This window comes from Alteromonas sp. AWQ4_252 (assembly GCF_056158205.1).
Genome location: NZ_JBSWSV010000001.1, coordinates 1,211,101 through 1,268,771, shown reverse-complemented (window position 1 = coordinate 1,268,771; position 57,671 = coordinate 1,211,101). Strand labels below are relative to the sequence as shown.

Genomic DNA, 57,671 nt, shown 5'->3' with positions numbered 1-57,671 from the left:
CGGAAATCATTGGCGATAAAGGCTTCATTCGCATTCCTGATTTTTGGGCTGCCAATGAGTGTTTGCTATTCGACGCTAACGGAAAACAAGACCACTTTATAGATGAACGTACTGGCAGCGGATTTGAGTTCGAGATTGAACATGCCAGCCAACAAATACTCAATAATTGCACCGAGTCTGATGTTGTATCCCACGAAGTCTCTCTCAGCTTCCAGCGAAGGCTGGCTGCGGTGAAAGCACAATTCACTTCCGTCAAGTAAATTGCCCGCCCTCACTTATCACTGGTATGATTGCGCCTCATTTTTTTTATGAGGCCAATGTAAGTGATACGATTTTCTGACCGCGCAAACGCTATTTCCCCTTTCTTTGCAATGGCTTTTTCAGAAAAGGCTTCTGCGTTAGAGGCACAGGGACATGACGTTGTGCGATTGAATATCGGTGAACCTGACTTTGGCGCTCCGCCTCCGGTAGTCAGTGCAATGCAACAGGTTATGCAAAACGCAGAGCTACCTTATACCTCAGCTCTAGGTCTACCAGCTTTAAGAGAAGGCATCGCCGGTTTTTATAGACAAATGCACAATGTTGATGTCTCTGCGAACAATATTGTTGTGACTGCAGGCGCGTCTGCCGCTTTGTTACTTGTCTCTGCAGCTCTGGTTAATGACGGCGATTCGGTGATGCTGGCCGACCCGGCCTACCCTTGCAACCGGCAATTCATAACAAGTTTTGGTGGTAAGCTACAGAGTATACCGTGCAGCGCGGAAGAACGCTTCCAGCTCACGCCTGAACTGGTGCGAAACAATTGGCAGGTCCATACGCGGGGCATTATGCTGGCAACGCCCTCCAATCCCACAGGAACATCGGTGCCGCCAGAGCATATGAAAACTATTCTTGAGTTTGTAAAGCAACAAAAAGGATGGCGAGTAGTAGATGAAATTTACCTCAACCTCAGTCACACTCCAAATGCCCAAACTGTACTTGCCTACGATGAGGAAGCCGTCGTAATCAACAGTTTTTCCAAGTATTTTGGCATGACCGGCTGGCGATTAGGGTGGTGTGTGGTGCCAGATACCATGGTGCCCGTTATGGAAAAGCTGGCGCAAAATTTATACATCTGTCCTTCGACACCAGCTCAACATGCAGCACTGGCATGTTTTTCTCCCGAATCTATTAAGGTATGTGAGAGACGCCGCGACATTCTCGTACACCGAAAAAACCTGGTGATTAAGGGCTTAAAAGAAATTGGTCTAAGCGTAAATGTAGAACCCGATGGCGCATTCTACGTATATTTCAACGTTAGTCGCTTCGGTTTATCATCAATGACTTTCTGCGAACGTTTACTCTCAGAATGTCATTTAGCACTTACTCCTGGGAATGACTTTAGCGAAACCTCAGGGAATGACTATGTCAGGCTGTCTTTTGCTGCTTCAGAGCATAAATTAGAGAAGGGACTGTATCGGTTAGGACAATTTGTGTCATCTTTACAATGTTAGGAAAGTTCTTAAATTAATCGAATAAATCCACACTTCCTGACTGCGTGTAACTTTCGTTGATACGCAAAGACAGTTCTACTTCCCGTTCCGCTATCGTATTGTTGTTTACGTCATGGATTTTTTTCATCAAGACAGTGCCGTTAGAGGGTGTGAAGTAGATTTTGCGCGCGTAATTATTCATTAAATCACTACTGATGATAGGTATATTTTCTGTCCGAAGGTAGTTAATAACAAATTCAGAATTAGACGCGCCAATATTATTTTGAATATAACCTGGTAATACCCTTGCCCCACCAAAAACCTTTGCGATCAGCCGTTTGCGCTCGGCACCTAGAGACAGGCAGTCGTTTATCAGAACTTCCATTGCATGTACGCCATACCTTGCTGCTTGCTCACTCTCTTTATCAACGGCTTTATTGCTGGGCAACATAAAATGGTTCATACCGCCAATTTCTGTAATTGGGTCGAAAATACATGCAGCAACACAAGACCCCAGCACGGTGACGATTAATTTATCTTCTGTGGTGGCGAAGTACTGGCCGGGCAAAATTTTCGCTGCATGCCGACCAAAACGACTATCGTAGTAATACGTAGGCTGGCTAAAATCGCGATCGTTCACCCTTCTCGTATCTACCTGGCAGGCGTGTAAATGGTCTTAAATACGGTGGCGCGTATCCGCTCGAAGTCATCCTGACTATACGCGTAATGCTTGCAGACTTCTTCGGCGGATACTGGGATCATTTTAGAATGTCTCCCATTCACTTTCGACCGGAGCACTTGGCTTCAGTGTTTTCGGCTGGCTCATTGCGGTTACTCGCATAGCCGGTTTTGCTGAGCCATTTACTTTTGGTCGCGCTGGGGGCGGTGTTAGCATACTGCCACTACCCTGTTGCAGTTTAAACATAGCGACACGTTCTGATAAGTTCACAGCTTGTTGCTGCAAGCTGTCTGCGGCAGCCGCAGCTTCTTCTACTAACGCTGCATTCTGCTGTGTCATTTCATCCATATTGTTAACGGCTTTGCCTACTTCTTCGATACTGGTGGCCTGTTCAGACGATGCAGCAGAAATCTCGGACATGATGTCGTTAACACGCTTAATAGCATTCACTACCTCAGCCATGGTATCACCAGATTTATTTACCAGGTCGTTACCATCGTTAATTTTACTTACTGAGTTAGAAATAAGCTCTTTAATTTCTTTGGCAGCTTCGGCAGAACGTTGCGCCAAGGTTCTCACTTCTGACGCTACAACCGCAAAGCCCCGACCTTGCTCACCGGCTCGAGCAGCTTCCACAGCAGCATTCAGGGCGAGAATATTGGTTTGGAACGCGATGCCGTCTATTACGCCAATAATATCGGAAATTTCCTGTGCAGACGCGTTAATATCACCCATAGTGTTCACTACTTTGCGGATGAGATCGCCACCTTCATTCGCCACCGTCGATGCTTGTGACGCCAACATATTTGCCTGTTCTGCGTTCTCTGCATTTAGTCTGACAGTACCAGTAAGTTCTTCCATAGCGGAGGCAGTTTGCTCGAGGCTGGAAGCTTGTTGCTCAGTCCTGCTGGACAAATCGGCATTACCTGTCGCAATTTCCGATGATGCCGTATTGATTGTTTCAACAGCTTCATTGATGTTGGTAATTGTACCGGTTATTTCATTGGCAAATGAGTTAATAGCATCACCGAGAACCTGAAACTCACCTTGGAAGGATTCTTCAATGCGCATGGAAAGATCGCCGGTAGACATCGCTGTCATTACCTGTTGAATCACACCAATAATGTTTTTAATATCACTAACAAAGCGGTTAATTGAATCACCCAGTTCTTCAAAATCACCCTCGAAGTCCAGTGGTTTGGTATCGAGATTACCTTGAACAAGCTGTGTCATGGTTGCTTTGATGTCATTAACTGCTTTCGTCCTAGCAGTAATATCCGTGGCGTATTTTACCACGCGATACGGCTTACCATTTTGGTCGAAAATAGGGTTATAGGACGCCTGAATCCAGATTTCTTCACCTGATTTATTTATTCGCTTGAATTCATCAGCAAAGTAAATGCCCTTGCTCAGTTGGTCCCAAAAAGAGCGGTATTCGGCGCTCTTACGATATTCCGCATCAACAAACATACTGTGATGTTTGCCCTTGATTTCATCCAGTGAGTAACCCATTGCACCCAGGAAATTGTCGTTAGCATCAATAATAGTGCCGTCAAGCTGAAACTCGATAACTGCCTGAGCGCGATTTAGGGCTTCAATTTGCCCGCCATAATAGGCATTGCGCATTTTCTCTTCGGTGATATCTGTGGCAAATTTGACAACGCGAACAACATTTCCTTTATCATCGTAAACAGGGTTGTAGGATGCTTGGATCCAAATTTCACTACCGTCTTTCTTTATACGGCAATATTCGCCAGAGGAAATTTGCCCTTTTGCCAGATTTCTCCAGAAATCTCTGTATTCATTTGACGCAGCATAGTCGGCAGCCACAAACAGGCGATGGTGCTGACCCTGAATTTCATCCAATTCGTAGCCAACTGCACCACAAAAATTATCATTCGCAGTGATAATGGTGCCATCAGGTTTAAACTCTATAACTGCTTGAACCCGGTGGAGCGCATCGGTTATTGCGTGCATCATCTGACTATCTTCGTTATCGATAAGCTCTACTGACCAGGATTTGACTTCGCCATGGGTATTCTTAAGCGGAGAAACTTTAATTTTTATATTCTTGTTGCCGTAGCCTACTGTTGATTCAACAGGCATCTGCGATGCTTGATTGATTTGAGCGGAGGAAATACCCAGTGTACTGACATTACTTCCATGTAAATTCATGGCGGAAAACTGCCCGTTCACTTTTTTAATGCTTGCCTCCAGCCCATTTAATAATTGCTTGGCGGCACTATTAGCCACTACGATATTGTGCTGACTATCAAGTAAAAGAAGACAGGAGGAAGAAGCTTCTAACGCCTGAATACTCTCAACCGCACCCACTACCGCGCCATTGTCACCGCTTAACCACTTAAACATCCCCATGTCTCAATCTCCTGCCTTAACCTGGTTTACATCTACTAAACCCAATTCATTACTGGTTATTAAATTTTCAATATTCACAAGTATCACCATGGTGTCTTCAACATCAGCTAACCCATGCAAGTACTCACCGTCAAACGCTACGCCAAATTCTGGCGGCGGTAATATTTCATTTTCAGTCAGACGAATAACATCTGAAACACCGTCTACAACAATACCGACAATTCTGTCGTGTACATTGAGCATAATAACTATGGTGAATTCGTTATATGTGGCCTCGCCGACACTGAACTTAATTCTCAAATCCACCACGGGTACGATGTCGCCCCTTAAGTTCATAACCCCTTTGATAAACGCTGGGGCGTTCGCAATTTTGGTCACTTGCTCATAACCACGAATTTCTTTGACTGTAGTAATGTCCAACGCATAGTGCTCTTCGCCCAATACGAAGCTCAAAAACTCCTGATCATCGCCAGCCATTTCTGAGTGCTGAACCGCAGCATTACTCATAAGACTTACTCCTCATTTAGTTGTTACCCGTTTTAACTAACATGGACACAGGTCACCCTGTCTATTTACTAAACAACTGGTTTATTATTTGTAGACCACTAATCGCAAAATTGCGAAGCCGCAAAACGACTGAAACCACGAAACACGACTAAAGAACTAATTTAATTAGTGATCCAGTTAGAAACTCAAGACCAAGCCTGATATCGCTTCAACCACACAAAAAGGTGTTAATTTAAATACCTTTTCATATACACCCATACCTGACAGTTTGTGATATTGCCTACTCTTTCTTCAGCCGCCTCCTCCCACAAGAATTGGTTTTTGGCGTTAAGACATCTGAAAACACTTCTTTTCTTATATGCCTTAGCAGCAAACTGTTGTACATAGTATGAACAACATTATAAAAAGTTAAATTATACTTTTGAATACCCTGTGACATTAATGAACAAAGTGACATTTGCGACTATTATCCGCTTTATTTATTTAATTATGGGATGTGAATCGCTTAGAAACTTGACGGGCCTGATTAAAGTTAGGGGATTATTTAAAAACAGATGATTGACCAGAAAAAAAAGCCCAACGAACGACAATCAGTTGGGCTTTTGATAAGGAAATGGCAACATGCTCTACATCATTGCTGGATACCGTGTGCGGTAAGTACAAATGAGAACTCTTCAGCGACATCTTTTAGCCTACCGTAGCGGCCACTGTTGGCGAAGTGCCCTGCTCCCATGTTTATTCTCATTATCAGCAAGTTATCGTCAGTTTTTGTTGCCCGCATTTTAGCTGTCCATTTGGCAGGCTCCCAATAGGTAACCCTTGGATCATTGAGCCCACCGGTAACCATCATTGGTGGGTACGCTTTTGCCTCAATGTTGTCGTAAGGTGAATAGCTTGCGATATAGTCGTACGCTTTAGGGTCGGTAATTGGATTTCCCCACTCTACCCACTCAGGTGGCGTTAGAGGCAAGCTTGCATCCAACATGGTATTAAGGACGTCCACAAAAGGTACTGAGAGCGTGACCGAACGCCACATCGATGGAGCCTGATTAATAACAGCCCCCATCAGTTCACCACCAGCACTGCCTCCAGCAATAGAAATATTGCCCTCTGCTGTATACTTTTCATTAACCAGAAATTTGGCCACATCAACAAAATCGTTAAATGTACTTTCCCGCTTAAACAACTTGCCGTCGAGGTACCACTGATAACCCATAATGTCAGACCCTCTGACATGAGCAATGGCAGCAACAAAACCGCGGTCAAGTATACTTTGCCTGACTACTGAGTAGCTCAGTGGGTATGTAATGCCGTAAGCACCATATCCTGTCATAAACAAAGGGGTTGTGCCGTCTTTTACAATGCCTTTTTTATACACCAGTGAAACGGGAATAAGGGTACCGTCCCGTCCGGGTGCCATAAGGCGTTCGGTGACATAATCGTCTTTGTTGTAGCCAGAAGGGATTTCTTTCACTTTTAGTGTGATCAATTTCTTCGATTGTGTATCGTAGTCGTACACTGTCAGCGGCGTGATTAGCGACTGATAGTTAAGGCGGAGTTCAGTCTGATCGAACGACGGATTTTGCCCTAACGACACACTGTAGACAGGTTCGGGAAAATCAATGTTGTATTCGTCACCGTTGTACTTACGCAAAGTGATTTGATCCACGCCATTAACCCGCTTGGCAATGGCCATGAAACCAGAAAAAGTTACAAACCCCGTCATATATTGACTGTCACTACCGGCTATCAGAGTCTCCCAATTTTCATAACCGGCATTGTTATCTTCTACCGAGGCGAGGCGAAAATTAGCATGGGAGTCGTTGGCAAGAATATAGAAAGTATCACCGGCGTGATCTACAGAATAAGAAAAGCCCTTATCACGGGATGCAAACAAGGTGGGCTGGGCGTTTAAGTCATTGACCGGTAAGTAATAGTACTCACTGATCTCCCGCTGCCCACTGCCAAGCACCAGGTACTTTTTGTCACTGGTCAGGCTGAAATTAAGAAAAAAACCATCATCACTTTCGGCTAACAGCACCCTGTCATCCGCTTGGTCCGTCCCCATCATATGGGCATTAATACTGGCGGTACGCCATTTTTCCTGCTCCAGCATGCCATAAATTAATGCACGATTGTCGGCACCGAACAAAACCGGACCTGATGCATTACTTACTTTATCAGTGAGGTACTCCCCGGTGGTTAAATCTTTAATTCGCAACTCATACCGTTCTGCACCGTCGGTGTTAAACGAGTAGGCTAAGTAACGATTATCAGAGCTAATATCCCAACCACCCAGGGTGAAATAGTCGTAGCCTTCCGCCAGAGTGGGTTCATCAAGAAATACGGTTTCTTCGCCCGTTTCTAAGTTCTTTCTGGCATAAGTCCGATATTCCTGCCCTTCGCGGAAATACCAACGATACTCGTACCCGTTGTCTTGCCAGGGCACTGATGTTTCTTCTTCTACCAGCCGCCCTTTATACTCTTCAAAAAGAGTGTTAATCAGGGTGTCGTTCTTACTTAGAAACTCATCGTAATAAGTATTCTCTGCCTTCAAATAATTGAGAATACGCTCATCGTTTACTTCCGGGTAATCCTGATCTTTCAACCAGTGATATGGGTCGCTGAGAGTTTTACCATGATATTCAGTAGTATACTCCTCTCGCTCAGCAACTGGCGCTGGCATACTGAACTGCTTTATTCGCGTGTACTCTTTCACAGCCACCTCCTCTACGTCCTGCTGTTTAGAACATGCTGTAATGCCAACTAAGCAGATAATGGCCCCTACAATGCGCTTCATTATTGTATTTCCTTCTTCCGTGTATCGTTAGGTCCTGTCTGTTGCACACAAAGTGCAGACAACGCCCGAATTTGTGATTATTCATAGTACCCTTAACCGGTAAAAAGTCTATTTTTCATCCAGGGGCGCTGGAAAGAATTTCATACATAGGCACTAGAAGCCTGCCGGTTTACCCGGCGCTTTAGCAGCATTGCATAGCGCCCAATAATTGTAGATAAGCGCCGATTTACAATAACCAGGACGTATCGATAGGATGAAAATAGGTTGCCTGCCTGATGAGTGAAACAGCGGTTAAATCTTGTGCACTGAGCACATGGGTTTGTACATGAGAGTGCTGCTTTAAGTGCGCAAGTAAAATATCAAAATCGCCGTCGCCACTTAGCAAATACACGTGCTCCACCTGGGGGCCATATTCCATGACATCAATGGTAATACCCACATCCCAATCACCTTTAGCTGAGCCATCCCGGCGCTGAATATAGGGTTTGGTTTTCACCTCAAAGCCCATACACGTTAATGCCTTTTGAAATTTGTGCTGGCCATCGCTGTTACTTTCGGTGGCATAGGCAAATGCATGTTGAAGTGAATAAGTTTCATTGAGGAATTGCATAAGTTTGCGGTAATTAAACTGTCGGGAGAATGCGTCACGACACGTGTAATAAATATTTTGAACATCGACAAACACCGCAGCCGACCCGGGGGAGTGGTTCATTACACATCCATTGATATAACAAATATAGAATCTATGCTACGGGGAACCCTGCCGCTACGCAAATATCTTCAGAGCTTAACGGCAAGGGAGATTTAGCTAAAATGCAGATTTGAGCACCTATATTTTGCGCGTCAGGCCTGACACTTTTACTGGTGAGCCCGGAGTATCTTCCATTTCCACATGAATAGCTGAAGGCGCACCCATGTCTTCTCCCTGATAAAGCGTAATTCGACCACCGTGAGGCCATTGCACATCGCGAAGATAGCCTGCGAATGCGGCAGACGCTGCGCCCGTTGCCGGGTCTTCAAATACACCACCAGATGCGAAGGCATTGCGGGAATGAAACGTGGTGTCATCTTTGACGTAAACCAACATAATAGTAACCAGGCCATGTCTTTGCATAATCGCTTTGCCAGTTGCTAAGTCATACGTCATAGCGGCTAAGGTTTGACGGTCACGCACTGGGATCACGATGTGATCAGCACCGCCGTGTATTCGTGCGGCGGCGAGATCATCGCTTACATCGTCAGCGTGTAAACCAAAAAGAGCTAATACGTCTTCCCGTTCCCGTGCAGAAAGTGCCTGACTGCGGGTTGGCGGCGAGAGTAACGTTGCCCTGACACCTTCTGATGTTTGCGTGGTCAACACGTGAATATCTGCATTGTTAATTGAAAGTGCAAACATGGGCGCGGAATAATACTCACCAAGAACTGCGCCTAACGCTACTGTGGCATGCCCACAAAACGGCACCTCAGATTGGGGAGAAAAGTATCGCACACGCCAACTGGCATGATCGTCTGATAACGGATAAGCAAAAGCCGTTTCTGAATACCCGACGTCAGCGGCGATTTCTGCCATTGCTCTCTCGTCCATGGGTGCTTCCAGTAATACCACGCCCGCAGGGTTACCGCCTTTGTTGTCGACACTGAATGCCGCTATCCGGTGTAATTGTAAATTGTGCATAATTAAAACCTTATAGAAATAGTAAAAGTGGCGTCATGACGTGCTAGAATATTCACTTACTATTATAGTGAAGCCATTACGAGCTTATCACTGTGAATTGAAGGCTGTTTCGTACCTTTTGCTTTCGAAATAATGCTAAAAGTACGTTTTTACTTTTTCATACTGTTCGGTTACGGTGATTTTCAGTCTGTCAAAGTGGTAAATTACTAATGTAGATTACTCTATAAAAGATAACTGGGAGACCTCTTTTGAGTACGATTGACCATCTCGACCGCGCAATATTGGAACTTCTCAACCGTGATGCGCGACAGAGTTTTGCTGATATTGGGAAACAAGTAGGTATTTCAGGGCCTGCGGTAGGGGAACGAGTTAGGCGGCTTAAAGATTCCACTGTTATTGATCATTTCGGTGTTAACATAAACTTGCGAGAGTTGGGCTACACACAGCATGCGTTAGTTCGCATCAAACCTCGTGGTGGCGAATTGCACAAAGTGGAAAAATTGATTCAGCAACAGCCCCGTTTTATGGATTGCAAGCGAGTTACCGGAGAGGACTGTTTTGTTGCAACGCTTGCCCTGACAGATGTAGCGGAGTTAGATTCACTGCTTTTGCCTCTTCACGATTGTGCGGAAACTCATACTGCTATTATCAAATCAGAGGTAATGCCACCGCGACTACCGCCGCTTATTCCTCATTCTTGAACGACCGCAATCAAAAAATCATGAATTCAAACTAACAAATTATCAAATTATCAAATGGACATTACTCCAGGAAACAGTCAAGTGCGGAGCAAAATACCTTTACCTACGGGCAATAATGCCCCTAGTTTTGCAAGCTGAATCTTTTTTAGAAAAAATGGCGACTTTTCAGACTGAACTTTAACAGCGTTTTCTCACTTTTTTATGTTTTTATCTGTTCTATCAGTCTCATTGTTTTGCAGAGGTATTGATTGAAGCCGGATTGTGGTTTTTACTAGCTTATAATTTATACGCAACTCATTGAGGTTTTTTGTGACAACATCAAGCGAAGCCGGTGTTTACCGCTGTGTTCTTGGCGCAAAGACCTTTGTGTTTTCAAATTTGACTGAATTGATGGCAAAGGCGACACCATTGCGTTCCGGCGATGAGTTAGCGGGTATTGCGGCAAAAAACGCCGAGGAACGGGTTGTGGCACAAATGACCTTGGCGGACGTGACACTTGCGACCTTTTTGAATACGCCACTTATTCCCTATGAAACCGACGACGTGACTCAGTTGATTGTGGACGAGCACGATAGCACTGCATTCCAATATATTGCACATTTTACTGTGGGCGATTTCAGGGACTGGTTACTGAGTGACGACGCCTCGCCAGAAAAACTCGCCGAACTTCGCCAGGCGATCACACCGGAAATGGCCGCTGCGGTAAGTAAAATCATGCGCAATCAAGACCTTATTCTAGTTTCCAAGAAGTGTCAGGTGACCACCGCTTTTCGCAATACCATAGGACTTCCGGGCCGCTTTTCTACCCGACTGCAGCCCAATCATCCCACGGACGACCTTACTGGTATTGCCGCCAGTGTGCTCGACGGTTTGTTGTACGCAAACGGGGATGCGGTTATTGGTATCAACCCGGCTACAGACAATGTTCCCCAGGCAATGCGCTTACTACACATGATGGATGAGGTCATTCAGCATTACGCTATTCCAACACAGTCCTGTGTGCTTACCCATGTAACGAACACCCTTGAGTGTATTGAACGAGGTGCACCCGTTGACCTGGTATTTCAATCCATTGGAGGCACACAAGCCACCAACGACAGTTTTGGTTTTACGCTAGCGCAATTAGCGGAAGCGCAAGACGCGGCACTGTCTTTGAACAGAGGCACCAAAGGCAACAATGTGATGTATTTTGAAACCGGCCAGGGCAGTAGTTTATCGGCGAATGCTCACCACGGCGTCGATCAGCAAACCTGTGAAGCCAGAGCTTACGCAGTTGCGCGCAAATTTAACCCCTTATTAGTTAATACTGTAGTTGGATTTATCGGTCCAGAATACCTGTTTAATGGCAAGCAAATTACCAGGGCAGGACTTGAAGATCACTTTTGTGGAAAGTTATTAGGGTTACCCATGGGTTGCGACGTGTGTTACACCAATCACGCTGACGCTGATCAAAATGATATGGATAACCTTCTCACCCTACTTGGCACGGCAGGCTGCACATTTTGTATGGGGATCCCTGGCTCTGACGACATCATGCTCAATTACCAAACCACGTCTTTTCACGATGCGCTCTATTTGCGCAGAGTCTTAGGACTTAAGCCTTCACCGGAATTTGAAGCATGGCTTAAACGCATGCAAATCGTGACTAACGCAGAACAACTTACGCTCAACAGGCAGGTGCCCGACGCTTTTCACACGCCGTTGCAACGAATCATGGGAAGCTAAGCTCAATGGAAAACAAAACATCCGCCGGCCTATCATCATGGAAAATCAAGGATGACGAATGGCGCTCCCTCAATCGTTTTACTGCTGCCAGAATTGGGCTAGGACGTGCTGGCGTAAGTACGCCAACAGTTCACTCGTTAGCCTTTCAACTTGCCCACGCACAAGCCATTGACGCCGTGCATTCCAGCTTTTCAGCTCCAGCCATGGCTGAAAAACTTGAGCGGGAAAATATCACGCCCTACCCTCCATTTTTGCTTCAAAGCAAAGCGCCAAATAGAACCACTTATTTACAGCGGCCTGACTTGGGGAGAGAGCTAAGTGAAGAAAGTGAAAAAACGCTTTCGAACTACAGGCACAAATCCCCTGGGGTATTTGATTTAGCAATTGTTGTAGCAGACGGTCTTTCTGCCTTTGCAATTGAGAAAAATGCGCTGCCTTTTTTATCCGCTTTCAATGAAAGGCTTGCTTTGATATCCAACGACGCTCCCTGGTCCATAGCGCCGTTGAGTATTGTTTCTCAGGGGCGCGTAGCCGTGGGTGATGACATCTGTGAAATGTTAAAAGCAAAATGCGTTTTACTACTTATCGGTGAGCGTCCTGGTTTGAGCTCACCAGATAGCTTAGGTCTCTACATCACATGGAATGCAAAGCGCGGAACCACTGATAATCACCGCAATTGCATTTCAAATATACGAGAAGAAGGAATGCGTTACCAGGATGCAGCAGACAAAGCTGTATACCTGCTGACCGAGGCTCGTAAGCGAAAGCTCACCGGCGTTAGCCTGAAAGACCGAACTGATACCCCAGGGCAATTAGAACAAACTAACACAGACAAGCCATTTCTCATTGAGACATAGGGAATAAACAACACCGCAATTACAAAAACATTGCGGTGTTGGGTTTATCAGTTACCTACGTAAAAAACGGTATCTGATATTTCATTAGCTATACTGGTGTTATTGCGAATAACATCAGCAAGCGTTACACCTTCGACTAAGTCGAGTTCGTCCTCTGTGAGATAATTTTGATACCAAAATCTGTCCCCATCACGCAACGCTTCAAACTGTGTAGCAATCATGGCGCGAAACAAAGGGCCCACCTGAGAGCCTTGCTCGGTTAAAGGGTCTTCTGCCAGTCCACCTGTAAACAAGTCGATGTCATCAACGCTGTCGTAAGTGGCTTCCAGTGCTAACTGCAGCTCGGTGTCCGATGTTACCTCGCTAAATGTCTGCTTGGGTGCCAAACCAAAATGCTCGCGCATAGCGTTATAAGATGGAACACCGTGGTCTCGGCCTCGTTGAATATTAAGCGCAACCAGATCCAACCCGCCTTGTCCCGGCGCGCCAAACAGAAAATTGCGCAGTTCACTGGTTACCTTAACATCAATAGCCTGATGCAACTGACTCGCTAACCCTCTTATGATGGGCTCTAAACTGTGTTCATCAGTAAGAATGTTGGGCGCGGTGAAAAACACACCTCTGACTGATAAATTCCCCGCGTCGATGGTATTTCCTTGCGCATCTAATCGAAGTATCTGATCATTGATCAACGAATGACCATGGCGAAATGCCGCCACAGAGAACGCATTGTAGAGCCCTGGATCGACGGTATTATCGTAGCCTTCATAGTCAGACAGCGCATCGTCGCCAATTAACGCTGGTAAGTATTCGTTATAGGTAATTATTTGCAACTCTGCGATAACTAACCGCCGCGCAGCTTGAAAAATTTCCTCCCCAGAGGAGCCGGGAGACTGAGCTTCCAGGATAGCAGCCCAACGGTTGTGCTCTCTCATCCATAGCGTATGCATTACCGTTAAACCAACCTGCTCGTTGGCCCGCACTTCGCCGCCTAAAAAAAGTTCATCGACTTCAACACCAAAAGCGTTAGCATTTGTTTGCCCACTGGTATTAAAAGGCAGCAAGTTTCCTTCGCTTGTTGCCAGATAGGCACTGTTTTCACCTACCCTGATAGCCAATGCACGCTCTTCGTCAGAACCGTAAATCATGCTGCCGTCAATCCACGCAGTAAGCTCATTTTCTTGCTCTCTGGGGTTGCGGGTATTCGTGCCCGTATCATGATCATATATGGCTCTGGAGAACAAAATGGTTGCCGTCCCTGTGCGTTGCGGGTCGAAAAAAGTATCGCCCACTGGCACGGGAATATCCGCAACTTCCTCAAGGCCATCGGTTAAACCGAAGTCATGATCGATGAACTGGCCCCATTGCCATAAAAAGTCAGAGGTGCCAAACGTGTTTGGTACAACCTCGCCAGTATCCTGATGATGAATATTGTTGGAAACTAAACGCGCGCTTGGCCTATCGGCTCCAGACATAGACGAAACGCCGTCTGTATAGTCCGGGTCAACCCAACGTTTTAAATGGGTGAACGCTGCACCCCACAGTGGGTTAGCATTGTTGTTAAGTGATCCATCGACGGTTCTTACTTCTCTGTTGTCGACAAAATCGTTGTCATCATCCCTGTCATTGTTCACCCGTTGTCGACGTTCATTTGCATCTTCATCAATCCCTTGCGATGAGGCTCTGCGGTCGTTAACGAATACTGTTACGTCGTCCGACGCCGTTGCGCCTTCGTTATCTGTTGCTGTGAGTCGAAATACAAGTGTTTCATCATCAGAGGTAGATGGTGCACGAAAGCTCGCGGTTAGCGTGTTCCCATCTACTATATCTACCGATTCTCCGGACACTTGCTCCCACCGAACGGTAACACTTCCCTGAGCATCAGTGGCACTTCCTCGCAGAACGACGGTCGTCCGTTCATCAATTGACTGGGTTTCACCGGCACTCACTACAGGCAAAGTGTTCTCACTATTTTCTTCCGAGCTGCACGCGCTGATGGCTATAGCGACCAGGGTCAGTGACAATCTCATTTTTTTCATATTGCACGCCTTATTTATTTCTAACGTGAAGTAACTTCTTTCACGGAGGAGTTTGAAACATTTTCTTACTCCACCCGCAGCCTAGTAATATCTCGTTACTGCAGCGCAATTCCAGGGGCACTTTGAGAAACTACTTATAGCTATGACCGATTAAAAATAAGGCTGTTGAAGAGATTTTTAGATGAGAGCAAAAGAAAAAACAGATTAAACTAAGCAACTATTATCTATTAAATTGATTTGACAGTGTTTTCGCCCTTGTTAAGAGGAAGAGGCTAGTTGAATGTACGAAAGACATAGATTCCCAAGGAAATCGCAGAAATAGAACCTATTAGGGTTTTTATTGCCTCAGCGTGGCAGATTGATGTAATGAGACGCTGGTGCTCCATTTACCTCTTGGTAAACAAACTGGGCAAGTCTCACTGTTTTGGTTTCTTGTGACCGTTGAAATAAAACCGATGTGCGATGGCTTCTTATTTCATGCATGATGGCATCAAATTGAAGTTCCAGAGGAAAAAAAGTGTCATCAAGTATTCGCTGAGCATTTAGACTAAACCGTGCAGTCACACGCTTGTAATTACCAACATGCTCATTGAATTCTTCACTGACGTCAATAGATTGGAGGGTGTGCATCACAGGCATCCCTTCACGGGTTATTACCAGATGTTCAGTAAAATAGTCTGCCAAACGGGCTTTGTTCCCTTCACTTAACGCTGACAAAGAAGGGGACTTCGCAACAAACGATAAGTGTGGCGCAGCGATAAGAAAATCTTCTAGCGGGAAACTCAGTGCTATACCAGGCTTAGACGAAATATTCTTAAACACCAACTCGCTTCCCGGTAAAGCATGAGCATCCAATTTAAAACTAACGATCAGAAAACAACCAAGTACTGCACTGTGTAACCATTTAAAAAACGATGAGTTCATGATGTTTCTCAATGTTCCTGACCACCGTAGTCGCTCTGCCTGTCCCGCCACACAGAATGAGGATGATTACCTGGTTTATTCGTTGACTTGTTAGATTGCATGGAGAATTCCAGCCATAAGGAAGGACCATGTACTCTCACATAATCGTCTTCAGCGTCGAGTGATGTCGTTCCAGAGAACGCGATAACTGTTTCGGAAAATTCAGACGTATACTTTTCCATAAATTTCTCAGCTTCACTTAAATGGATATCACCCACGTATGTGAAAATAGCGTCTTTCAACAGGTCAATTTGCTCTTGTGACAAAGATGATACAGGCATGCCTTCCTGAATGTCAGGGATTGCGTCATCAGCTTGAGGGCCAGCAATAATGTCGCGGTAGGTCCCTTTCAGTGTCGCTTTTTGTTTCTGCTCTTCGTTAAGTGAACCAAGCAGCTTTGCGAAGGCGTCACGCTCCTGTAACAGCGGCTTATTCTCTCTGCCATTCATTTGAAAAGACGGAAATGGTTCAATACCTCTAAAAGATGGCGTTGCTCCGACTAACTTGCCTTCGTTATAAGTATTTGAAAAAGCGAAGTGATGCCCACCGTAATACAATTGCCATAAGCCTTGTTCTGAGGGGGTTCCGAGAAATGCTATTTTACCGTTGTATGAAGAGTAACTTGCTTTGTAATCTGTGCTAATGGTTCCTATATAATCATCGGCATTTAAAGTTTGTACCATTTCATCGAAACCTTCGTTTACATTTTCACTGGCAGCTTCTTTTAAAATCGCTTTTACAATACCTCTTTGCTGAATAGTAAGTTCACCCAAAAATACGCCAGGTCTGGCCGGAAACGCACCTGCCGGCAGGTTACTCCAATTTTGCGCTTGCTCAAGGGAGTAATCTAGTTGTATCAATGCAAGAGATTCATCTGAAAGGGATTTTTTCAGTAGTGAAATCAAACACAGAAGCGATTGTATGTGCGCTGACTTCTCACAAGATTGAGTCGCATCGGGAATACTAATATCGCCCATAAGTGTACTGGTATCTCCCATCCTCGCTTTTATCGCAAGGGTTTCTGGCGTGTCTGGACGAGGTGGTGGAGGGCCATCCGGATGTGGTCCGTTAGGATGTTCCTGAGACAAGGCCATTGACGAAAGAGATAACGACGTTGCCAAAAAGACGGATGACAGATAGCGGTAACGGCTCAACAGCATGATTGGTATTCCTGTGTTAAAAGCCGGCGCACGATATATTGCCCGGCTTTGGAATGTGTAGCTCTTACTTAGCTACTATTCCACTCGCTATATAAAGGATCAACGCTGACCACTTTTTTCGACGTTAATATTTATTGTCAGCACAGTGGACATTGGGTAAATGTTGCTGTGTTAAGCCTGTCTACTTCTTACTTTCGTGATTCCGGGTGTGAAACATAATCACTTCATCCATAATCCCTCGCCAGTGTGCCCACTTATGTCCACCTTCAAATACTAGGTGCTCGTGAGGCTTATTATGCCGTGACAAGTGCTGATGAAAATGCTCATTTCCCTCTCGGATTGCATCACCTTCCTCTGTCCCCCAAGCCAACAACAAGGGAAGTTGAAGTAAATCCTCTCGCTTAACCCAGCTTTTGTAAGGATCGATGTCCTTCGGCATATCCGAGTTATCCCCGTCAATATCACCCCATATGCGTTCAATAGGAAGAAACCAGCGCATGATCATCATTCCAAGGCTGGGTTCAGACTGATATTGCTTGGAAATGATAGGGCCGCTAAGGGCGGCTACACTGTTGAATTGCCCTTTCTCGTAATAAGCAAACCGCATGGCGCCGTGTGCCCCCATGGAAATCCCAGACAAGTAGCATCCTTGGGGACACGGCAAAGTATTGTAACGCTCTGTGATGTAGGGCATCAGATCATCCACAACCCAATCGCGATAATGGCGGGAACCATCGTACCAGTTTTCCCAAAAACCAAGCTCACCGTCAGGAGAAACAATAATAATACGCGGCAAATCGCCAGAGTCTATTTGTTCATCAAGATGCAAGCCTACGTCATAGCGGTCAAAGGTTCGATGATCGTCCCTCGCACCATGTAACAATACCATCACAGGTAAATATTCGTCTGGTGTCCAGCCAGGGGGAGTATAAACTGAGTAAGCCATCGTCCGGTTCATGGCAGGGCTGAACAGCGTGCTGTGATCACTTCTCATGGTGTAGTTCTGACTTGCACAGCCACCCAACGACGAGATTGTGAGGAGTAAAAAAAGTATGCGTAATTTGCTGCGATTAGGAATTGTCATGATAGCCAGCCACAAGCGGTATAATAATTTTTTACCACTGCGGCTGGGTATTAAGATCTACTATGAATAATTGTTAATTAAACCATCCTCATCTCAGGCGCAAAGTCTGACTAACATAATTCTGCCACTGCGTGAGAGTAAATGTTTGGGTTTCACTCGCATCCATCACTGACGTACCAACCAACAACGATTCTCCCTTATTGACTTCAACAGGTTGCAATTCCATGACAAGAGAAATGCCTCGGGGCGTTCTCACCGTAAGCACGTGAGTATTTCCAAGAAAACCAGGAGGTTCGAAGTCTAGTAAGGTGTAACCCTTCTCCTTGAGTGCACAAATAAATAAACCAAGGGTGCTCGCGCCGCTACCGGCAAGCAACCCGGTGTCGCGCTCATCTTCATCTATCTGCTCACCGGCGATAGAACCATAACATGTTTGTTTTACCAGTTGGCTCTGCATTTGCTCAGCGCGAGTTTCCGCGATACGTTGAAAATCTGCAATATTTGACGGCAAGGGCTGCTGTACAAATAAGCGTGATGCAGCGTTTTGCACTGTTTTCAAGTGTGTCTGTGTTACAGGGTAATCGTTTAGCAAGTCTTCAAATTCATCCACTGCTTCTTTAGCAATTTCATCGAGCCTCACTTTATACGCTTTGTTGAAGCGATAACTTCCCATTGCCTTGGCTTGTTGCAATGCAATACTCACACGCTGCTGAAACGCTGTCAGTGCCCGCAAGCCCTCTAGAGATGAGGGAAACGCCTCCAGTTGGCCAACTGCATCAGTAATGGCAGCCTCAGATAGCTGTTGCAGCTTTGCATGCACAGCTTGCTGCAATTCCCATGACATAGCCTCTACTCGACGTGTACGATGATCCCGGCCACGGCTTTGCACCCAGTGCCCGATGAATGCTTCTAACCCTTCCAGAGACATAGCAAACTCGTCCAGCGAAGCGATATGCTGTTTCGCCAGCGCGCCAGACATGTGTGAGGCAATATCAGTGAGCTGCTGCTGATAATCCTGCCGCTGTGTTACATCCAAATTTGCGACAAAATCGAGTTGTTTCATTCTATTCACCGCTTGAATGTTGCTCTCACTTGGGGGCAGTACTTTTGCCTGTGCGAGGTGAGCTGTAACCGCCTGCTGCGCTTCTATTCTTTTCATTAAAACGAGTTTCTGATGGGAAAAAACCTTCGGTAAGCTATCGGCCATTTTTTCTGGTATTTTCAAGCGCAGAACAATGGTCATGAAATGATTTGCTTGTTGGTATTTTACTGCTGAAGCCCTGTCACCTTGCTTGGAAAATGCTTGCATAATTTCACGATTTTCCTGCCAGCAATGCTCAAGCTGGGGTTTCAGTGCGCTAATTTGAGACTCATCAAACGCGGTTAATGACTGCCCAAAAGCAGCAATAAAGTATTCATCCTCTAACGCCTTTACAAGACGATTGCCGGTGTTCAACGCGCCACTGGCGTTTTGCTCCTGGTTCCACCCCAATAACGCCCATTTTGCAATTTCCTCGCAATTCAGCTGGTCTGCCATTGTCGGCCCGCTCAACAGGCAAAGCAGAAGACAAAAACCAGCCACGCCACAGTTGTTTGATTGCATGTCTACGTTCCTTCTTTGTTGTTAACATCTAAGGAGCAGCTTGACTAGCGTATAAAAAACATGCATCTATAGTTAACTGCAGATAAGCGGGTTTAAACGGATTTAGCAATAAGGAGTAAGCTGATAGTGGCGACCTCAGCAAAAATACAAGGAAAACCTCGGCAACGAGGCGTACGAGCCTCACGAGCTAAATTAGAGCGCGCGTTACATCGAGCTGGGCTAAAAACGCAGGCTGCACTCGCGGAAAAAATAGCCGAACGCGAAGATATTGTCTCACCACCTAAAGATCTGGTCAGCAAAGCGTTCAGAGAAATTCTTGTAGAGCCACAATCACTGGAGCGCATAGCCGCTGCACTGGACGTACCGGCTTACAGTCTGTATCAAACCCAGGAAGATGCGCAATCACAACCTGTTGTCGATACAGCTGCCGAATCACCTAAACGCACTCTCTCGTCTTCAAAAAAAACGGGGGCCATAGCGCTTTTTATTTTTGTCATCGTCGCCCTTATCGCTTGGCGAAGCTGGACATTAGTGCATGAGCAAGCGCCATTAACACTGCCGGGTTTAAAACCAAGCATTCTTATATACCCGCAGGATAAGTGGCTTTACACCATTGCCGATGAATTAAAAATGCCTTTCGAAAAAGACTTTGAGGTTACATTGGTTCCTTTAGCGCTAAATACGTTTAATCACAGCCACAACGATTTAAAAAAGTCATATCAGTCAGACGTGGTAGTCACTGTTCAAACTCAACACATTGGCCGCTACTCGGGTATTAGGCTTTACCTGTCTGACGGTAGCTTCGACTACCTCATCGCCTCACCGAGTATCAGTCAGCACGACATGCTCTCCATTATATTTGACCGCGACACAATGCATGAAATGCTCCGTGCTAATACGAAGGCATTACTTAGTACTCAAAAGCCACTGCAAAACACTGGATTACTTAACGCGCAACAACAGCAACAGTATTTATTAGCCAGGCAATTAACCGAGGACTACCAGTCTTTCGAAACATTAAATGAGGCGCAGCGACAAATTGAACAATTGGTAAGGGAAAAGCCATTTTTTGCCGCAGGCCATGCTTTGCTTTGTGAAATAGCCATTTATGAGAGCTGGCGGCAGAATGAAAAGGCTGCCCTTGAGCATGCCAACCAGCAATGTCAAAAAGCAATATCGCTGGCGCCCGATGACTTATACATCCAATCAGTACTTGGTTTTTTGTACGACAAGACCGGTCAACGAGTTTTGGCGCAGGAACAATTTGAGAATATCTTACAGCGACACCCTAACAACACTGAAGCGCTGATGGGCCTGGCAACGGTTCACCTCAATAGATTTAAACAGACTGGCTCACAAGCTGACATTACAGATGCGCTGAATCTTGCCCGCAAGGCAGCTACATCAAACGAACACTATTGGCGCACTCATCAGTTGTTAGCGGTAATAGGATTTGCAAGTGGTGAAGTCAATACTGCAATTCAGGCGTGGGAAGCCCAGGTATCGATAAAGCCGAATGAGCTAACGCTAACCAACTTAGGATTGATGTACCTTTGTCGCGGACAGTTATCACAATCGGAGGAAAAATTTCAGCAAGCCAGGGCGTTAGCACCCAATTCATATATGCCTTTGGAGGGTTTGGCATCACTGTACTACTATCGGGGGAACTACGCTGAAGCATTGTCTCTTCGTACCACCGTTCAACAACTGATTGCTAATGAAGATGCTGGAATACACCAACAGTGGGGCGATTTAGCAGATAGCTATCGGCATCTCGGTCGTTTACAGGAAGCCAGAGATGCTTATCGAACAGCGCTTTTGATTCTTGAACGTGACACCCTGCGCGGAAACACTTCTCAGGATGACCAAATTTATCGTTTGTACTACGAAGCCTATTTATTACCCGACAGTTCAGACCACCAACACATCGGTGTGCAGCTAACTGAACTTATCAACCACCCAGTTTCCACGCCCGCACTAGCCAAAAAAGCACTATTGCTGAAGCGGCTAAACCGAATTGACGAGAGCCTGGAGGCCTTACAACAGGCTTCGTCTCAGTGTCCTATTTATATGCACCTGCCCGAGTTTGTAGCGAACCAATAAGACTTTTTATAAACTATGCAGCTACCACGCTATTATGCCCGTATGTTTTAGCTGGGTATAACGCTTTGCAAAAACACGTTGGACTAAGTTTCTTTTTACCTTTGCCCTCATTGAACTGTCGATTTAAATGGCATATTTAAGCCGAGATATGCCGGACCGAATACCGAAAGACCTCGGGGTGTGGTGAACTCCTTCGGCGCTGGCAGAACCACCACCGCAACTTTCTGGCCCACATAACAGTTTGGGTTTGTAATTGGTAGGCCAGCCTCTTCATCAATTAGGCAAATGAGTTCAGGTATGGTTACTGCTATTTTTCCGTTTCGGTAGCCGGCCATATTTTCATTTTTAACCTCGATACGGAAACGGTTTGAGTCATGTTCTGCATCTTCAGCTATGTCAATTGCCCCAACAGTAAACCCCTTTTCTGTCTCATAACTTACACCTGCGACCTCGCCTGTAAAGATAAGGTTTCCTTCTCCTAAGCGCGCAATTTCCTTCGCCACGTTAACACCTTCCTCTTTGGCTACTCTTACCGCCCTTCCCAAGGTCAGTGCTTTAGTTATTGTACCGTGTATTAATGCCTCTTTTATCTCGTCAACACGCATGGCGTGGTCGACAACAGCAATATCGTTGGCACTTTCCTGACAGATTGCTCGCATCAGTTGTTCAGCACGAAGGTCGTCGCTAACATTTTCGACTACAAACGTTTCGCCAAATTCATTTGCCGCCACCAGTGTGCCCACGGGAAGATTATTCAAATAGTAAGTTGAGTGTGTAATTTCCGGTACCGCCCTGCCGGCAGGGTCAGCGTCAATAACAACTGCGCCGTGCATAGCTGCCGTGTAAAATGCTACCGCAGTATTAGCTCCACCCATTTCACAACAGACAGTTCCAAAAAACCTGTCGCCACAGAGCGTCTCTAATTTGCGATAAGCCGCAGTAATTGCCGGTTCGGGACTTTGTGGTAAACGTTGGTATTCTGGCTTTTGCTTTTCTCTTAAATCCAGCGCGCCCAACAAATAGGGAGTGCAGATCAACGCATCATCTGGCGCTTCATCGAAGGTGGCCAACTTTACCTTGCGACCAGCGTCGTAAACTTCACGCATCAGACCTAACCCTTCTTCTATTTCTCCGCCGCCGCCTGTGCCCAATATGGTACAACCCAGCAGAATATCTTCAATATCTTGAAAACTAAGTTCTTTCATGACTTTACTCTTAACGATATTAGGTTTTTAACCAACGAGCGGCTAATAAATAGGTAAAAAATGAGACTAACAGAGCATCAAGAGCCTCTATTGGCGTGATAGAAACGCCATAAACCTGCCCTGCACTACCGGCGATCACGCCAAGAAACCACGCAAGACAAGCGGCGTAGTTGAATGTAGCCACATCGGTATTTGTTTTGTATCTACGCCCTTTTCTGAGAATGAAAAAGTCACAGCAATAAATGGCTGCGACGGGGGTGAAGAGTACCGACAACGAAAATAAAAAAGTCGAAAATTGTTCCAGAATATTCAACGAAGACGCGACGGCTCCCACTAGTCCCATGATGAGAATCACCAGGTATTGTCTCGTGCTATTCACTACCGCTACAGCGCCTAACGAAGCGCTATACAAATTGACAACATTGGTTAACCAGCTCGAGCAAATAAGTAAAATAAAAGCGAAAACTCCCAACCCTAATTTAATCATTAGCGCGAGAATGTCATCACTGCCATAGACACTTGCCGCCAAAGACGCTGCAATGTAGACAAATGTACTCAATAAAAAGAAGGGAAGAAAAGAGGCAGTCCAGGTATCTCGTTTAGTTCGGCAAAAGCGGGCAAGATCAGGCATCAGCACGATTGATACAATAAAACTTCCCACAACCGCAGAAACAGCGGTCCCGAAGCTCATTGTAGCGTCAACGACAGCTATTTCCTTTTCTGACGTAGCGCTTTTCACCAACAGAATAAAAGTAACTAAACCCATCACCGGAACCAACCAGGCTGACAGTTTTTCAATTTTTTTGAAACCGAAAAGTGTAGTTATCACAATCACAACACTGGCCGACAACTCGATCAGTACGGTAGACGATTCTGCCTGAGTGTAATGACGCAGCATGCCCTTTGCAGCCAAGGCGAATAAATCTAAGTTCACCCCGTACCAGCCCATAAGTGAGAACACAAAGCACAGCGAAACCAGTTTTGCTCCCCAACGTCCAAAAACGTGCCTTAAAGTCAAAAATGAGGTTAGTCGGTTATAATAAGCGACACGTGCGGTAGCGACACCAAATAAAGCCAGCAGTAAACCTCCCACCAGAAAAGCGGCGACGCTTGACCAAAAGCCAAGTGATTGTCCAATTTCGATGCCCGTGATCAAACCCGGTACAGCGAACGCAAGAGCACCGTTGACCATCCCTACTGAAACCCCCGACGTATGAGCACTTTCTGGTACAGGCTCCAAGGCGTAATCATTACCAGCCCCACCCATGGTGCTGGTAGCTGAGCTATCTTCAGTGCTTTTTTTCGCCTCAACTGTCATTAGAACTGATACCCAAGCTCAACGCCGAACTGCCTGGGGGTATTCGGCTGACGCATAAATTCAGACACACCATCTCCTAGCAAAAACACATCCTCGGCCATACGCTTGTCGAACAGATTGTCCGCATACAGTTGGAAATGCCAATCGTCACATGTTAAGCGCACATTTGCGTTCACGAATGCAGCTGAACCCGTTTTCAGTTCAGGGGCATCAATATTATAGTATCGCGGCCCGATTAAACTGATGCCTATATGGCTATCAAGCAACCAGTTTTCACCAATCTCGCCACTGTAATTCAGCGCAGCACTAGCGTTGTAATCACTTACCCACACCTGACTTAATCCTTCCAGAGTTGGGAAACTATCGAATTCAATTATTTCAGAATCTACGATTCCAAATCCTATCCGTGTAGACAAAGACGAACTGATAGCATAATTGACTTCGACTTCGGCCCCTTTTATTTCAACTTCATCAATACCCAGGTTTTCCAGCGTGAGCGTATCTACGTTGAATTGCGTGATTTGAGCATTAGCCTGTTCAATATAAAATACCGAAGCATTTAAACTTACCGCTCCCGACCAGTAACTGTCTTTCATACCCAATTCATAGCTGTCTGACAGCTCTTTATCGAAAGTTCTTGAAATGTCCGGTGCAGGCTCGTTAAATCCGCCACTGCGAAATCCTTTTGAATAGCCAGCATAGATAAGTTGTTCATTACTGAGCTGATAGGCTAGTGAAACCTTTGGTTGCCATTGGTCGAAACGTTCTTTCGCGAAGGTTTCTTCAGCATTGAAGGGGTCATATGACTCTCTGGAATCACTGTCATATCGCAACGCCAATGTTAGTTCGAGTTTACTCGTGACATCAATATTTGCCTGTCCTGCGACCGCCCACGCTTGCGAGGAATTAATGTCAGCAATAGTCAGGTACACATCTGAGTCACTAAAGTCGGCCCGCTTTTTCTGCACATCACCGGGAATATCGTCTAAAAAGTCAATTTGATTATCTCGCTCTTTGTCCTGATAAAAGGCAGAGAGCGACCATCTGAACTTATCAACCGGCTCTGCTGTAAATCGCGTTTCAACTGTCCAGGCATCCACGTCATTTTTACCCGCCGAAGCAAAGGGCGCTCGTAGCAAAAAATCACCATCAAAAATGACAGTCGGATCGGCAGTATAATCCCCATCATAGAAATGTTGATCGTTAGAACGGCTGCTCGCAAGAATTACTTCCAACTCACCCAAATCGTACATTTGGCTCAGGTGAGCACTTAATTCAACAACCTCCCGTTCGTCGAGGTTCATAATATTCTGCGAAGTAACGATGGAGAAATCGTTCAATTGGTCTGCCTCAATAGGCTGATAGTAAGCAAAACCTGCTTCGGTATTCGCATATTTGGCATTTAGCGTGAGCACCGTGAAATCGAATAGGTCAAATTGCAACTGACCAAAGGCGGCGTCCTCATCAAGCCCATCCGCTTTTGTTCCGCTAAATATATTGTCGATAAGACCGTTGAATCGGCTTATGCGACCGCCAACGCGAAAATAGGCATCATCGAGGTGACCCAGTTGCCCGGTTAACACTGCATCTAATGCCCGCTTTTCGCCGTTACCAATATCGAGGTTTACTTTCCCTTCCAGCTCATCACCAGGGCGTTTGGTAGTAATCAATACAGCGCCGCCTATAGCGCCGCGTCCGTACAACGCCCCTTGTGCTCCACGCATTACCTCAATGCGTTCAATATCAACCAGCCCCTGATTAATAAATTCAATATCGGGGGCCGTAACACCGTCTACCACAAACGCTAAGGGCGCATCACCGACTTGCGGCGTGATAAGACCGCGAATGTTAATCCGCGTCAGTCCAGGACGAAAATTATCCAAGGCCCCCAAATTTAGTGTTAGGGCTGCGAGATCTGACAGCGAAGATATACGTGCTGCCTGAATATCTTTAGACGAAAAAGCGGTAATAGAGTCTGGCACCGATTGGAGTGTTTCAACTCTGCCTCGAGCAGTTACCTCAATACGCTCAAGGGCGGGGTCTGGGCTGTTAATTTCATCAGCTCTGGTTGCGCTAAATCCAACCAGCAACCACATTGCAAGCCCAAATGTTAACACTTGTTGTTTTGACATTTCATTCCCCTCTTTTGCGGGTGTTATTCTCATTATTACTGATTGCGTGACTTTCCTTTCAACGTATTTCTATTGTCCAAATAACAAGCAAAATAATATTTTGTATATTGAGAAAAATCCGTACTATTAAGGGTTAATAAAGTGGAATAGAAGGACTTTATTAGCGCTACCGAAAAATATTATGCTTTTAATTGCCATAATGACTTGCAATAGCACCAGACAAACTGATAAACCAATGTCTGTAGTCAGACAAGATACTCCTCCTTATGAAAAAAGTGATTCGACTCGACAGCTATAACCGAAATATACTCGCCACCCTTCATCTGCAGGCAGATCTTACCAATGTAGAGCTCGCTAATCGGGTAAACTTATCGCCAAGCGCCTGTTTTCAAAGAGTCAAGATACTCAAAGAGGCTGGTTATTTTCGTACGTTTCACGCCGATGTAAACATTGAGGCCATGTGCGAGCACGTTTTTGCCTATGTCGAATTCACTCTCGAAAACAACAACGCAAGAACAAAACGGGAATTTACTAAAGCAATTGATAAAATTCCGGAATTTATGGATTGCATGGCGGTAAGTGGCGAAGCGGACTACATCTCATTTAGTTGTTTCGCCAATATTGCCATGCTAAATAAAAAATGTGACGAATTAAGCGCAATAGATAGCTTGTGTATTAAGCGCATTCAAAGTCGAATTGTACTGGAGCGTACGAAGTTCTTTCTGGGTTATCCTCTGGCACAATTAAAGTGGCTCGATGAAGCGAATTTCGATGAAATACGTTAAGAGTTTAACAGGCTCGAACATGGACTATTGCTTTGTTTCGAAGTTATGCCGCAACAACACAGTTGCGGCCGTTGGTTTTTGCCCGGTACAACGCTTTGTCAGCTTGCTTGAGTAATTGCTCTGGGTCTTGAGATAACGAAGCCGGCGTGGCTAACCCGACGCTCACACTAATCGGCAGGCCAGCAGTATAACTCTGGCACACAGTTTCCCGAATGCGCTCAGCTAAAATTAGCGCATTTTCTTTAGTGGTTTCCGGCAACAAAATAGCGAATTCCTCCCCACCCCACCGGGCAACTACGTCACAAGCTCTCAGGTGTTCCCTTAATTTCTCAGCGAGACTCTGTAGCACTTCATCACCTTTCATATGCCCATGAGTGTCATTAATCTTTTTAAAATGATCCACATCTATAAGCACCAGACAAACGGCTGAATGTTGATACTTTTTGAGTTCGCGATCGAACTTGTCCCGGTTATACAGACCAGTGAGACGATCTGTTTGCGCCAATTGTGTTACCAGCGCATTTCTCTCCTGCAGCTGAGAATAAGCTTGTGAACGCGTTTTTTCATAGAACCGAAATAACAAAATCACAACGATACTGGCTTCCACTACGTTAAGAAAAGCCCCCAGCCCTTGAGGCTTAGGAAAGTCCTGCCCTACCTGTTGATAAACAACATATGCACAGAATATGAATGCTAAACCCGAATACACGGTACCCAGCTTTCGTCCCACGAGAAAAAAAGTAATAGGTGGAATAACCAATAGCCACACCACCGAATTAGCATATCCTTTGGTTAGATACAGAAACAGGCAGACAGCAAAAGTGATTAAAAAAGCAAGGGATGCAGAGGCCACCACCACATTGCCAGTACGACGAAACCATGCATAAGCGGCAAGACTAACCGCACTTACAGCAGCATCCAGCATAGCCAAATCGTAACTATGAAAAACTATCGCGTTAATCAGACAAAGAATAAAGGGCACTGCACTGGCAATAAGCAAACAATGGAAAACCATTACTACCCGCCAGTAATCGCGATGAGAATTTGAAAACTGAGGAAACTCTTTATACCAAAATCGCCAGATTTTCATTTACTTAACCAACATAAAAAACTGCGCTGATTGTAAATGAGTCTGATTGCTGCGTCTATGAACCAGCACGTTCATAGTAAAAACTTAACAGTATCCAAGCCTATCAACAGCAAGTTTCAACAACAGACGTCAGAACACGATGGTGTTGTTATGACTGGAGGTTTAAAACATAAGATCATTTTGCATTGTTCGAATAGGCGCACAAAGAGCATCTAACCAATACTTTTAAGAACAGAACTGAATGGCGATACACCTTCAAATCATTGGTAAAAAAAATTGGTAAATCAAAGACCAATAATTGGTTGTTTATCTGGTAAAGTTTGTTTATATTATCCGCAACAATTAAATAACAACTAAATAACAGCAATGTCATTTTTGCTTGCACTATTAACATCGGAGAACATGATATGTCGGTGATATCAGGGAAACACAAGGACTATAGCCATCAGAAAGAACATTTCAGACTTTCACCCGTTGCCAAATTGGTAAAATTTGCGGCTTTCGCTTCAGTTGCCAGTTCTATTGCTTTTTCTGCAACAGCACAAGAAGCAGAAGATCAAGCAACTGCAGATGATAACGTTGAGGTTATCGACGTTGTGGGTACGCGAAGAACGATTCAGGATCAAATTGCCATCAAGCGTGAATCTACAACCGTTCTTGACGGCTTATCTGCTGAAGACATTGGCGACCTTCCTGCACTGTCGATTGGTGAAGCACTGGAATCTATCACCGGCGCCTCTTCTCACCGTGAAAACGGCGGTGCGACTGAAATTACCATCCGTGGTTTGGGCCCATTTTTGAGTGCAACCCATATCAATGGCCGGGAAGCAACTAACGGCAGTGGTGACCGCTCAGTTAACTTCTCTCAGTTTCCTTCCGAGTTGATGAAAAAAGTGGGTATTTACAAAACCCAGGATGCCTCGATGATTGAAGGTGGTGTGGCTGGTGTTATCACCTTAGAAACGTTGAAACCTCTGGATTTTGGTAAGCAACGTTTTCAGACTGAATTTAAGTTAAACGCCAACCCAGACGAATTCAATGTTGATAATTCACTACATAGTGACCTAGGCTATCGGGGCACAGTCAGCTACGTTGACCAATTCGAATTCAATAGTGGTCAAGAACTCGGCTTATCAATTGGTATTCAAAAGCAGGATATTAGTCAACCGGAAGCGGAATACCGTAGCTCCAGTCCAACTGGCTCTTCTCTTTGGGCTTGTTTGAATGATCCAACCAATTCCAATGAAGGTTTTTTCCGTAGTTCTGCTGGGGATTGTGAAGATCAAGTGGCCGGAAGTAACAATCAGGGTTATCAAACAGATATAAACTCGGGTACTGAAGCTGGAACACCTTACGCCTGGACGGGCTCCAGCCGAAGCTTCCGTCAAAACGAAACATCTGACGAACGGGATGCGCTATTCATTGGCTTGCAGTTCAGACCCTCAGATAGCTGGGACATCAACTTCGACGCCCAAATCTCTGATCGTGTCCAGTCGGAAGCCCGTCACGATTTACTCTTTTTGCAAAAGCGCGTTACTCCAGGCGTAACCGGTGAAAATTTAATTACCAATTCAGTGGGCGGCATTCTGCATTGGGAAGGTGAAGAGCGTTTTGAGTCAGCCGGTGAGCAGTTCTCTCGTGAAGAAAACTATCGCGGTTACGGGTTAAACATCCAGCATTCCTTTAGTGATGATTTGGTTATAGAGGCCGATTTCAGCTACTCTCAAACCAAAAGGGAAGAATTACAAATATCCAACCGTGGTCGCACCAGCGGTCGCCCGTTTTTCTCCTGGGACATGGGTGAATATATCCCCAACCTGACAGTCACCGATTTTGATGTAACGGATATATCCAATTTTACTGACAGCTTACGTACTCGCTTAGACCACGAAAATGTGCGGGAAAATGAAATCATGGGTGCTAGGCTGGATTTTGAATACTTCTTAGGTGGAGATACCTTTAGCAGCATTCAGGGTGGCGTCAGACGTTCTGAGCTCACTTTTGTGCAGTTCGGTGGTACCAACGGAAACGGCTCAAGAAACGAGTACAATTTAGATGAAAGTGTGACATCTGCTATCGATGTACTTGAAAGTTGCCAAATTGATTTCCCGGAATCTGATTTTCTATCAAATGTCTCTGATGGCGACCTCATTACCCATGTTGACAGTGCAGGTAACGTGGTAAGCAGTGGCACAGGGTCTTCGTGGGCAACTTATGACAATGTTTGCTTCTCCAAGGCAGTAGCTTTATCCACCGGTGCAGAGTTCGGTTACCCTGATGTCGAGTACGAGAATTCCGGTACAGTAGACGTGACAGAAAAAACCACTGCTGCCTACCTTATGGCAAGTTATGACACTGAAATGTTCGGTAAATTTATTCGTGGTAATTTCGGCGTTCGCGTCGTAGATACTGAGGTTACCTCTGTCGGCTTTAGACAAGCTGTCGAAATTACCGCTGATGAAAATGGCATATTCCAGCTCACCAGAAGCCCGGATGACATCGAACGTGTTGTCGGTGGCGGTGACTACACTGAAGTACTACCGAGTTTCAACCTGGTTGTAGACTACACCGATGACATCTTGTTGCGAGTTGGCATGTATCGCGGTATGTCACGCGCTGACCCATCGGATATGGGTTATAGCCGTGACTTTATTGAAGACTTGGGCGCAGACCCGACCACCATCAGCGACCTTTTAGTTGGCGTTAATGGCTCAGGTAACCCTGACCTTCAGCCGCTTATGTCGTGGAACTACGATGTGGCCATTGAATGGTATCCAAACGAAGACTCTATCTTTGCATTTGGTTTGTACCACAAGCAATTTAATGGTGGCTTCCAACAGCAAACGCAATTGGAAAACTTCGTTGTTAATGGTGAAGACATCGCGCTACCCATCACCAATTCAGTGACCACCGACGATTCAAGCAGCCTGACTGGTATCGAAGTTTCTGTTGCCTACCGCTGGGAAAGTGGTATTGGCGTGAAGCTCGGCTATAACTACGCAGACACTGACTTCGAGTTCGAAGACAGTAATTATGGTACCACATTTGAGACAGACCTGGACGGCGTTACCACTCAGCTTACAGAAGGCATCGTGCCTCCTGGTTCTGTACCTGGATTTTCCGAGCACGTATTTAGTGGTCAGGTGTATTACCAGGTTGGTGATTTTGATACTGCGCTTATCTACAAATACCGTAGCGAATACTTCCAACCTTATGTTAGCAATGGCACACGACTTCGTTTTGTTAACGATGTAGGTGTATGGGAAGCCCGCGCATCTTACAAAATCAACAAACACGTTCGCGTAAAAGTGGAAGCCATCAACCTGTTTAGCGAACCTCGCTCAGATGATTTCTATGTACTTGGCAACACCGGCCAGGTTAGCGATTACGGCCCGCGTTTGTTCGCCGGTATTAGCTTTAAATATTAATGATGTGATTCGACAAGATTTAAAACAAAAAATTTAAACATCATGGGTATGTCAAAAGTTACAACAGCCCTTTTGGCATATCCACTCAAGTGTGCCAGGTGAGCGTATTTGCCACCCCGCGTAAAAGATAGAGCAACACTTGGGAACTAAACTTTCAGGAGTAGAAAGCATGGTTAAAAAGTTATTTGTACCCGTCATAGCCGCAACAGCCTTAGCGGGTTGTTCAGGCAGTGATGATGCAGAGTTAGACAGCAATAGTCGCGGCAGTATTACCATTTCAGGAGGCGAGTTTATTGCCGGCACGACACTCACCGCAACGGCAAGCGACCCCGATGGCATTATTGCAGATACGCTTACGTACGCATGGTCCACTGGCGCTACTGGCTCATCATATACCATTACCGAGGCTGACGAAGGCTCGGTAATTTCTGTATCAGCAAACTATACCGATGAAGCGGGCTTCACTGAAGGTGTTGGTGCTTCAACTTCAACGGTTAATCCGACGCTCAATGTGACGGCCAGTGTCGTTAAAGGCCCTGTTAGCGGTGCAAGTTGTGAAATCTTTGCCGTGGACGACACCGGCGCAGCAGTAACACCAGCTCAGGCATCGTCAACAACAGACGAGGCCGGAAGTGTTACCTTTACAGACGTGCACTTTGAAGGAAACGGCCTGGTATCCTGTACAGGTGGAACCTACGTTGACGAAGCCACAGGCAACACGTTAGACGCACCAGCGATGCGTTCAGTACTTAACGTTGTGGAAGGCGATGAAGACACGCCAGCCCCCTCCTATGTCGTATCGCCGTTAACTGAAATGGCCGTGCAAGGTGCAGAGTCAGACTTAAATACTTTTGCTGATGTCGCGGCAGCTTACAACCTGCGGTTTGGTATTCGTTTTGACGCCACTGAGGTGTCACCCACTGCTGTTGGTGTTACACCATTAGGTGCAGATGGCGCTGAAAATGCCGACAGATATGGTTCCGTACTTGCACTCTTATCTTCTCTGGATGCCAACGATGCAGACAATGATATGACTGCATTACTGGCTGAACTCGCCACTGATTTAGCTGATGGGTCATTCTCAGATGACTACCTTGATGCGCTGGAAGCGGCGCAAATCAGTTTGCAGACTACCTCTGCTGTTGCTGGAGATGTGGATTCATCAGTACTCGACCTTGTTGGCGCAGCCATTGGCTACAACAACACGCCGGTCGCCGCCATTATCGGAGGAACGTTGGAAGGTACTGTTGAAAATACGGCAATAGACCCACTTACCGGCATGGTAACGATTGACGATCCTAATTTCTTGGAAGACGCCGTTATTGCGCAAACTGACGTTGCTCTGGACTATGGTACTTTTAGTATCACAGAAAATGGCGAGTGGTCGTACACCGTTGACGTTGCGAATGAAACCGTGGCCAACCTGGAAGTGGGTAATTCAGTACGTGACTACGTTACCATTGAATCTGTTGATGGCACCACGGCTGAGATTTCCATTCGTGTAGCAGCATTAACTCAGGTCGTTAAACTTTCAGACACAGGCAGCGACACCGGTGAAATCAGGTTCAGCGTCGGCAACCTGCGCCAGGGTAAGCTAACAGCGTCTTTCTCGAAAGAAGAAGCTCTTGGTAGCGATGGTAACATTAAAGATGCCTATATTACTCTGTACGGTAGCTCAGGCAGTTCAAGTGAGTCACTTATCGACTTGCGAATTCAGGGTAATCAGACCGATAGCGACGGCCTACCTATTGAGCCTCGCTTCTTGGTACGTAACACTGATAGCGATGCGTATCCGGGTTCTATTGTCACAGCGCCGTTTGTTGAAGAGCAGTTTTACGACGTAGAAATTACCTGGAACATGGACAATGCCGAGCAACTGACCGTGAGTATTAACGGTGAAGTTATCGGTGGTGGTTCGTTCTCAACGGCAGCGGTGGTTGATTCCGACTTTACCGATTTAGATCAATGGTTTGTCGATGGTGTTAAAACCGTACAATTCAGATTTGGTGACAATGACAGAACCATTCCATTCGGCTCATTCTATGTTGATAACATTGCCGTGTATTCAGATACCGACGGCACGACAGCAGTATTTGAAGATGACTTCGAAGGTTACGCTGTTGGTGAAACGCTGGATGGTGACACCAGCCAATACAGCCTGGCAATATACTCTGAGGTTGTGGTATTTGATGTTGGAGACGGTGAAGCTGAACCAACCCCAGCGGTCTTCTTTGACTTAAAAGGCGCTACAACAAGTGATGCTGTTGACCCGGCAACGGGTGTGGTAAGCGTACTTGACCCAGATGCCGGCGAAGCATTCATCGTTCCTGCATCCACCGTTAGCACCTATGGTATGTTTACCATCATGGAAGACGGCTCATGGACTTACACTTTAGATACGGCCAACCCCACCATCGCAGCGCTTGTAAGTGGCGATCGCGTGACAGATACCATCACAATATCCTCTGTTGATGGCACCACTGCCGAGGTTGAAATTACCATATCAGGTGTAGGTGGTGACACAGGCGGTGCCAACAAGGTAGCAGTTATCAGAGACACCGACGCCAGTGACACCGGCGAGTTGCGCTACGCTCTGGGTGATGACGGCCCGCTTGCAGCTGGTAGAGTAACCGCTTCAGTTATGCGCCTGGATGATGATTTCGGTGACGGCGATGCCTTCATCACGCTGTTCAACTCTGCAACCAACAACGATGGTGCCATTCTAGACTTACGCATCAGAGATAATAGCTTCGGTGTACGCAGCCCTGGTGACGTGGATACCTCTGCAGCGACCGTAATATTAGATCAGTTCATGGATGTTGTTATCACCTGGGAATACCCGGAAGGTAACCTTGAAACGACACCTCTGGTGACTGTTGAAATTGACGGTGTTAGCTTCACTGCTGAAGGCTTCACTCCAGATAACAATTCAACGGGCGGTGTTACTCATGTGGCCTTCAGATTTGGTGACAATAGTGGTGTAAGAGCTGACACTGGCACCTTTACCATTGATGACCTGGTTATTTACTCAGACACCGATGGCACAACTGAAGTCTTCTCTGATGACTTTGAATCCTATCTTGATGGCGATTCACTGGATACAGACAACCCAGCTTCTGAGTACAATTCCAGTACTTCCGAAGCAACGGTAGAAACCATTGGTGAAGACGGCGGCCCGGGAACAGAAGGCAACAAGTTTGCTGAAATCCGCGACACAGATGCCTCTGATACAGGAGAGCTGAGATATGCGCTGGGTGATGATGGCCCGTTAGCCCAAGGTCGCTTTGAAGTGGCAATTAAACGTCTTGACGATGATTTGGGTGACGGTGATGCGTTTATCACACTGTTTAACTCAGCAACAAACAACGACGGCGCTATTTTGGATCTGCGTATCAGAGATGATAGCTTTGGTGTTCGAAGCCCAAGCGATGTAGATACATCTGCACCTACTGTGGTACTCGACCAGTTTATGAATGTAGTCGTGACATGGGAATACCCGGAAGGCAACCTGGAAGTAAACCCTCTGGTAACTGTTGAAGTTGATGGTGTGAGAATGACCACCGACGGATTTACACCAGATAACAATTCCGTAGGTGGCGTGACACACGTTGCAGTGCGCTTTGGCGATAACAGCGGTACAAGACCTGATACGGGTGTGGTATCGGTTGACAACTTTACCATCTACTCGGACACCGATGGTACAACGCAAGTCTTTATGGATGATTTTGAAGGATTCCTTGAAGGTGATTCATTAGACACGGATAACGCAGCGTCACTCTACAACTCCTCCACGTCTGAAGCTGTGGTAGGCGTAGAATAAGCTAATTATCAATACCAAAGGAAGGCGGGAATCCGCCTCTTTTAAATAACAAACCCCTCTCATTTAGGAGGGGTTTGTCGTTTTTAAAATCTATCTACGGTTCTACGTGTTTTCATTATTTCGCAAACCGCTTTTAAGCCACAAATAACGTCCTCAGCTATGGGTTTTCGAACTGGTGTTCGTTCGAATCACTAACACAAATTAAACGAAAGCAACCACGAAGAAGTATAAACCTCCAGGCAACCTTCTTTTAAATGCACTTACCGCAGCGATACAGCTTTCCAACAAGGATTAAAAACCACATGGCGCAAGTAAGTAATTTTGATGAAATCTATGGGTTTCTCAACGACAAGTTTTCCGACGAAACTGAGTACCTGCAAGCAGTTCATGAAGTTCTCGAAGATATCATTCCAATTTACAATGCGAACAAAGACTATAAAGCGTTTGATATCGTAAGACGGATTTGCCTGCCAGAACGCGTTATTTACTTTACTGTGTCATGGATGAATGGCAATGGTGATATTGAAGTTAACCAAGGTTGGCGAGTACAACACAATTCTTCCATGGGCCCCTACAAGGGCGGCTTGCGTTTCCACCCCACGGTTAATTTGTCGGTTCTGAAGTTTTTGGCCTTTGAACAGTGCTTTAAAAATGCCCTCACCGGTCTGCCGATGGGAGGAGGTAAAGGTGGTTCTGACTTCAACCCTAAAGGGCGTTCAAACCGTGACATCATGTTGTTCTGTCAAGCGTTCATGCGAGAGTTACAGCGCCACATAGGCGCAAACACTGACGTTCCGGCAGGTGACATCAATGTGGGCGCGAGAGAAATTGGCTACCTCTATGGAGAATACCGCAGACTCAACAATAAATTCGAAGGTGTTTTAACCGGTAAGGGCTTAGAATTTGGTGGTAGCTATGTGCGTACTGAGGCAACTGGCTTTGGCCTCGTCTACTTTTTAGACGCAGTTTGCAAACACAAAGGAACGCAAATAGACAGCAAAACTATCGCCGTCTCAGGCGCTGGAAATGTTGCACTTCATGCCGCCCTTAAAGCAGCAGAGAAAGGCGGCAAAGTTATTTCGCTTTCTAATAGCCGAGGGCTTCTTTATTGCAAAGAAGGTTTAACTGACACTGTGCTTAACTGGGCAATTGAACATTACGCAGCAAGTGACAACATCCTCACTGATATGGCCGACAAGCACTACGGTACCTGGCTTGCGGACAAAACCCCCTGGCATTTACCTTGTGATATTGCGCTGCCATGCGCAACGCAAAACGAGTTGCGTGAAAGCGATGCCAAAGCATTACTGGAAAATGGCTGTGACACGGTGTTAGAGGGCGCCAATATGCCTTGCACCAATAAAGCACAATCACACTTTTTACAGGCCAGGATAACTTATGTACCTGGTAAAGCGTCCAATGCTGGCGGTGTTGCGTTGTCAGGGTTAGAAATGAGTCAAAATGCCATGTTTAATCAGCGTGACGCCAGTGCGCTGGATGAACAACTCTATTCCATCATGGACAGCATACATCAGCGGTGTGTCATTGAGGGTAAAACTGACAGTGGCTACATTAATTATATGAAAGGAGCAAACATTGCTGGTTTTAGGCGTCTTGCCGACGCTATGGTCGCTCAAGGTGTTTAGCACCGCTCAGTGCCACGTCGGACAATGTGCGTAAGCTCAGGGCCTTGACTGGTTAAATAAGCTCGGCTTTCAGGGCTTTTACTCGTGTTCTGCCGACGGGAAGTTGTTCGCCATTTTTTAACCACAACCAGTATTTACTACCAACATCGGTACTGATTTTTTCACAGTTTTGCAGCGGTACTAAGTAAGAGCGATGGACGCGAAAGAAGTCCTTTGGGAGCAGTTGATTCAGCTTTTCAATGTTCTTGTCGTGGAGCAAAGCACGGTTATCATGGGTGATTATTTCACTGTAGTGACCGGCGGCTTTAATGAAAGCAATATCTTCAATAGGCAATAATTCTATTACACCATGCTTGCGATAGGTTAAAAACCGACATCCCTGTTGAGACGTTTTTTGTTCTGCGCGGGCAATTGCCGTTGCCACTCTTTCCAGGGTGAAAGGTTTGGCAACAAAATCGAGTATACCCAGTTCAAACGCTTCTATGGCTCTATCGGTATTAGCTGATACCACAATGGTATGAAAGCTTTGCGTTAATTGATTTTTTAATAACTCAAAGCCGTCTAGCCCACCTAAATTAAGATCTAAAAACAGTAGATCCACAGTATGGTTAACCAGGTGATCCCTGGCGTCGTCAACACTGTGAAAGTGATGAAGTCTGGTGGGCGTATCTGCGGTAATTTGTTGAATAAAACGCATCAGGCGCTTTGCTACCATTACCTCATCTTCCACAATTACCCAATGTTGCATGTGGCACCTTTTTCAATCATTGGAAACGAAAGCGTCACCGTTATTGCCTCTGTGCTCCGGCTCTCTTGCATATCCCAATCATGGTTAAAAATCTCTTTAAATCGAGACTGAATGTATTTATTGCCAATACCGGTTTGTAACCCACTTGCGCCTTGATAAGGAGATAAGGGTATTTGCATCATCAATATGTGCTTGTCGCCTCTTATGCTCTGGGTCAGATGGAATCCAAATGCGCCCTCGCGATAGCGGTTGTGTGAAATGGCGTTCTCTAACACGGTAAGCAAAATACCTGGGGGTAACAATGCTTGTGGTTTGCTTATCTGCTGGCTTAACTGAAAGTCGACGCAGGCTCTATAACCCATAATAGTAAGATGGCTTTGGCATAGCGCAATCTCATTTTCAAGAGCAATGAGTGGCTGCTGTGAAAGCTTGGTGAGTAATCGAAATTCATTGGCGAGGGCTTGAATAAAATTGACGGCTGTTTTGGGGTTCTCTTCAATCCACTCTTCAATGGCAGTAAGCGTATTCATAATAAAGTGGGGTTGCAGGTTTCGCTTTAACAATTCCAGTTCCATGCGACTGGCATTTAGCTGGCTTTGCAGTAGCGCTTGTCGCTCCGTACGAATTGAATTTAAGGTTAAATATAAAATGAATACGTTTAAAACAGAGAAAGAGATAAAGAAAAACGTATCCATGTAAGAATAAGTATTACTTAACACCGGCGAGATAAACACCAGTAATGCACAAAGCAATTTTCCGCTGTGTGCCCGTTTTTGTACAAGGCCTTGCATGCAGATAAGTCCGCAAATACCGACACTGGATACAAAGACCAGCAGACTGCGATCATCATACCCAGATAATGTGAGCAACCAATATCCTTGAATGCCAAGTACCAGGCTTAACCAACCTAACTTCCACGAAGATGAAAGCTTAACAACGCAGGCAATAAAGGCAACGAACAGTATACCCAAACAGCATGAAAGTCCTAACACCAGCTCTAACCGTGGCAGGTGCCAATCGTAGGTGTAGCCAAAAATACCACGAGCCGATTCAGTGATAATGAGTAACATGGTGGCACTACACAGTAACCCAAACAGCAAATATTGCACTTCACGCCAGGCTGATGCAAAAAGCATAAAGCAATACACCGCCAATAATCCAAGCGCACTTAACATCAACAGTGATGGTAACGCGCGTTTGATCGACATGGAGATCAAGGTTGTGTAGTCACCAACAAAGGCAAAGAAGCCGCCATATTGGACTTCAGAAGGATGATGATGGCTCGACAAGTATAAGCTCAACGTGTTCTGCCCAATGACGACAGCATCTTTGTTGATAAGCAGCACCTTGTCGATATCGCCTATGACTTCGTCTTCTTTGGTAAGTGCAGGCTTGCCGTTACTCCCAATATACTCGCCATTCCAATACGCATCGAATGAGCCCATTACCGAAACGAAGACGCCTGTGGGATTTGGTGAAGGCTCATCAATGGTAAAATCTATCTGAACCCATATGGGTGTATCGAAGTGAGCTATGCCTCGAAATGTTGAGCTCTGCCAATTTGAGCGTTCTGATGGGCGAGAGCTAAAATCCTGTTGGTGATCTTCAGACCAATAATAAGTGTCTGTGAATATGATGTTTTCATCGACCTCATTTGCTCTATTCGATTGAAACATCGCTGTGCCAGTCACAACCAGAGCTGCTATTGCGCTAAACAATAAGAAGTATATGAGCGTGCTGGTTCTGGCTTTCATTAATCAGTGGGCAAGGTTAGGTCGAGTTAATGCAAGTATAACAAGAGTCTATAAGCTTATTTGAGCAGTTGGTAGGGCTTATCGAGCAGTTGGTGCAGAATATGATCTGACACACTGTGAACTCAATAACATAGATGCCTCATTACCTACCCACGAGGCGATTGATATGTATAAACCTTGTTTACCCGTTCTTGTTTTAAGTGTGTTATTTAACCTAACGCCCCCTTCTCACGTGGTCGCCAAAACCATGTCAGAGCAGCACATCACTGAGCAGCAGTTGGGAATCAATTATCACGAACTGCTTAATAAACATAAACTCACTGGCGTGAGTGTAGCCATTGTCGATAATTATCAAATAGTGGCGCGCCATGTAGCCGGCGAAAAGAGTGTTGACAGTGGTGAGCTCATTGATGCCGAAACCGCTTTTTCTACAGCCTCAATGTCTAAGCCGGTCACTGCGACTATTGCAGCGATGTTGGCCGAAAAAGGTGTTATCGACTGGGATATGCCCGTTAATCACTATCTTACCCGGTGGAAATTAGCGGAAAATGACTTTACCAAAGAGCGCCCGGTTACCATCCGCGATTTATTGACCCACACTGCGGGCACAAGTCAAAGTGGTTATGCTGATTTTTACCAGGGTGATGACAACATACCTACGTTAATGGACACCTTAAACGGAAAAAATTTACCCCGTTACGACAAGCCAGTGCATGTTCAAGCTCCAGTGGGGAAAAAGTGGGATTACAGTGGCGGTGGTTATGTAGTGGTGCAAGCGGCTATCGAAGATACAACCCGGAAAACTTTGCAGCAACTCGCCCAAACCATGCTGTTTGACCCTTTGAACATGACTCACACTACTATGTATCAACCAAATAGCCCTGAGTTTCTTACTAATGTTGCCAAGGTACATGACGACGATCAGCAGGTCATAAAAGCCGGGTTGCCTATTTGCCCACAAATCGCGCCCTCGGGCATGTGGTCGACACCTTCAGACTTAGCCAATTTTCTGATTGATTATCAGATGGCGTTAGCGGGTAAACCCACTCGCGTAATTTCACCTAAGGTGGCGGCTATGACCACTCAAATTCACACCCTCAGTACCGTAAATGGAATGAGTGCCGGTTGGTTTAGAGGTGACGCTGACGGTAATCTGGATTGGTTTTCACATGGTGGCTCAAATACGGGCACAGGAGGAGAGATGAGAGCGACGATGGAAGGCGGCCGGGCGCTTGTGATTTTAGGGAATGGTGGTAACGGGGCGCGTATGCCTGTGATCGACACCATCAGGAAAACGACTATTGAGCAATTAGGCTGGTCGCAATCACTGCCTTTAGAGCCGGATAACTCGCCTTTACCACAAGCGCTAATATCTCAGTGGGTAGGAGAATACAAGCAACCCTTTGCGTTTTTGAAGGAGCCAGCCGTTGTGACAGCAGAAGGTGGAAAGCTATACATTTCAGGCATGATGATAATGGCTCAACGACCCGAAAAATATGCGCTTATTTATGTCGGTGACGGTAAGTTTACGATTGATGAAATGGCCGGTGAGCTTTCATTGAAGGTTAACCCGGATGATAAACGCACTTATTTGGTAAGGACCAGAGCAGGCACAAACCTTTCTGATTATAGCATGTTGAAACTCTAGTTTTGCAGTTATGCCCTTTACAGGAGTGGCCGCTTAAGCGCCACTCCTGTTCTTCCCCCGATAAAGTGAGAGCCTGGTGCTGGTAAAGACGATAAGATAACTTCACTCTATTAAAAATAATAAGTAAATTAACAGGCGATTTTTCATATGTTTGAAGAGTTTGTTTCTTTTTATCTGAACAACGAATACAACTTCGCCGCAACACAATTAGCCCTGGCAATGCTGGGGATGGGCGCAACCTTACGTGTGGCTGATTTCGTTAGGATAGTGAAATATCCCTATTCATTTTACCTTGGTTTAACTGCGCAAATAGTCGGTGTTGTACTTGTTGTATTCGCCTTTATTGGTAGTTTGAATATGGCGACGGGTATTGTCATAGGTCTTGCACTTTGCGCCGCCGTTCCAGGCGGAACAACATCAAACATATTTACCCACTTGGCCCGCGGTAACACTGCACTTTCGGTTTCGTTAACTACCATTTGCAGTATCGCGTGCCTGTTAACAGCACCTCTAATTCTAGGCTTGTTCTTGTCGGCAGACTTACCTGATGATTTCACAATGCCCACTGGCATAATAGCCAGAGACATCATCATCAACCTGTTGTTGCCTCTGGCTGTGGGTATGGTCATTCTGAATAAACGTCCTTCGTCTGCTTCGTTGCTTTCTGTTTGGTCAATTCGAATATCTCTGTTCATCATTGCCGCAATTGTTGTCGGTGCGGCTGGAGCAGGTCGGCTCGATCTGCAGGCATTCGGTATGCACAACGTGATAATCATTGCCGGCTTCAGCGCCGCGCTGTTGGTGATGTCTGTTGTGATTGGCTATCTAAACAAAAGACCTGGCGAGGACATCATTGCCATCGCGATGGAAGTGACTGTGAGAAATATAAATCTTGGGCTGTTGATGCACGTGGCGTTGTTTTCATCGGGAAGTTACTCCCCGCAAGTCGCAAACCAAGCACTGCTGGCAATGTTGCTCTACGGCGGGTTACAAATGCTGATGTGTATCCCCATCATTTTTACTGGTCGCTGGTTAGCTCGTTAACGTGTCCACCAGCGACAGGGACTTTATTACATCGAAACCTTGCCGGTTAATATGTCTTTGTACATCACCCAATCACCCATAAGACTGTAAAGTGGATGCTTAAAAGTCGCTGGTCTATTGTGCTCGTAAAAAAAGTGACCGCCCCATGCGAAACCATAGCCGGCAAGAGGAACAAACCACAACGCTGTCCACGCTTGCGTCGCCATAGCGTACCCTATGATTGCCAGTACCAGGGTTGAACCTATGAAGTGTAAGCGTCGACAAATTTGATTGCTGTGCTCTTCAAGATAATAGGGGTAAAAGTCTGCGAACGACTTAAAAGCCTTCATATATTCGCCTCGTTGCGTTTACGCCATATTAACAATTAGAATATGGGAATAACAAGTTCAACAACATTGTCCAAAGGTTTGTCCAATTTATATTTCACTCACCAAACTCAAACCATGTTAAACAACGTTGACAGCCTGCTTATTCAGGCTTGGAGCGACTGATTGCACATGCTTTCAGCCACTATTTACCCAAGATAAGTATGACTTTGCAAAGATGAAAGAGGTCCGGGACAACTGGGTATCTGAAGGTTACGCGCCAGCGCTGACTTACAAGACCGCCAATATGGCTCGAGCAGCTTTATCTGATAAAAAATCTGTCGCTGCGGCCGAAATAGCCGAATGTTAATTGAACAATTTCCAACCTGGAAGTCTTACCCTTACTGTTTACCCAATGTTCGATTTATGCAAACGAAAAATTCAATTAACAATCCAACCGCCAAATGATATCGTTAACAAAAAATTGAACTCATATTGATAAAAAGAAGGGTTTGTAAATATGAATACGTCTGGTTTGTTTTCGGTAGAAGGTAAAACGGTATTTATCACAGGTGCTAGCCGAGGAATTGGGCAATCCCTTGCATTAGGCTTTGCCGATGCTGGTGCTTTTGTTATTTGCGCCAGCTCCAAAGAGGGCGGTTGTAATGAAACAGTAGCAGCTATCCAAAAAAATGGTGGAACGGCATCATCAACATTTTTCGATTTAAGTAATGCAACTAACATAGCCACAGCGGTTAACCTTACGCTAGAAAAACATGATGTTGATATAGTTATCAATAACGGAGGTATCATCTCTCGTTATCCAGCTCAAGAGTATCCAATCCAGGAATTTCAAAAAGTGATCGATGTAAACCTCAATGCTACATTCCTTATTTGTCAAATATTTGGACGTGAAATGCTCAAACGTCAACAAGGAAAGATCATCAATATAGCTTCAATGTTGTCTTATACCGGAGGTTTAGGTGTTCCCGCTTATACTTCGAGTAAACATGCTGTAGCGGGCTTAACAAAAGCATTAGCCAACGAGTGGGCGGAGAAAAATATTCAGGTAAATGCGATAGCTCCCGGGTATTTCGCCACCGATAACACTGAGGCATTAAGGGAAAACGCTAAAAGAAACGCTGAAATACAGAAACGCATACCATGTGGAAAATGGGGCCAACCAAATCAGCTTGTTGGGGCTGCACTTTTTCTGGCTAGTCCGGCAAGTGATTATGTGAACGGCCACATTCTTGCCGTAGACGGTGGATGGTTGGCCAGGTAACTTATTTGGCTTGCCCAACAGCCTGGTTTACAAGTAAAAAACTGGCTATCGCCACTTCTTCATATCAACGAGATTCTGACAAATCAGCAGTAGTGGAAGGCCATATCGAATTATTTTCAAGGCGGAAAGACCACCATAAAAGTCTACCCGCGTTACCCCCCAAATCCAATAAAGGCTATAAGGTATATTTATAGTCTTTAGTGATAAATTAATTTTTCCTGAGCCCCATCATGGTTAATTTTTTGTAAAAAAATATTGCACCCTCAAATTGTTATCGTTATCATAGAATTGTTAACCAATGGCGCTAACGACATAAAAGTGTCTTTGGTGAGCAAATGCTTTTAAGGTTGGATATGAAACGAAAGAAATTTTTTAAATGTTCTGCTGCTGTTGGACTGACTAATAGTTCCACGCCAACATTGGTCTCTACCTATTCCCAAGAGCCGACTATACCAGCTCATCCATTGGCTATTTTTAACTTCCATTCAGGCGATGGCTATATCCAAAATGTGTAACTATCACGATTACTCACAGCCGGACGAGGACAATATGAGGGAAGAGTTATGCTGCAGAATTCTCTAGCACAACGCAGAGCATTTTTAAAAATGCTGGCAGCCGGAGCAATGGGTGGAACAACGCTATCGTTAGTGAGTGCCTGTGATAACTATCTACAAAACCCTGCGGTAGCGAAAAAACTTATTGACGGAGGTCTCTACTCAGCGCCGTTAGAAAGTGTCAAACTATTGCCCTCTCCCTTTTTGACGGCCAGCCTGACAAACCTCAGTTACATCAAAAAGCTAGATATGGATCGATTGCTAGCTAGATACCGCAGTAACGCTGGCCTTGAGCCTTTGGCCGAAAACTATCCAGGATGGGAAGCAGATGCACTTGCCGGACATACCTTAGGTCACTACCTGTCCGCTATTTCAATGTTATGGTCCCAGTTAAAAGACCACGAATTGCTTACTCGAGCTGAATATATCATAGACCAATTAATGGAGTGTCAGATCCAACATGGAGATGGTTATGTAGCGGCTCTGGGACGATGGACGGGCGGAAAGTTAGCCGTTAACGGGAAACCTCTATTTCACGAAATAAAACGCGGCACTATCAACGTCAAATATGGAACACTGAACGGCGGTTGGGCTCCATTCTATGTACTCGATAAAGAAATCAGCGGATTGTTGGATGTATACATTCACATGGGCTATGAATCGGCATTAAGTATCGCACTAGGTCTTGGGAAGTTTATTGAAAACACCTTATCAGGATTAACTGATGAAGAGTTACAGGAAGTATTAAGTTGTGAATTTGGTGGAATTCAAGGCTCATTAGCTCGGCTCGCTGTTGCTGCAAATGAGCCGACCATAATGGTATTGTCACGCCGTATGAACCATAAAGCTGTGACCGTCCCGATATCGAAAGGTAACGACATATTAAATAATCACCACAGTAATACCGAAATACCAAAATTTGTTTCCGCGGCCCTTATTGGCAGAATTGATAACGATCCAAATGCAACTTTAATCGGTCAACAGGCGTGGACAATGATTACTTCCTCTCGCACGTACGCGAATGGAGGCAATGGGGACCAAGAGTGGTTTAGGGAAAAATCTCGGCTGTCAGATTATATTACCGATCAGAACTGTGAACATTGCAGCACCTACAACATGCTCAAACTCACCCGAGAACTGTTCATAAAAACACCTGAATCTACTTACTTTGATTACTTTGAAAACGCCCACCTAAACCACATTATGGCAGCTCAACATCCGAAGGATGGAGGGTTTGCCTACATGACGCCATTAATGGCTGGCGCAAAACGTGTTTGGTCAAAAGTTGATGAAGATTTCTGGTGTTGTGTCGGTACGGGTATGGAATCACATGCAAAACATGCAGAATCGATTTTTTGGCTTGATGATGCGAAACCCAATCAAGTGTATGTCAATCTTTTCATCCCTGCAGAAATGTCATGGCAAGGCATCGGTAAGCTAACCATGCTAACGGACTATCCGGTCACAGGAAATATAACTATTGGGCTCGATTGCTATCAACCACAGCAAACCGTAATAATGGCAGTTCGCTCCCCTGCTTGGTCTTCTCAAATTTCTGCTACGTTTAACGGCGCTCCGGTGAAAAGTAAAATAGATAAAGGTTACATGTGGCTGGAACTTCACTGTCGTGGCAACGACCAGCTTAACATTAACCTCGATCTACCAGTTCGGAAAGAAACCATTGCTGATAATGGCAATTTTCACGCCTTTTACCATGGCCCATTATTGCTGGCGGCGGACATGGGAAAAGAAGGCCCTGTATTACCAGAATATCAATGGCCAGCGCTCGTACATAACGATAATGAAAAGGTCAAATTATCTGCCCTCCCAGCAGTGACGCACTACATCACAAACGCTAACGATTCACTCACTCTAAAACCATACAACGAACTCGCAAGTAATCGCACATCGGTATATTTCCCATTGTTCAATCAATCACAATGGAAGGAAGAATCTCTGCGGCGTAGAAGACTTACTGAAGAAGAGCGTGTCAAACAAGCTAGTACCATCGACAAAGTATTAGTTGGGGAACCCGTCTCTGAGGAAGCTCACAAAATACAAGAATATCGCACTGAACCAACGCCCTACAGAGGGAATTATGGCAGGCGTATAAAACCAAATGGCTACCTTACCTACACCTTTTCACCACATATCGCTCCCCTGGCTGTATATATCACGTTTTGGGGAGAGGCAACTCGCGGACATTTGGAAGTTCGTATAGACAACAAAATTATAGGGCAACAAAAACTCGAAGGAAATTACCCCGGACGCTTCTTCGAAGCGGAATTCGTTATTCCTTCAACTCTTATACAAATGAAATCTTTCGCACTAACCTTGTTTACGATGCCAGAAACCAGGGCACCTTCTGTCTATGGAATTCGTCTCGCACCGCCAAGCAATATGCAACACGCGATGACCTGAGCTCATTGCGAATAGAAAAAAGCCGACTGACTATCAACTTTAAAGGAATTCAATAAATGTGGCGTACACTAAAACAAAAGTTTATATCGATAACCGTTACAATAACCGCCCTTTTGTTCATAACCTCTTATCAAACTCAGGCTAATGATGAACTGACACAACGCACAATTGCGTCGCCAAATGAACAAATACAACTATCTGTCACATTTTCGGTCAGTGATAGCGGCGAGACAGCATTAACCTACAGTATCAATAAGGGAGAAAAAAATGCGGTGCTGCCCTCGCAGCTGGCATTAGAACTGGATAACCACCTGTCTGAGTGGGCACTGGCTATTAAAGACACGCCCCAAGCACCTTGGATGAAAAACCTTGCGCTAGTAGATATAACCCAAGACAGTCATCGTGGGCAATGGACCCCTGTGTATGGCGAACGAAATACAATCAGCGATAACTACAACCAATTAACATTTTCATTTATCCAACAGAATAATCCTAATTATCCGATGACCGTAGAAGCCAGGGTCTACGATGAAGGCGTCGCATTTCGCTATCATTTTCCAGACAATCCCACTGGTATCTATTACCGCATAATTGAAGATGAAACACAGTTTACCCTGCCTTCCGGCACCGAAGCCTGGCATACTCCATGGGCTCAAGGAATCGCTAAAAAGCGTCCGCTAAATGGCTGGGAGGTAGACAGCGAACGCCCGTTAACGCTTGAATTATCAAACGGCTTATATGTTAGCCTGGCAGAAGCAGGCGTCGTGGATTTTGTGCGCACAAAATTTACATTAGACGGGAATAAGGCTGATACCATCGCTATGAATCTTCATCATCCAGTAGACATAATCACTGGAACCAGTACGCCATGGCGAGTAGTAATGGTTGCGGATTCAGCAGCTGAATTACTGCAAAACAACGACATACTGCTAAATTTGAATGCCCCACACTCTCTTGAGAATACCGACTGGATTAAACCAGGCAAGATTGTACGAGACATGACACTGACTGAAGAAGGTGCTCTGGAATGGATCGATTTTGCTGCCGAGCACAACCTGCAGTACATTTTGTTTGACTGGAAGTGGTATGGTCCCTCCTTCACGTTTGACTCGGACGCAAGTACGGTTTCAATCGACCTTGACTTACCCAAAGTAATTGCATACGGAAAGTCAAAAGGTGTTGGTGTTTGGCTGTATGTCAACCAACAGGCTTTGCTGGCACAAGACGAGGATATTTTCCCACTGTACAAGGAGTGGGGAATTGCCGGTGTTAAATACGGTTTTGTGCAGGTGGGCTCCAGACGCTGGACAACATGGTTACACGACTCAATTCAACGCGCTGCTGACAATGAGTTAATGGTTAATATACATGATGAATTTCGGCTTACAGGAGAACAGCGTACCTGGCCTAACATTGTTACCGTAGAAGGTATTCGCGGAAACGAAGAAATGCCGGATGCAAACAACAACACCACCTTACCGTTTACTCGTGGTTTGGCTGGAATGGGCGACTATACTATTTGCTACTATGACGACCGTATCAAAACCACACACGCCCACCAGCTAGCATTATCGGTTGTTATGTATAGTCCTTTGCAAACCCTTTTCTGGTATGACAGTGCCCGGGATTATGAGCAAGAACCCGAAATTGAGTTTTTTTCAGATGTACCAACCGTTTGGGATGATACAAAAATTCTTGCTGGTGAAATAGGTGAATTTATTACTACCGCCAGGCGTCGCAACGACGATTGGTTTGTTGGCACTATTACTAACAATGATAAACGTGATGTAACAATTCCACTCGACTTCCTAAGCCCCGACCAGACTTATACGGCCACGATTTACACTGATGACAAATCGGTCAACACCCGTACTGAAGTAGCAATTGAACATCGCAATGTAACTAAGAACGATGTGCTCTCATTCTCGCTACAGCCATCTGGTGGTGCAGCAATCAAACTCACTCCTATGTAAAAATTTGAAAAATATAGCAAATAGGCTCTTTTAATTATGGCGTTTGTGCTACAGACAAGCTAAGCGCCATAAATAGGTTTGTGAATCAGGGGATACCGGTGAAGTTACAATAACTGACTTGTCATCTATAACACTCAATAGAGATTAAAGAGCGCGTTAGTAGTATAGTAACCACCAATGTTATCGTTAAAGTAGTTATCATCACGAGAGAGTTAAAATTGGACAACAAAAAAAAGATTAACAAGCAAACTCCAACTTTACACGACGTAGCTGCGTATGCGGGTGTTTCATCAATGACAGTTTCCCGCGTAGTTAATAGTTCAGCACCAGTAAGTGCAAAGATGCGTAAACGCATTGAGGACGCAATTCGTGACCTCAACTACATACCAAACTTAGCTGCTCGCGCCGCTAGAAGTGGCGTGCAACGAATAGGTGTTATCTTCAGTAATCCGAATTCATCTAATCTTGGTAATTTCTTAATGGGCGCATTTGGCGCAGCATCGACGTTAGGGTGCGAGGTACTTATAGAACCTCTACCTGCACATCCTTCTCCACTTGCTGCTGTACAGAGATTAATAGACAAGGGGGTAAGTGGAATTATCTTACCTCCCCCAATATGTGACTCAATTGAAGCTCATCAATTAGCAAGAAAGAACGGCGTTATCGTTCTCAGTTTCGCATCTGGAAGTCCCAAACTACATTCTCCCGCCGTGTTAATAGACGATTTTGCTGGTGCAAGCGCTATGACACACTACCTTGTAAAACTAGGCCACAAAAAAATAGCTTTTATCAAAGGTGATCCAACACACTCACCTGCTATAAGTCGCTATGAAGGCTTTTTAGTCGCAATGGCTGAAGCAGGACTTGATGTCGAAGACAACTTTGTCAAAGACGGAGACTTTAGTTATAAGAGCGGCCTGGATATCGCCAAGCAATTACTCGACGCTCCGGAGGAGCAAAGACCAACTGCAATATTTGCAGCAAACGATGATATGGCTTCCGCGGTACTTGCGGTCGCTCACGGATTAAAACTAAATGTACCTGAGGACATTAGCGTAGCAGGGTTTGATGATACCGCAATAGCATCTGCAGTTTGGCCACAATTAACCACAATCCACCAACCAATTAAAAGCATGGCAGCCAGAGCAGTACAATTATTAGACAAGGCAATAAAGGGCGACAAGACTGGTAAGGCAAGTAAAACCGAATCTGCCGTCAACCACTACGTGGCTCCTTTCGAACTAAAAGTACGTGGGTCCACGAGTTAATGAACGTGATATCGTTAACTTCTACATTAGCTTCCTGAATATAACAAGTTGCTCCATATGAGCTATCTTAAGCGATAATTTTCGATTCCTCTGGCAAAACTTAACTTATTTCGCCGATCATGAACTATCTCTCTGCCCTCTGTTGATATCGATAACATTTAATGATAATGTTACCTTAATGTAAATGAAGAGGTTTATACATTCCGAGATGTATGTCCTCATTCAATGTTTTTCAGTGAGTTACTAGGAGTCTGCGTGACAGCAATATCATCAGTTTCTGTCGAGGGGTTAAGTAATAATAGTGACACTCGACGCGCATACATTACTTTAAGCGTATACACTTTTGCTTACTTCGCAGCCCAGGCAATGAGCATCTCGCTACTATCCAACTGGCTAAAGACAACCTTAGGGCTAAGTGGCGAAGCAACAGGTATTATTTTTTCGGCTAATTTCGTGGTTGCGCTCATTTCACAACCTTTGTATGGATACATTTCTGACAAAATAGGTCTTAAACGTAGCATCCTGTTTTTCATAGCAATAATGGTTTCTCTGTGTGGGCCATTCTTCTATTTTGTCTACGAACCAACTATAAAAGCCAACATAATGTTAGGTGCAGTTTTAGGAGGCGCGTATTTAGGCGTTACCTTTATCGCGGGTTCATTTGCCCTTGAGTCTTACATAGATCGTGTAGGCCGGAAATATCAGTTTGAATATAGCCGGGTACGCTTATGGGGGTCATTGGGATTTGCGTTTGCAGCGTACTATTCCGGCACACTCTTTAACATCAATCCAAATATCAACTTTTTCATAGCATCAGCTACCGCCCTAGTTCTGTTTCCTGCGCTGATGTTTTTGAAAGTAGAGTCCAATAGCGCAGAATCACATGACTCTTCTAGTTTGCAGGTAAAAGACGCCCTTGCCTTGCTTAAACAAGCTAATTTCTGGCGATTTATGGTGCTAATCTTGGGAGTGACAAACCTGTATTTGGTGTACGACCAACAATTCCCAGTCTACTACGCTATGCAGTTTGCAAGCGAAGCTGAAGGTAGGGAAATGTTCGGACGCCTTAACTCCGCTCAGATTTTTGTCGAAGCCGGAATGCTATTTGTTGCACCGTTTATCATAAACTGGACAGGTATCAAAAAAGGGCTATTGCTGGCTGCAGGGATCATGATTATAAGAATTACTCTATCAGGAGTTGTTGAAGGGCCAATTGCAATATCACTTGTAAAAATGCTTCATTCTTTCGAGTTGCCCATCCTGGTTGTGTCAATTTTCCGCTATATCAGCGCGCATTTCGAACTCAGGTTAGCTTCTACTATCTATTTAGTCGGCGTAAGTTTCGGACACTCTATCGGACTAGCGATACTATCAAAACCAATTGGTAAATCTTATGACCTAATTGGCTTCCAAGATACTTACCTCATTATTGGCGCAGTGGCAGCAATTTTCTGGCTTTGTTCACTGTTCGCGCTGAGTCCAGATCCTAAACCTTCGCATTCTATTAGCCGTACAGAGAACATATGATGTCACGATTTCGAGAGAATTCAGCCGCTGTAGCGCAATCAGCGACACGCGTTGCCATCGAGAACAAAACGCGTTTCACCAACCTAAACGGGTTATCCAGGGAGTTACTGCAGCAGGCAACACAAAAAGCTTTGAAACAAATTAGCTGCAATATCAATTATTTCGGTGAACAATACCCTGAACCGTCTTCCACCGAACAGTGTTACCGGTTGATTGACAATAACGAATGGACAAGTGGGTTCTGGAGTGGGCAGCTCTGGCTCGCCTACACATTAAGTAGCGAAGATGTTTATTTGAAAGCAGGTGCTGCACAACTCACCTCTTATACCCATCGCATTAACAATAAAATAGCTGTTAATCACCACGATTTAGGCTTTTTATATTCACTTTCTGCCGTTGCACAGTATAAACAAACAGGTTGCGAAGATGCCCGTCATACGGCAATTAAAGCCGCAGATTGTCTTTTGCAACGATATCTTCCGGTTGCGGGTATTATTCAGGCATGGGGAAACCTGAAGGACCCAGATGAAGCAGGCAGAATGATCATGGATTGCAATCTAAATTTGCCACTGCTGTATTGGGCAACTGAAGAGACAGGAAACCTAAAGTATCGAGAAGCCGCTAATCAACACGTCAGGCAAGCTATGAGATATTTGGTCCGTGAAGACGCATCAAGTTTCCATACATACTTTATGGATATACATAGCGGTGCAGCATTACGAGGGGCCACTCATCAGGGCTTTTCTGACGACTCTTGTTGGGCCCGTGGACAGGCATGGGGAATTTGCGGGTTTCCCCTCGTCTACCGATACTACCCTGCTCCGGCATTACTTGAACAATCAGCTCGAATGGCTAACTACTTCCTTAACCGTCTACCAGAGGATTTGGTTTGCTATTGGGATCTGATATTTACAGAAGGTGCGCAGCCTAAAGATTCATCGTCAGCCGCCATTGCCGTATGTGGATTACTTGATCTGGCTAAATATCTCCCCTTGCAAGACCCGGACAGAACGACTTATCAGACAGCTGCACAAGCAATAATGACGTCACTCATTAAATTTTATACACCCGAGACAATATCTCCGGGACAAGGACTGATTAGCCACGGAGTGTATCACATTCCTAATAATGTGGGGGTGGACGAGTTCTGTACCTGGGGAGATTACTTCTACCTGGAAGCATTGACTCGAATTCAACACATTTGGGAGCCCTACTGGTGATAAAGTTGGGTATTGATTTTGACGGCGCGATGATCGAAGCCGTAGCTATAGATAATAACGGAGAGTTATTAATTCGAGAGCGCGAAAACACGCCTGAAAAGTATAGCGACGCTTTAGAATCAATTGCGAAAATGGTGACAAAAATCGAAACTGAGCTCGGCTCATCCTGCACCGTAGGCATTGGTATCCGAGGGTCAATGTGCGTGAGAGCGAGTACGATAAGAAACTCAAATATCCCTTATTTAAACGGAAAACCTTTCCACCGAGATATTGAACAAACCCTTAGACGGCCCGTAAAGATAGCAAAACATGCCAACTGTTTCGCATTATCAGAAGCTTACAATGGCGCAGCGGCCAATGCTGACATTATGTGTGGAATAACCCTGGGAACTGGATGTGGCGGAGGTTTGGTCATCAACGGAAAATTAATAGAGGGTTTTAACCACATCGCAGCGGAGTGGGGACACAATCCCTTACCGTGGGCTAGTTTTGAAGAATCGAACCAACCTGCGTGTTACTGCGGACAAAAAAGTTGTATAGAGCAATGGATTAGCGGGGCTGCGCTAAGTCGTTGTTATGAGAGCCGCACAAAGCAAAGCAAAACAGGGGCAGAAATTGCCGAGCTGGCTCGACAAGGAGAATCAGCGGCAGTATTTGAATTATCAGCGTTAACTGAACGGCTGGGAAGATCTATTGCACACATATGCAACGTGATTGATCCTGAGATCATTGTGGTGGGAGGGGAGCTTTCAGGTATCAACTCCCTCTATCAGCATTTACCTGAAGTTGTTCAAAAATATGTATTTTGTGACCATTGGCAAGGACGTATTTTACCTCCACGCTGGGGAGACACATCAGTGGTACGGGGCGCTGCACGGCTATGGGATTAATAAATCTACAGTATCGTTTTACAGAGGCGATACACAAAATTAGCTTAAATGGTAAAAAGCGTTTTGATTTTGACACTACATTTATGCTTATAGCCCGTGATTTTGTTGCGGGGTGGCACACTAATCGACCTATTGGTTAAAGATGTAAACTGTCTAATTTTTTAGCCCTCTTATGTTCGATGCCGCAGTCGTCATTGACCTTTCTTCGAACGTGAGCCAATAAGTTGAAACTTATTATATTCCAAACAAATCCGAAAGGTTTCACAAGTAACGCCCACGGCCAAGGTTACAGGTCCCACATCAGTTAGACCTATCGTAATTTAATCCTTGAAAGGGAACATAAAATGGTAACGTTATCACAAAAAAATTAAATAAGTACTAGTTTTGGTTATATCTGGAACAATTCCAACAAAAGAAACAAAATAAAAACACCTACGACAACACCGCATAAGTAATTGTATTAAATACTTTTAACCACCCATATTCAGAAAGACATTTCACTTTCGCATATACAAATCAAAAAAAAGTACAAAATAAACACAAAACAGTTGAAAAAAATTGTGATATCGATATCATTTAATTACTGCGTAACTTTTTATTAACTTAAAAATAACTCAATAACGCTGAGATACGAGAGAATAACAATATGAACACTAAACTAAGATATTTGGTTATAGCTATAGCGACGTCAATGTCTGGATCGCTATGGGCACAACAGACTCAGGACGCGGCCGAAGAATCAGCAGAAATAATTGAAGTCCGAGGCATAAGAGGTAGCTTGGTTAACTCTGCTCGCCTGAAAGAATCCTCAAGTGAAATTGTCGACACGATTACCGCTGAGGATGTGGGTAAATTACCAGACCCCAATGTCGCAGAAACCTTGACGCGCATTCCTGGAGTACAAGGGTACAGGTACGGTGGCGAAGGCGCTTCGCCTGTTGGTAATGGTAGTGGTCTCACTGTACGCGGGCTATCCGGTCAAACAGCTTCTCGCCTGGATGGACGTGCATACTTCACAGCGGGACAGCGGGAATTCAATATTGAAAGTGCAATTCCCGGTATGATTTCAGGCATAGAAGTATATAAAAACCCATCAGCCAAACACATTGAAGGGGCTATAGGCGGCCTTGTAGATTTACATACTCGACGCCCTTTTGACATGCAGCGAGAGGTGATCAGCGTATCGGCAGGAATGCGTTACAACGATTTCGCTGGCTCCACAACCCCAGATCTTTTTGGTCTGTATTCGAACAATTGGGACCTTGAGAATGGTGGGAAGATTGGCTTTTTGTTTGCCGGCAACATTCAGGAAACCCACAATCGTTCAGACTCTACTCCTGCTAACCGAGGTGCGTCATTACGTCGGGCTATTCGTGCAGATGACACTGATTACCTGGCTAGGGGCGGTGACTCTAACTATGCAGGACGCACCGACATATGGCATTTAGCCGACCCCATATCCACTGATTCAGCCCCTGATTTAATGACAGTGATAGGGCAGAATGCTCACGTTTTTGAAGAAGATATTTATCGTGAACGTCAAGGCTACAACGCAGCGTTTCAATGGGCTCCAAATCGCGACTTTATGACTTATATCGAGGGTAATTATAACCGTTATGAGTATAATCAGGAATACCGATTCATGATTATGAACGATAGCCGCACGGTGCAAAATCTACAAACAACTGATTATGACCTCACTGCTGATTTGGTGACTCGTGGAGGTTCTAGCAGTGACGTACTAGCAACCGAAGCCTTACTAAGCGGCACGTTTTTAGATTCAGGTTTCTTCACCCTTGGAGGCAATGAAGATCGCCCTTACGAGACCTATTTGGTTGCTACGGGGTTTGAATGGACAATTAACGATTCCCTGCAAATGGATTTGGATTTGTCATACGTAAATTCAGAGCAAACGCAAGATAATCGAAATGTGCGAATGAATACTTCTGAGGGATTAACTTGGGATGTATATCGTGAATTAACGGGTGATGTTCACGATATCGCTATAACAGGCCCTGACTTAACTGACCCTGCCAACTATGTATTTGAAAGCTATAGCAATGGCACACATCGAGTCAATGAAGACAACGGTATCGCTTTACAGACTGACTTTAGTTATTTTCTTGACGGCGGTTTCTTCAAAGAAATTCAGTTTGGAGCCCGTTATGCGACCCAGGAAGCTGAAGTCAGAAATTACAATTTCGGCGGTAAGTATTTGACAACAGACGGTCAAGTATTGGCCAGCGATTTCAGCAATGCTATTACTGCTTCGAACATGCCAGGTTTAATACAAAATGCTCCCACCGACTGGGTACGCAATGACACAATGTTTGATGGAGGATATGTCACTTTCAGGCCATCAGCATTACCCGGAAATACTGTACAAGAAAATTTTTCCAATGCTGGTATTCCTAGCCAAAACAATTTACCTGAAAATATCCTAACCCGCCGCTATGCAGAAGAAGATACGTTGGCGGCCTATGTCATGGGTGATTTTTCAGCGATGGATGATCGAATTCGCGGTAATATTGGCGTGAGAGTGGTCAATGCCGATACAACGACACGCGCTTGGGTCACTGATACCAGCACAGGTTCAGCTCAGACTGTTGCTATCGACGCTAATAGCTCAACCACTGACGTGCTGCCGAGTTTAAATGTCATAGGTGAATTGGACGATGGTCTTTTATTGCGTTTTGGTTATTCAAAAGGTATTACGCGCCCAGACCTGGGATCACTTAGTCCAACAGTGACAGTCGAGACGGTCAGCGGAACAGGTTCAGCCGGGAACCCGAATTTGAAGCCCTTGAAAGCAGACAGCTATGACATTTCATTGGAGAAATATTTCGGCGACGCCAACTACGTTTCGATGGCTGTTTTTAACAAAGAAATAGATGGTTTTATCAACACAATCGGATCCTGTGAAACGGTGGCAACTGCGCCAGCATACAATGGTGGAGTCGATAACTCGTGTTCAAACGGTCAGTATTTTATTGAACGTGAAGTCAATGCGGAAAGCGGGAGTGCTCGTGGTGTGGAGCTAGCAGCTCAGACTTTTTTTGATATCTTTGACGAGAGCTTAAAAGATTTCGGAGTTTCAGCATCCTACACTTATGTCACGACCGAGAACCCTGTGGAGATTAATGGTGAGATAGTCGATACCCCGCAAGCTTTTCAATCAGACAATAGCTTTAGTATTGCTGGTTTATATGAAAGCGAAGGGCTATCTGCAAGAGTCGTGTACACCTACCGCTCAGATTTCATTCTTTTTGGTGTTACTGATGCGCCAATTAATGGACGCTATGTAAAAGGGTATGGCATTGTAGATGCCTCACTAAACTACGATATCAATGATACATACACACTTAGTCTGACGGCTTCAAACCTTACTGATGAAGCTCCTTCTCGCTATGTAGGCGAGCCTGGTGCGGGAACGACAGATTTCTTAAACCAGTATTATGTTAACGGACGAAACTTTGGTCTGACAATAAGGGCAAACTTCGGTGGATAATTAGCCGCCGCCCACCGTATATCCAAGGTGCCCCAAACGGGCACCTCTTCTAAATACATACAAATTAACACGCTACTGACAAATTCGCCCTAAAAGATAGTATGTGTCAACTATTGAACATACTGCATGTCTTTTACCCCTTAAATTACGGGAGACTGACACCAAATGAACACCTTTGCGCAACCTGACAGACATTGGCTTCACTATGCTTGCGGGATATTTTTGAGTCTTATCTGTATGCATGCAGTACAAGCGGCAGCTCCGGATATCACAGATTATCAACCCGAAATTATAGAGTTTACTGATAGCAACGGATTCACGCACCCAGGCATTGGTTTGACCAAAGCTATTCTAGAAA

The 57,671-nt window shown here is 45.2% G+C and carries 39 protein-coding genes (2 of these 39 only partly in view); 21 read left to right on the top strand and 18 right to left on the bottom strand.

What is annotated here, in order from left to right:
- Both ACXACM_RS05485 and ACXACM_RS05480 read left to right on the top strand, forming a co-directional pair.
- Positions 1-260, top strand: partial view of a Gfo/Idh/MocA family protein gene (locus tag ACXACM_RS05485; protein WP_474820338.1) — the final stretch only. Its footprint begins 712 nt before the window's first position; only the last 260 of its 972 coding nucleotides appear in the window; the start codon falls outside the window, past its left edge; the stop codon is at positions 258-260.
- A gap of 66 nt (positions 261-326) precedes the next feature.
- Positions 327-1,493 carry an aminotransferase class I/II-fold pyridoxal phosphate-dependent enzyme gene (locus ACXACM_RS05480; RefSeq protein ID WP_474824233.1) on the top strand — a complete coding sequence of 389 codons (1,167 nt, stop codon included), beginning with the start codon at positions 327-329 and terminating at the stop codon, positions 1,491-1,493.
- A gap of 13 nt (positions 1,494-1,506) precedes the next feature.
- Here ACXACM_RS05480 and cheD read toward each other — a convergent pair whose 3' ends face one another.
- The 6 genes from cheD to ACXACM_RS05450 all read right to left on the bottom strand — a co-directional run bounded on the left by cheD (position 1,507) and on the right by ACXACM_RS05450 (position 9,509).
- Positions 1,507-2,112, bottom strand: coding sequence for a chemoreceptor glutamine deamidase CheD (gene cheD, locus ACXACM_RS05475; RefSeq protein ID WP_474820336.1), 606 nt, complete (start codon positions 2,110-2,112; stop codon positions 1,507-1,509).
- A gap of 123 nt (positions 2,113-2,235) precedes the next feature.
- Positions 2,236-4,527: a methyl-accepting chemotaxis protein gene (locus ACXACM_RS05470; protein WP_474820335.1), complete on the bottom strand. Its 2,292-nt coding sequence runs from the start codon at positions 4,525-4,527 to the stop codon at positions 2,236-2,238.
- A gap of 3 nt (positions 4,528-4,530) precedes the next feature.
- Positions 4,531-5,034, bottom strand: coding sequence for a chemotaxis protein CheW (locus ACXACM_RS05465; RefSeq protein ID WP_474820333.1), 504 nt, complete (start codon positions 5,032-5,034; stop codon positions 4,531-4,533).
- Between the two features lie 631 nt (positions 5,035-5,665).
- A complete protein-coding gene (locus ACXACM_RS05460) occupies positions 5,666-7,834 on the bottom strand; it encodes a S9 family peptidase (RefSeq protein WP_474820332.1) in 2,169 nt (722 codons plus the stop codon).
- A 226-nt stretch (positions 7,835-8,060) separates the two neighbouring features.
- Positions 8,061-8,546, bottom strand: a complete 486-nt coding sequence (locus tag ACXACM_RS05455) for a LabA-like NYN domain-containing protein (protein ID WP_474820331.1) — start codon at positions 8,544-8,546, stop codon at positions 8,061-8,063.
- A 117-nt stretch (positions 8,547-8,663) separates the two neighbouring features.
- On the bottom strand, positions 8,664-9,509 hold the full coding sequence (locus ACXACM_RS05450; protein WP_474820329.1) for a PhzF family phenazine biosynthesis protein: 846 nt from the start codon (positions 9,507-9,509) through the stop codon (positions 8,664-8,666).
- A gap of 248 nt (positions 9,510-9,757) precedes the next feature.
- On the opposite strand from ACXACM_RS05450, the gene ACXACM_RS05445 reads away from it, so the two are divergent.
- From ACXACM_RS05445 to eutC, 3 genes are all read left to right on the top strand, one after another.
- On the top strand, positions 9,758-10,210 hold the full coding sequence (locus ACXACM_RS05445) for an Lrp/AsnC family transcriptional regulator (protein WP_474820328.1): 453 nt from the start codon (positions 9,758-9,760) through the stop codon (positions 10,208-10,210).
- A gap of 366 nt (positions 10,211-10,576) precedes the next feature.
- Positions 10,577-11,935 (top strand): ethanolamine ammonia-lyase subunit EutB, encoded by a 1,359-nt coding sequence (locus ACXACM_RS05440; RefSeq protein WP_474824231.1) that lies wholly within the window; start codon positions 10,577-10,579, stop codon positions 11,933-11,935.
- Positions 11,936-11,940: 5 nt separating this feature from the next.
- Entirely contained in the window at positions 11,941-12,792 is an 852-nt protein-coding gene (gene eutC / locus ACXACM_RS05435; protein WP_474820327.1) for an ethanolamine ammonia-lyase subunit EutC, read from the top strand.
- Positions 12,793-12,839: 47 nt separating this feature from the next.
- On the opposite strand, the gene ACXACM_RS05430 is transcribed toward eutC, so the two are convergent.
- From ACXACM_RS05430 to ACXACM_RS05410, 5 genes are all read right to left on the bottom strand, one after another.
- Positions 12,840-14,831: a peroxidase family protein gene (locus ACXACM_RS05430; protein ID WP_474820326.1), complete on the bottom strand. Its 1,992-nt coding sequence runs from the start codon at positions 14,829-14,831 to the stop codon at positions 12,840-12,842.
- A 345-nt stretch (positions 14,832-15,176) separates the two neighbouring features.
- Complete coding sequence (locus ACXACM_RS05425; RefSeq protein WP_474820324.1) at positions 15,177-15,755, bottom strand: hypothetical protein; 579 nt, start codon at positions 15,753-15,755, stop codon at positions 15,177-15,179.
- Positions 15,756-15,763: 8 nt separating this feature from the next.
- Entirely contained in the window at positions 15,764-16,954 is a 1,191-nt protein-coding gene (locus tag ACXACM_RS05420) for a DUF3500 domain-containing protein (protein ID WP_474820323.1), read from the bottom strand.
- Between the two features lie 181 nt (positions 16,955-17,135).
- Positions 17,136-18,038 carry an alpha/beta hydrolase gene (locus tag ACXACM_RS05415; protein WP_474820322.1) on the bottom strand — a complete coding sequence of 301 codons (903 nt, stop codon included), beginning with the start codon at positions 18,036-18,038 and terminating at the stop codon, positions 17,136-17,138.
- Between the two features lie 88 nt (positions 18,039-18,126).
- The gene (locus ACXACM_RS05410; RefSeq protein ID WP_474820320.1) at positions 18,127-19,641 is read right to left on the bottom strand and encodes a hypothetical protein; all 1,515 of its coding nucleotides are present in this window, start codon (positions 19,639-19,641) and stop codon (positions 18,127-18,129) included.
- A gap of 126 nt (positions 19,642-19,767) precedes the next feature.
- Between ACXACM_RS05410 and ACXACM_RS05405 the strand changes: the two genes are divergently transcribed.
- Positions 19,768-21,744 carry a tetratricopeptide repeat protein gene (locus tag ACXACM_RS05405; RefSeq protein WP_474820319.1) on the top strand — a complete coding sequence of 659 codons (1,977 nt, stop codon included), beginning with the start codon at positions 19,768-19,770 and terminating at the stop codon, positions 21,742-21,744.
- Positions 21,745-21,851: 107 nt separating this feature from the next.
- Here ACXACM_RS05405 and ACXACM_RS05400 read toward each other — a convergent pair whose 3' ends face one another.
- From ACXACM_RS05400 to ACXACM_RS05390, 3 genes are read right to left on the bottom strand one after another with little or no spacing between them, the layout of a single operon-like run.
- The gene (locus ACXACM_RS05400) at positions 21,852-22,949 is read right to left on the bottom strand and encodes a DUF917 domain-containing protein (RefSeq protein ID WP_474820318.1); all 1,098 of its coding nucleotides are present in this window, start codon (positions 22,947-22,949) and stop codon (positions 21,852-21,854) included.
- A 19-nt stretch (positions 22,950-22,968) separates the two neighbouring features.
- Positions 22,969-24,267, bottom strand: coding sequence for a purine-cytosine permease family protein (locus tag ACXACM_RS05395; RefSeq protein ID WP_474820317.1), 1,299 nt, complete (start codon positions 24,265-24,267; stop codon positions 22,969-22,971).
- On the bottom strand, positions 24,267-26,399 hold the full coding sequence (locus tag ACXACM_RS05390; RefSeq protein WP_474820315.1) for a TonB-dependent receptor: 2,133 nt from the start codon (positions 26,397-26,399) through the stop codon (positions 24,267-24,269). Before ACXACM_RS05390 ends, ACXACM_RS05395 begins: the two co-directional genes overlap by 1 nt.
- A 266-nt stretch (positions 26,400-26,665) precedes the next feature.
- Here ACXACM_RS05390 and ACXACM_RS05385 point away from each other — a divergent pair, with 266 nt between their 5' ends.
- Positions 26,666-27,184, top strand: coding sequence for an Lrp/AsnC family transcriptional regulator (locus tag ACXACM_RS05385; RefSeq protein ID WP_474820314.1), 519 nt, complete (start codon positions 26,666-26,668; stop codon positions 27,182-27,184).
- Between the two features lie 43 nt (positions 27,185-27,227).
- On the opposite strand, the gene ACXACM_RS05380 is transcribed toward ACXACM_RS05385, so the two are convergent.
- Positions 27,228-28,274 carry a GGDEF domain-containing protein gene (locus ACXACM_RS05380; RefSeq protein WP_474820312.1) on the bottom strand — a complete coding sequence of 349 codons (1,047 nt, stop codon included), beginning with the start codon at positions 28,272-28,274 and terminating at the stop codon, positions 27,228-27,230.
- 407 nt (positions 28,275-28,681) lie between these two features.
- Between ACXACM_RS05380 and ACXACM_RS05375 the strand changes: the two genes are divergently transcribed.
- From ACXACM_RS05375 to gdhA, 3 genes are all read left to right on the top strand, one after another.
- Positions 28,682-31,702 (top strand): TonB-dependent receptor, encoded by a 3,021-nt coding sequence (locus ACXACM_RS05375; protein ID WP_474820310.1) that lies wholly within the window; start codon positions 28,682-28,684, stop codon positions 31,700-31,702.
- Positions 31,703-31,871: 169 nt separating this feature from the next.
- Entirely contained in the window at positions 31,872-35,522 is a 3,651-nt protein-coding gene (locus ACXACM_RS05370) for a VCBS domain-containing protein (RefSeq protein ID WP_474820309.1), read from the top strand.
- A 302-nt stretch (positions 35,523-35,824) separates the two neighbouring features.
- A complete protein-coding gene (gdhA, locus tag ACXACM_RS05365) occupies positions 35,825-37,168 on the top strand; it encodes an NADP-specific glutamate dehydrogenase (RefSeq protein ID WP_474820308.1) in 1,344 nt (447 codons plus the stop codon).
- 52 nt (positions 37,169-37,220) lie between these two features.
- On the opposite strand, the gene ACXACM_RS05360 is transcribed toward gdhA, so the two are convergent.
- The gene (locus ACXACM_RS05360) at positions 37,221-37,916 is read right to left on the bottom strand and encodes a LytR/AlgR family response regulator transcription factor (RefSeq protein ID WP_474820307.1); all 696 of its coding nucleotides are present in this window, start codon (positions 37,914-37,916) and stop codon (positions 37,221-37,223) included.
- Complete coding sequence (locus ACXACM_RS05355) at positions 37,901-39,592, bottom strand: sensor histidine kinase (RefSeq protein WP_474820306.1); 1,692 nt, start codon at positions 39,590-39,592, stop codon at positions 37,901-37,903. The genes ACXACM_RS05360 and ACXACM_RS05355 overlap by 16 nt, the downstream gene beginning before the upstream one ends.
- A gap of 244 nt (positions 39,593-39,836) precedes the next feature.
- Between ACXACM_RS05355 and ACXACM_RS05350 the strand changes: the two genes are divergently transcribed.
- Together ACXACM_RS05350 and ACXACM_RS05345 are read left to right on the top strand one after the other, a co-directional pair.
- Entirely contained in the window at positions 39,837-41,318 is a 1,482-nt protein-coding gene (locus tag ACXACM_RS05350) for a serine hydrolase domain-containing protein (protein WP_474820304.1), read from the top strand.
- A 147-nt stretch (positions 41,319-41,465) separates the two neighbouring features.
- Positions 41,466-42,362 (top strand): bile acid:sodium symporter family protein, encoded by an 897-nt coding sequence (locus ACXACM_RS05345; protein ID WP_474820303.1) that lies wholly within the window; start codon positions 41,466-41,468, stop codon positions 42,360-42,362.
- 26 nt (positions 42,363-42,388) lie between these two features.
- Here the strand turns inward: ACXACM_RS05345 and ACXACM_RS05340 are convergent, their stop codons facing one another.
- Positions 42,389-42,691, bottom strand: coding sequence for an Mpo1-like protein (locus tag ACXACM_RS05340; protein ID WP_474820302.1), 303 nt, complete (start codon positions 42,689-42,691; stop codon positions 42,389-42,391).
- 496 nt (positions 42,692-43,187) lie between these two features.
- Here ACXACM_RS05340 and ACXACM_RS05335 point away from each other — a divergent pair, with 496 nt between their 5' ends.
- From ACXACM_RS05335 to ACXACM_RS05295, 9 genes are all read left to right on the top strand, one after another.
- Positions 43,188-43,952 carry an SDR family oxidoreductase gene (locus tag ACXACM_RS05335; protein WP_474820300.1) on the top strand — a complete coding sequence of 255 codons (765 nt, stop codon included), beginning with the start codon at positions 43,188-43,190 and terminating at the stop codon, positions 43,950-43,952.
- A gap of 563 nt (positions 43,953-44,515) precedes the next feature.
- A complete protein-coding gene (locus ACXACM_RS05330; RefSeq protein WP_474820298.1) occupies positions 44,516-46,927 on the top strand; it encodes a beta-L-arabinofuranosidase domain-containing protein in 2,412 nt (803 codons plus the stop codon).
- A 56-nt stretch (positions 46,928-46,983) separates the two neighbouring features.
- Complete coding sequence (locus tag ACXACM_RS05325; RefSeq protein WP_474820296.1) at positions 46,984-48,900, top strand: glycoside hydrolase family 97 protein; 1,917 nt, start codon at positions 46,984-46,986, stop codon at positions 48,898-48,900.
- Positions 48,901-49,118: 218 nt separating this feature from the next.
- Positions 49,119-50,168, top strand: a complete 1,050-nt coding sequence (locus tag ACXACM_RS05320; RefSeq protein WP_474820294.1) for a LacI family DNA-binding transcriptional regulator — start codon at positions 49,119-49,121, stop codon at positions 50,166-50,168.
- A gap of 255 nt (positions 50,169-50,423) precedes the next feature.
- Complete coding sequence (locus ACXACM_RS05315) at positions 50,424-51,695, top strand: oligosaccharide MFS transporter (protein ID WP_474820293.1); 1,272 nt, start codon at positions 50,424-50,426, stop codon at positions 51,693-51,695.
- Positions 51,692-52,915 (top strand): glycoside hydrolase family 88 protein, encoded by a 1,224-nt coding sequence (locus ACXACM_RS05310; protein ID WP_474820291.1) that lies wholly within the window; start codon positions 51,692-51,694, stop codon positions 52,913-52,915. Before ACXACM_RS05315 ends, ACXACM_RS05310 begins: the two co-directional genes overlap by 4 nt.
- A complete protein-coding gene (locus ACXACM_RS05305; RefSeq protein ID WP_474820290.1) occupies positions 52,912-53,805 on the top strand; it encodes an ROK family protein in 894 nt (297 codons plus the stop codon). Before ACXACM_RS05310 ends, ACXACM_RS05305 begins: the two co-directional genes overlap by 4 nt.
- 646 nt (positions 53,806-54,451) lie before the next feature.
- Entirely contained in the window at positions 54,452-57,313 is a 2,862-nt protein-coding gene (locus ACXACM_RS05300; RefSeq protein ID WP_474820289.1) for a TonB-dependent receptor, read from the top strand.
- A 165-nt stretch (positions 57,314-57,478) separates the two neighbouring features.
- Positions 57,479-57,671, top strand: partial view of a discoidin domain-containing protein gene (locus ACXACM_RS05295; protein ID WP_474820287.1) — the beginning only. It continues 4,847 nt past the right edge of the window; the window shows 193 of its 5,040 coding nt (coding positions 1-193); the start codon lies at positions 57,479-57,481; its stop codon lies beyond the right edge, outside the window.

Coding starts and splice junctions, on each gene's coding strand:
- ACXACM_RS05470 (WP_474820335.1), bottom strand. CDS start 4,527: ATGGGGATGTTTAAGTGGTTAAGCGGTGACAATGGCGCGGTAGTGGGT.
- ACXACM_RS05425 (WP_474820324.1), bottom strand. CDS start 15,755: ATGAACTCATCGTTTTTTAAATGGTTACACAGTGCAGTACTTGGTTGT.
- ACXACM_RS05465 (WP_474820333.1), bottom strand. CDS start 5,034: ATGAGTAATGCTGCGGTTCAGCACTCAGAAATGGCTGGCGATGATCAG.
- ACXACM_RS05335 (WP_474820300.1), top strand. CDS start 43,188: ATGAATACGTCTGGTTTGTTTTCGGTAGAAGGTAAAACGGTATTTATC.
- ACXACM_RS05310 (WP_474820291.1), top strand. CDS start 51,692: ATGATGTCACGATTTCGAGAGAATTCAGCCGCTGTAGCGCAATCAGCG.
- ACXACM_RS05430 (WP_474820326.1), bottom strand. CDS start 14,831: ATGAAAAAAATGAGATTGTCACTGACCCTGGTCGCTATAGCCATCAGC.
- ACXACM_RS05340 (WP_474820302.1), bottom strand. CDS start 42,691: ATGAAGGCTTTTAAGTCGTTCGCAGACTTTTACCCCTATTATCTTGAA.
- ACXACM_RS05300 (WP_474820289.1), top strand. CDS start 54,452: ATGAACACTAAACTAAGATATTTGGTTATAGCTATAGCGACGTCAATG.
- eutC (WP_474820327.1), top strand. CDS start 11,941: ATGGAAAACAAAACATCCGCCGGCCTATCATCATGGAAAATCAAGGAT.
- ACXACM_RS05355 (WP_474820306.1), bottom strand. CDS start 39,592: ATGTTTCAATCGAATAGAGCAAATGAGGTCGATGAAAACATCATATTC.
- ACXACM_RS05345 (WP_474820303.1), top strand. CDS start 41,466: ATGTTTGAAGAGTTTGTTTCTTTTTATCTGAACAACGAATACAACTTC.
- ACXACM_RS05370 (WP_474820309.1), top strand. CDS start 31,872: ATGGTTAAAAAGTTATTTGTACCCGTCATAGCCGCAACAGCCTTAGCG.
- ACXACM_RS05390 (WP_474820315.1), bottom strand. CDS start 26,399: ATGTCAAAACAACAAGTGTTAACATTTGGGCTTGCAATGTGGTTGCTG.
- ACXACM_RS05420 (WP_474820323.1), bottom strand. CDS start 16,954: ATGCTGTTGAGCCGTTACCGCTATCTGTCATCCGTCTTTTTGGCAACG.
- ACXACM_RS05415 (WP_474820322.1), bottom strand. CDS start 18,038: ATGACAATTCCTAATCGCAGCAAATTACGCATACTTTTTTTACTCCTC.
- ACXACM_RS05330 (WP_474820298.1), top strand. CDS start 44,516: ATGCTGCAGAATTCTCTAGCACAACGCAGAGCATTTTTAAAAATGCTG.
- ACXACM_RS05360 (WP_474820307.1), bottom strand. CDS start 37,916: ATGCAACATTGGGTAATTGTGGAAGATGAGGTAATGGTAGCAAAGCGC.
- ACXACM_RS05325 (WP_474820296.1), top strand. CDS start 46,984: ATGTGGCGTACACTAAAACAAAAGTTTATATCGATAACCGTTACAATA.
- ACXACM_RS05460 (WP_474820332.1), bottom strand. CDS start 7,834: ATGAAGCGCATTGTAGGGGCCATTATCTGCTTAGTTGGCATTACAGCA.
- ACXACM_RS05375 (WP_474820310.1), top strand. CDS start 28,682: ATGTCGGTGATATCAGGGAAACACAAGGACTATAGCCATCAGAAAGAA.
- ACXACM_RS05410 (WP_474820320.1), bottom strand. CDS start 19,641: ATGCAATCAAACAACTGTGGCGTGGCTGGTTTTTGTCTTCTGCTTTGC.
- ACXACM_RS05450 (WP_474820329.1), bottom strand. CDS start 9,509: ATGCACAATTTACAATTACACCGGATAGCGGCATTCAGTGTCGACAAC.
- ACXACM_RS05380 (WP_474820312.1), bottom strand. CDS start 28,274: ATGAAAATCTGGCGATTTTGGTATAAAGAGTTTCCTCAGTTTTCAAAT.
- gdhA (WP_474820308.1), top strand. CDS start 35,825: ATGGCGCAAGTAAGTAATTTTGATGAAATCTATGGGTTTCTCAACGAC.
- ACXACM_RS05385 (WP_474820314.1), top strand. CDS start 26,666: ATGAAAAAAGTGATTCGACTCGACAGCTATAACCGAAATATACTCGCC.
- ACXACM_RS05395 (WP_474820317.1), bottom strand. CDS start 24,267: ATGACAGTTGAGGCGAAAAAAAGCACTGAAGATAGCTCAGCTACCAGC.
- ACXACM_RS05400 (WP_474820318.1), bottom strand. CDS start 22,949: ATGAAAGAACTTAGTTTTCAAGATATTGAAGATATTCTGCTGGGTTGT.
- ACXACM_RS05350 (WP_474820304.1), top strand. CDS start 39,837: ATGTATAAACCTTGTTTACCCGTTCTTGTTTTAAGTGTGTTATTTAAC.
- ACXACM_RS05455 (WP_474820331.1), bottom strand. CDS start 8,546: ATGAACCACTCCCCCGGGTCGGCTGCGGTGTTTGTCGATGTTCAAAAT.